We start from the raw sequence: 57392 nt of genomic DNA, 5'->3' as shown, positions 1-57392 counted from the left end.
AAGGTCAGCTGTATATCCGCCGTGCGCATGATGATGGTTTCGGTCCAGCCGCCAAAATAGCCAGACAGAAGGCCCAGAATGATTCCTAGAACCATGGCAAACAGAACGGCTGCCACGCCTACAAACAGCGAAATCCGCATCCCGTAGAGGATCGTGGAAAACACGTCTCGCCCCTGATCGTCAGTGCCCATCAGGAAGCTTTCTCCGGTAAAGGCATTGGGCTCCATCGGTGGGGTGAAGCCGTTCATCAGATCGAGGCTGGAGGGATCAAAAGGGTTCGTCGGCGCAATCAGCGGTGCCAGGATGGTGGCGAGAATCAAAACCAACGCTACCGTGGCCGAGACCATAGCCACTGGCGACCGGCGAAAGGCGTAGAACTGGTCGCTGTCCAGAATGCGTCTTACACGGTTCATGCGCTGACCCTCAGGCGCGGGTCGATAAAGGCATAGAGGATGTCGACCGCAAGGTTGATGGTGACGAAGATGACCGAAATCATCATCAGGTAAGCTGCCATAACAGGAATATCCACGAACTGGATTGCGTTGATGAACAGAAGGCCAAGGCCCGGCCACTGGAACACCGTCTCGGTGATGATGGCGAAGGCGATGATAGCCCCCAGTTGCAGACCGATAATGGTGATGACGGGGACCATGGTGTTTTTCAGCGCATGGCGGAAGTTGATGGTTCGGTCACTTAGACCGCGGGCGCGGGCAAAGCGGATATAGTCTTGCCGCAGTACCTCCAGCATCTCAGAACGCACCAGCCGCATGATCAGGGTCATTTGGTACAGCCCCAGCGTGATCGAGGGTAGGATCAAGGCTTTAAGCCCGCTGGCCGTCAGGAAACCGGTGTTCCACCAACCCAGATCCACGACCTCACCCCGCCCGAAACTGGGCAGCCATCCCAGTTCGACCGAGAAGATGTAGATCAACAGAATGCCGATCAGGAACGTCGGCAGGGACACCCCGATCAGCGAGGCCGACATGATGAAGTTCGCCGCGAACCCGCCCCTTCGGATGGCTGTGAAAACGCCCAGAGCGATGCCCAGCACAATGGCGAACACAGCCGACACCATCGCCAATTCCAGCGTGGCGGGGGCACGTTCGGCCAGAATCTCGGCCACCGGACGTCCCTGACGGAAGCTGACACCGAAATTGCCCTGCACTGCCTCTTGCAGGAATTTCACATATTGTACCGGGAACGGTTGATCGAGGCCCAGCTGGCCGCGCAGACGTTCCACGTCTTCCATGGTCCGTTCCTGCCCCAACATGTTGTCGATCGGGTCACCGACAAAGCGGAACATGGAAAAGGCGACAAGGCCAACGACGAACAGAACCAGCGCCGATTGGGCCACGCGCCTGATGATGTATGACAGCATTTAGTTGACCGACACCCAGCGCAGAAGGAAGAAATTGTCGGGCCGTTGTGTCAACTCGATATTGCTGCGTGCACCCCAGACCAGCGGCTGAACGTAAAGGGGCACATAAGCCACCTCGTCTTGCAGGATACCTGCGACCTCATCCAGCATCGCCTGACGTTTGGCCTCATCAATCTCGGACTGGATCATCGGCAACAATTCATCCACGCGCGCGTTGGAATATCCGCCGAAATTCCACGAGCCCAGCTTCTTTTCCTCATTGGGGGTCGAAGCGAGAAAGCGCACGGGATGTTCAGCGTCAAACGTTCCGGGCGACCAACCCAGCAGATACATATCGAAGTTATCGGCCCGCAGTTCCGGCCAGTAGTTCTGTACCGGCATTGCATCCAGTGTCACGTTCAATCCGGCCTGCGTCAGCATGGCGGTGATCGCCTGGCAGACGGCTTCGTCGTTCAGATAGCGATTGTTCGAACACTTGAAGCTGACCTCTGCCCCTTCCGCCCCGGCCTCGGCCAGCAGCGCCTTGGCCCCGTCGGGGTCGTAGGCGTAAGGGTCTGCACTGGCTGCCGAATAGCCGCGCATCGCTGGGCTGACCAACTGGCTGGCCACTTCGGCATTGCCGCGCATGATGGTTTGCAGGATGGCCGGAACGTTGACTGCCTTGGCCACCGCCTTGCGGGTTCGCGGATCACGGAACACGTCGGAACCACCCTGACCGGCCTCGCTTGCGCCTTCTTTCAGGTCAAAGCCCAGCATGATGACACGCGCTTCAATCCCCTGAATGACTTTTACATCTGAATTGCCTTGCAGCCGGGCCACGTCCTGGATGGGGACCGGGTTGATGAAATCCACATCACCGGACAACAACGCCGCCAGCGCGGTTGCCGGGTTTTGAATCGGAACCAGTTCGGCACGGGTCAGGTTGTGCTCTGCCTCATCCCACCAGTTGTCGAAAGGCTCTAACACTGTGCGCAAACCCGGCTCGCGCGCGGTGACGCGGAACGCTCCGGTACCATTTGCATTAAGGGTGGCGTAGTTTCCCGCCTCTTTGTCAGGAAGCGCGGCCTCATTTGCCTCGGCCCAGCCGCTGTCCATGATCATCCAGTTGGCAATGCTGTCCGGGAAGATCGGATTCGGCGCGGTGGTCATCACATCGACGGTATAGTCGTCAACCTTCACCACCTCGCTGACCGGAGCAAACCAGCTGCGCGTGTCAGAGCTTTCGTCCGAGGCCCGCTGATACGAAAAGATCACGTCATCAGCATTGAATTCGGCCCCGTCGTGAAACGTCACAGCTTCGCGCAGTTTGAATCGCCAGCCTGCACCGCCATCAATGGTCTCCCAACTGGTGGCCAGTGCCGGTTCGATGGTCATATCCTTGCCCCGACGGACAAGCCCTTCGTAGATGTTGTTCAGAAACCCCAGAACAGGGGCAGAATTGACCGCATGCGGGTCCATCGTTTGCGGGTCAGTTGTGACGGCAAATGTGAACTCTTCTGCTGCGACGGGTAGGGCAAGCGCGCTCAACAACGCGGCAGTGGTCAGACGTTTCATGATAGCTCCCACTTTTTGGTGCCAGGCCCCGCAGGCCAGGGCCTGGCGACTCGGGTTAGTTCAGACCGAAATGCTTGACCATTGGCTGATCCTCGGGATCAACATTGATGTCCAGATTTTCGGCCATGCCCCAGTTCAGCACCTGATGGTGGATCGGGATGTACAGCTGTTCGTCCTGTACCACACGCCAGATCTCGGCGATGGCTTGATCGCGGGCAATCAGGTCTGTGTTCGAGGCCAGCGATTTGATCTTGGCATCCAGGTCATCATTGTCGAAGCCGGTGCCGTTCCAAGTGCCGATATCGCTTTCGCGGCCATGAACCAGGAAGTTGAAGATGTATTCCGAATCATAGGTCGGAACACCCCAGCCCAGCATGTAGAAATCGGTCTTGCCATCTGTGATCAGCGGGAAATGCTGCGCCTTGGGCTTGGCATCCAGGTTCACCGTAATACCGATCTGACCCAGCATCCCGACCGCGGCCTGACAGATGCCTTCGTCGTTGATGTAGCGGTCATTGGGGCAATCCAGCCGGATCGAGAAACCGTCAGGATAGCCCGCCTCGGCCAACAAAGCTTTCGCGCCTTCAACATCCGTGCTGCTTTCACCGTCCATCTCGACCGTCCAGCCGTTGACGAAGGGTGGTGCGATCATCCCGGCAGGTTGCGACTGCCCGCGCATGACCACCTGTTTGATGGCATCCCGGTTGATCGCCTGCGACATCGCCTGACGCACGCGCACATCGGCAAGCGGGTTCTTGCCATCGACGTTATCGGCTTCGATATCGTCCCCACCCTGGTTCATGCCAAAAAAGATTACCCGGTTCTGCGGCGCTTGTTTGACGACCAGCCCATCCACGGCATTCACCCGGTCCAGATCCTGCACCGGCATATCCTGAAGGAAATTCACCTCACCCGACAGCATCGCAGCAACGCGGGTGGCATCGTTCTGGATCGGTGTATAGATGATTTCGCTGATCGCCATCGGGAACTGATCACGACCCCAATAATCCTCGTTCCGCTCCATCACAGTTTTCACGTCGGGCTCACGGCTAACCAGTTTGTAGGGGCCGGTGCCGTTCACATTAGTCGTCGCAAAGGTGATCTCGCCACCCTCAAAATCCTGAACGTCAACTGCGTTGTTCACCTCGGTCCAGACTTTGTCCATGATGAACAGATCCGTCAGGTTCGCCGGCAGGATCGGGTTCGGACCATCGGTTACGATCTCGACCGTATGGTCATCGACCGCGCGCACCTCGACGATCGAATTGATCAGCTCTTTCATGTCCGAGTTCGGCTGTTTAGCGCGATTGATGCTGAAAACCACGTCTTCCGCAGTGAAATCGGCGCCGTCATGGAACTTCACACCTTGACGCAGATTGAACACCCAGACATTCGGATCACTCTCGTTGGGAGCCCAATCCGTGGCCAGTGCGGGTTCGAAGGCGCCGGACGTATCGCGGATAATCAGAGGTTCATACATCTGGTGGCGCACGGTATGCGTTGGCCCTTCGTTTTGCGAATGCGGGTCAAGCGTCAAAGCATCCCCCGAGCGCGCCCAACGCAAGGTTTCTGCATTGGCCAACGACGTCGTAGTCATCAACAGCGCAAGCGCGAGCATTTGTTTTTTCATTATTTTCTCCCATATTGCAGTCGTTTAGCTGCATTGAGTTCACGATACTTTGCCGCAAAATTCTGTGAACGGTATGGTTGTTGATAGCATACCAACTGTGAATGCATGTCAATCATTCAACGGGTTGCCTAGTTGTCAAACGCAAGCGACCCGGGACTTTTAGAGAACAGCAACTCTCCCCAAAACAGCGCTTCAAGAACCTATTACTCTAGCGAACCCAAAACACACCACAAAAATCATGCTTCCCGTACCGATAAATAAATCTACGTAGCTTCGAGGAGAACCGCGATTCTCAGAATCTAGATAAGTGTCCGCACTATAAGCGATTCCCACACTGCCTTATACTCGCAGCGAGATTTTGCAATCCTCCCAAGGCGTTTTAGTCTTGCAAAGCTCACAAAGCGGTTGTTCGAGCAGAACACACCAACGGCAGATTGGTCCGCTCATCTGCCTTAGGTCGCTGGTACTACTAATGTCCGGTTTGCGCCGGGTTCACGACGTGCTCACGAGCGAAGCCTCAAAGTGCAATGAAGGTCTGGTAAGGGCTTTTACTTCCAGTGGAGGCAAGTCGCGGAGAACGGTGGTAGAGAGCCCAAACTGCACACAGTTTGCGGCGCAGCTGATGTCAGCTTAGCCGATTGCCTTGCAAAATCACCGCATCAGAATCGCGAAGACTTCTTGAGCCAGCGGTGTACCTATGAGCTCTTCTCGACCCATCGCTGATCCAACTTGGATACTGCTCGATATGGAACAAAGTGTACGAAGCACGTGCGTGGCATATCGTTACGTGCTCTGTGTGGCCACCTTGGCAATCTTTGGCGTTGCTCGTGAAGGCTTCGCGCAAGAGATGGCGACATCTGCCATAGTTATTGGCTATGACCTCATAGCGTATCAGTATTGGCTTTCGATCCCAATATGGCCGAAATTTATGGAAGCTCCGTCGAGCACAGCGTGGCGCGGTGTTGATGGGGAATTTGCTTTTGCCGCGTCACGCAACGCCGTAGTTTCCAAACCCGGATCCGCGCGTAAATTTTTTTGGATGGCCGGATTACGACATGTTGAGAGTATTGGACAGGGGATACGTGTTCTACAAAAAGAAATCTTGGAAACAAGAATAGAGCGGCAACAAGCGCTCGCAAATCACCACGAATTCCAAAAAACGAATCTAAGTCAAATAGATAAATGTGCACGACTATTGCAATAGGGAGGCAGCTACGGTGTCGACGGCGAAGAATCTCGGCTATACGATCCGCAAGGGAAAAGGTTTGTTACAGGCCGAACTGGCTGGCATATCCATGCCTACGATGAACTTTATCGAAAACGGTAAAACCAGTCCAAAACTGGAAACATTGGAAGCTATTGCAGAGGCTCATGGCACCAGCGTGCCACATCTGATGGTTTTCAGCTCGACACAACTGTTCCGCATAAGCAGGATTTAAAGGTTAGAGTAGCTCGAAATGTGCGGGACAGGCGCGAATACCTCGGTCTATCGCGGCGCGAGATAGACGAGCGGGCAGGTTTTGTACAGCAGTACATTACGAAGGTTGAAGGCGGAACTCGGCTGTTACTTTTGAAAAACCTCATCCGGATGTCATATGCACTCGAAACTCACCCGACCTGGCTTATCTCAGATGGGTTTGATGTTACTTTTTCGGTGCCAGATGAGATGAGATACCCGGAAACCACTGAAGTTATGAAGATATTCGAAGCACGAAGAGTACACAGAAAACTGTCTATATTTAAGATTGGAACTGCGACCGGCCATGGTCCTGCGATCTGGTATAATATGCTGCGATCCGGAAACATGACGATTGTGGTGTTTTTGAAGATATGCCGCGCGCTATCTTTAGATCCGGAAGATTTGATTGATGCTCGATCTTCAGAACAGGATGAAATCCTGGCTAAAAAGTTCTTCCCGAAAGCCACGCATTAAACATAGATTTTTCCTATCTAAAAATAGAAATCTAGTATTTTCCCTGCGCAGCACCCTGCCGCTAATCTCTTATTGTTGATAACTTTGAGGGACGCACCTTCAGGTTATCTAAAGAGCTTATCCTGGGAGTGTCAGTCGGTGAATGCGTGCTTGGTTTCTACTCTTTTATCTCCGGAACAAGAGCATGAGATAAGTACGGCTAAAACCCGATTTGCGCGGCGAAGTGATTTATTAAAATGGCTGATTTACGGAAAATGAGTCAATATTTAAGATATATTAGATTCTCGCGCTGATGTTTAAGCGACTCCGGTTCATTCCCCTAACTCTGCCCCTGGCGCTTGGTGCAAGTCAGGCTTTATCTGCCCCGCTGATTCAATGTCCGGACTGGCGGCAGTATGTCGTCGAGAAGCCGGGAGCGATGCTGCGGTCTTCTCCGCCAAAGCAATCGTTTGAGGTTGCTGTTGCCAACGGCAAAGCAGTCCAGGCGAAGGCAAAGCCCCTCAAGAGCCCCGCTCAAAACAAACGCACCGAGCCATTCCCTCTGCCGAAAGGCTTTTGGAGCAAGGTAAAACCAGACGCCAAACCTGCGACTGTCGGTAAGACCCCTCCGCCGGGCGCCCCGGACACCATCTCTTCGCAGTGTCGCTATGTTGTCGTGAAAGGCGACACACTTAGCAGGATTGCGGCCAAAAAACTCGGGACCGTAAGGCGCTGGAAAGAAATCGCGCAGGCAAACGGGCTGTCGGGCTCATCCCCTTTGCTCCCGGGACAAGTCCTCCAATTGCCATGTGCGACCGGTGGGAAGGGGCCAGTTCCGATTTCGCCCCTTCCCACTCCACTTCCCATATGGACGGCACGTCCCGGCGAATATGTAAGTGACGTGGTCGAACGCTGGGGCAAGACGGCCGGGTACAAGGTGACACAAGACGGGGTGGATGAGTGGCAGGTGATCGTTCCGATTGTCTTTCAGGGCAGTTTCAAGGATGCGCTGAAGGAACTCATCCGGGGCTTTGAAAGTAGCGGCCGTCCTTTGCCAATCAGCATTTACGCCAACAAGGTCGTCAGGATCGGGAGGCCCATTTGATGCGCACGTTTCCAACACTCATTGCGCTGTTCCTGGCCATCGGCCTTTCTACAGGCTGTGATGCCATCCGGGATGCGGATGGGCTGTCCAGTAGCACCATCAAGCGCACGGCAGATGAACGGGCGCGGCTGAGGGCCGCTCAGCGTGGTCAATTGCACGAAGTTAACCGGCCATTCTACGGAGAAGTGGTCCAGGTAGAACGCGGCTCGCAGAGTGGCAAGCCACTGCCAAAGAACCTGGAAGGCGCACGCAGCATCAAGATTACAACGGGCGGGTCCTCGGCGGACATTAAGACGCTGGCCAACCGGATTTCGCAGCAGGCGAATATGCCCGTGAACATCCGAACCGTTTACACCAGGCCGGATGGTGAGCCCATCAAGATCCCGATCGGCACGACCATGCGGGTGGATCATGAGGGGGCGCTGTCCAAGCTGCTCGACCAGATCGGTGCGCGGATGGATATTGCGTGGTCCTATGACGGCAAGGCCATCACCTTCGATCGGATGATCACAAAGCGCTACAAGCTGTCTCTGCCGACGGGAACGTCAGTCCTGACCAGCAATGTTGGCGGAGTGATAGGCAGTGGCGGAGCAGAGGGCAATCGCAGCGTCACCTTTAGTCGAGGCATTGAGGAACACGATGCCTGGGCGGACCTGAAAGAGCAGTTGACTGCCGTGACACCGCCACCGGCCCAGGTCACTTATGGGGAAACGATGGGTCGGGTATCAGTATTTGGACCACCTTCGGTGCAGGCGCGGGCGGCACAGGTGATCACGGATTTCCAGGAGGTGTATTCGACCCGGATCGGTATCGAGATTGCAGTGTATTTCATTGATACCAGCAAGAGCGATACATTCGCAGTTGGTCTTGAAGGCTCTGGCACGCACGGCGCAATTGCCGGGGCGATTGGTGCGATCACCGGCAATGGTATTGCCACGATCAAAAACGACTTTGGATCCATCAACTTCCAGTCGCTTGCAGAAAACAGTTCCGTAGTCGATTACCGCCTGGCTTCCACCATCGCCCAGTCCGGCACCATAGCACCGATCGCCCTGCCCAGGTCGCAAAACTATGTGAGCAAAACGACATCAACGCCCGATTCAAACGGGAATGTCTCTACCAGCGTTGAAACAGCGACGATCGATACAGGGATCTCGATCCATGCGTTGCCGAGGTTGGTTCAGAGCAACCGTATTCATCTGTCCCTGACGCTGATCCAGAACGACCTGACAGAGTTGGAGAGTTTTGAGTCCGGTGGCAGCACGGTGCAATTGCCGAAGGTGGATCAGCGGATGATCCTCAACGACAACGTACTGGCGCCAGGCGAGACATTGGTGTTTTCCGGCTACGAACAGGACAAGGCCACCCGCTCCAACACTGGTGTGGGCAGGGCGCGGTTCCTCGGGCTGGGCGGACGGACCAGGGGCGGGGTCGACAAGATCCGCATGGTTGTGTTGGTCCGCCCAGCGATTATTCCGGTGGCTGGCTGATGGTCCGGGTGGTGACATATCACGGTCAGGAGGCCATCGCCGGGCTGCGCTGGGAACGGAAGGGAAACCGCCCGTTATGGAAACCCGCTCCGATTGCCGCAACCTGGGCTGATCGGACGGCGCATCTGCCGGACGGAGAGGATCTGATCGGGACGGTCAGCCTGCTGTCCCTGCTGGCGGACAGTTTGCCGGACACCGCAGTGGACGACACAGTGTTGTTGATCTTCGCGGATGCTTCGCAGGATTTGCATTTCGCGGCCGTGATTGTCCGGGGCAAGCCCAAGCTGGCGGAAGAAATGCTGTTCGAGGACCGCGAAAGCTTTCTCGATTACGTGACCCGGGAATGTGACAGCGGTCGGATCAATCGGTTGGCCACAACTCAGGATCTCGTCGATGTGTTGGACACCGATCTCAAGGTTACTCTGTTCGAAGCCCCGACAAACTCCATGGACCCGGTTCGCATCGAAGGAAATCCACGAAAGGAACCGTCGCATCGTCTGTTAATCGCAGGCATTGCCGGTACTGGCGTCGCAGCTGCTGCGGTTTTTGGGAGTATGCTGTGGCTGAGTTCTTCGGAAGCAAATCAGGACGCGGTCCCGAAAGTTGCGGTCATTCTTGACCGAGCTGCCTTCGAACACGGCTGTCTCGAGGCGTTTGCCGAAGGCTGGCCGCGCGCGCCGGGCTGGGACATCGTGCGGGAAGGCTGTGCCACCCCTGAGATGAACGATCCGGCATTGTCCAGAAGTTCAACCGTGGGCGCTGTGGCCTATCGGGAATACAAGTTGCGGGACGGCTATAACGGCGAGATTGCCCGCCGCGCGGCCGAAGCGGTGCATGAGGGCACGGTCGTCGACTTGCATGTGGGGGACAATCGGCTCTTTGCAACCAAGGTAATCGAAGCCCCACTAATGGAAATGGAGTCGGGCGGTGAGGCGCTTTCGCCTGCGGAGCTGCGAGATGCGGCGGCCGAGGTGTTTTTGGGCAGCGCCCGTCTCAGGGTGACGCTGCCGGGTGGCGCAGAGACTCGCGTCCGTATCGAGATGCAGGGCAGTCTTGAAGACGCGCTGTCCACAGCCCACCGCCTGCCGATGACCGGGATCAACCGGCTTTCCCGCACGGGTGAAATCATCACCCTGGACCTGTCCCCTCTGACCCCGCGCTACATGCCGCGTTCATCCTTCGAGAAGGACCCGACCTGATGCGACACCTGTTTATTGCATCCGCACTATGCACGAGCCTGTGCCTCTGCCCGATGGCTGCAGCTGCGCAGAGCTGGGACCGTACACGGCTCAACGACGAGGTTCTGAACTCGGCGGCCAACTATACCAACGTGCTGCGTACATCCCATGCCGAGGTCCGCAGGTATATCAACTGGAGAGGCTGGCGACCCGGAATGAACGCCGAGCAGCAGGAAGCGCGCACCTCCGCGATCCTGACCTCTATCGATGCCAGCGAAACAATCAACGGAACACTTGTTCCAACGCTGACGCCAGCCACCCTCGAAAGCTACGGTGTGCGGTTCCGGTATTGTGATGGCAAACTGCTGAGCTATTTCGGAACGCCCGATTTCAAGCACAACCTGACAGGCGCGCAGATTGCAGAAGCGCCGGTGCTGCAGGCCGAACGGCGGGGCAAACGCTATGCCGGACGCCCTGTCGGCGTCGTGGAAGCGGGGTCGGATGGCATGGTCCTGGCCTTTTCGAACGGACGGCAGATGCGTATCCCCGACTGCCTGGTCAAAGGCGCTTATCCGACCAGCCTGGCCACTGGTACCGTGGCCTATCTCAGTTCGGCCCTGCAGAAGTACGGGGTGGCCCGGACAAGGCGCACACGGGAAAAGCAGAAGGTTGCCTGTCCGGTGGGAGAGGTTGGGCTTGGTCAGACCGAGCGCCGCTATCTGAGAACGGATTACAGTGCACAAGGGAACCAGATCGGCACTCCGTACTACGACGCGTCGGAAGGTGGTGATGGCAACTGGATGGTGACTGCGGACTTCTGCCGTGAACCGGGGACGGTTCGAAAGCGGGATGTACAACCCTGTGATGCGGTGATCAGGGGACCGAACCGGACCATGACGGTACCGGGCAAGGGCAGGGCGGTTTATGACTACTATATCACCGAAGCGCAGGATCCGACCGATTTCACGAAGGTCGTCTGGCTGCCCTCCGATGCGGAAGGAAACTACACCACAAACGTGACAGGCACGCTGTCGCAGCTGTCAAACTGCGACAACCTCGCGCCCACGGCCACGGTCACACCTGTGGTCAGCACAGCAATGGAAACTCAAACGCTCGGCTGTGCTGAACCCTGGACGCATGGTGACCGGGACTACCAGCGCAGTGTGATCAACACCACCTACACCTATTCGGGCATGAAGCCTGGCTGGGAAAATGGCCTGTCGGCCAGCAACGTGAACCTGGTGCGCCGGGGTGACTGGGCCCTGACGGACAACAGCTGCCGCAGATGGGTCTTTTCGTCCACAATGCAGCAAAAGAGCACGGATTGCAGTTGCCGCGGAAAGGTGACGCACCAGCGAGCAGTGACCACCAAGGGGTGGGACTGGCAGACCCGTGCCGACACGATCACCACCACCCATGGGGACTGGAACCGAGTGTCCGGCTCCTGCGAGCCGGCCTGGAAAGTCGAGCGTCAAGGCGGCAGCTGCAACAACAACTCACCCAACAGCGGCAATGATGGCGGACCCGAAGGCCGTGAAGACAATGATGGGGACGGCGTCAATGACGCGCAGGATGGGGATGATAACGATGCCAGCTGGTCGTGATGGCAGCATTGGTTACCATGTGAGTTTTTCCCTCGAACCCACTTGGCCCGAGCAATTTAACCACGGTCACTCACGTTATTTACGGAGGACAAAATGAAGATTTATAAACCCGCACTCACCGTGCTTCTGGCGTTGACACTCACAACTGGCGCGGCCATGGCGGAAAAGCGCAAGACTTACAAGCGCAACAAAATCTTTCAGAACGTGGCTGCAGAGCATGTACAGCCACTGCTCGCCGACACGGCCTGGGTGCTCCACTGGTGGAATGGAAAAAACAAGAAGGGCGGCGGTTATTTAAGCGTTGTCTGGTTCGCCACCAACGGGAACTTGCACGGTTGCATGGTCAGCCCCGGCAACGGCAATCCTTTTCCCATATGGTCCGCCAAATATACCGGTCGCACCATTGATCGCAGGGGCCGCAGCGTGCGCTACCCGCTTATGGAGCGGGTGAAAGAAGGCAAACGCGATTATAAGCTTCTGCGTTACAACGGCGCGACGGGCGATCTTAACAGCTTTTCCGAAAAGGATATCCGCTGGTTGGAATCTCACGGCGGCCACCTGCAGGCACGTATACCGGCGGTTACCTGGGAAATCTGCCCGGACTTTCCCACCGCCGAAGAACTCGGAGCCGAGGTCAATACTAAGCAAACATCGCGCTATTATAATGAGCTGCTGAAACAGGATTCCGGCGCACGAATCCTGCGACCCCAATTCGTCAATGAATGCGCACATCAGTGGTACGGCAAAAAGGCAGACAAAAACTGTCAAGTTGTGAGTCGAAACTGATGCGATCCACCCGTCTGCAATATTCCGTAGTAACCGCTGCACTGATCGGAGTTTGCCTAAGCCCGGGGCTGCGCGCCGAACAGGCAGGGCGGGGGGACGCCCTTTCCCGGCTAGTGGCACATTTCGGAAAGGTGGTGATTTTGCCGTCGACGCAGCGAGTGGTGTTTTATGTGCCTCAGAATGAGGTTTGGGGCCTGTCCAAAGACAACCGGATTGTCGAGCGTGGCGATGTCCACGCGCAGCCGGGCCCTGACTGGCGGCTGGAGCTGTTTTGGCGCAACGGTGTGCTGGATGTTCTCGACCCCTCAAACGCAAATGATCTTGAGTTCGTCGATGAGACCCCGCCAATCGTCCGGCAGCTGGAACAGATCGCCGGCAAGCGTCTCGCACGGGCCGTCGGGTCCCTGCAGGCAGGGACGCAATTGCTTGAAGGCGGAGTTGTTCTGAACGGTTCGGGCGAGGCGATCGGCGAATGGGAAGTCCGCACAACCGGTGTCGGGTTCTACCCGCCGGACGGGCTTCGCCGCGATCTTGATCCCGCCGAGATCATCGCGGCGCTATCCGACGCTCAGCCGGAGGTCAACTAATGCGAAATAGTCGTCTCAATGGCAGAATACCGGTTTTATCCCTTGTTATGAGCTTTCTGGCCGCCGGCGCCATGGCGCAGACACTTGGTGATCTGCCTGGAGCAAGAGCAGTACCATCCAATCCCGGTGAGGCAGGGTCGAACGGGCAGGGTCGGGATATCCTGAGCTGCCCGTTCGATGAACTACTGGCGGCGTATACATCATTCTACAGTGATGTTCAGCAGGTCACGGCCACGGCGCTCTACAATGAAGTGACGCGGATCTGCACCGAGCGGCAGGACCAGGTAAAGCGGATCCTGAGCAATGAGCGGGAACTGAGAACACTGCTGGAAGGTCTGATAGAACCGGTGGTCCGGGTCGGGTCGATCCAGGCCGCCGCGTGCCCGGAGCCTGAGCCCGTTTCGGAACCGGCACCTCCACCCGTTCCGGACCCGGTTGATCTGAAAGCGGCAAAGGCGGAGGAAATCGCCCGGGACGCGCTGTACTGTGCCGCCCCGTTCCAGGTGGCAGCCATTCTCGGTTCACCGTTCATGGGCCCAGGTCTGAATGCCGTCTTGCTGGACACGGCTTCGGGAAAAGAACTGACCGTGCGGGTGGGAGATGTATTGCCCGGCGGCGTGCGCATCGATGTCATCACCATGCAGGGTGTGACGGTTGAAGCAGGTGGTGAACGGGAGCAGCTGCCCAATCGCCCGTCCTCACCGGAGATATACGATGGCGGGGGTTTGATCGCAATCCCGGCAACGGTGCAGGAACTGTATGACCCGGAGATTTCCGCTACTCCGAACCCGTTGGAGGCAGGGTCAAACCAATGAATATTCTGAAGGATATTCTGGGCGCTCTCAAACCCTCCGCATTGGAATGGAAGGTATTGGCGAACGGCATTATCGACGTACCAGATGCCCGGTTCAAAGAAATTGCTGCCGTACATCAGGACGGGACTTGCTTTGTCGCGGAAGGGAGTTATGCGCACGATGACGTGTTTGTCGAAGGACTTCGGCGCTTGCATAAACAGGGGCATATCCCGCAAACGGGTGCCACTGAGCAGCGCAGTATGGCCGAGATTCGCGCGCTCTATCGTCCGGAGAGTGCCGCCAGGCGGGCCGCACAGTCGGAAATGTCCAAGGGGCGACAACGTTTGCGCGCCCTGATCGAGGCCGCGGCGGAAGCGCGGGCCTCGGATTTCGAGATCGTCGATCACGAGACGCATACCGATGCGCGGATCAAGATTGCAGGGCGTTGGTTCCAGCATGGCAAGCCGTGGACGTCGGAAGAGGGCCGGGGCGCTATCGCCTGCGCCTTTGATGCCCAGGATAAGGGGACGGGTGAATCCACCCTGACGGAGTACGGGTTCCAGGGGTTTTCGATCAACCCGAAGAATGACTTTCCGCTCCCGGCAGGCGTAGCGAAGTTGCGATGTTCGCGCGGGGCGCATGAAGGAGAAACGCGGCTTGCCTCTCACCTGGTGGGTCGGCTGTTTTACAATACAGGTGACGACACCAGCACGCTTAAGGATCTCGGCCTTGATTCAGAGGTGATGGGCAAGCTGGAAAAGGTGCGGACGGGTTTGCGGGGCGGGATCATCATTGGCGGTGAAACCGGTGACGGAAAAACAACCACCCTGATCAGGAACCTCGGGCAACTCTGTGACGAGCATGGCCACCTGAAAGTTGTGATGCTGGAAGACCCGGTTGAATACCGGCTCAAGCGTCCGAGCGTGGTCCAGATCCCACTGCAGTCTGCGGGCGACGAAGAAGAACGCACGCGCCAATACCGGGATGCGTTGCGTCATTTCGTGCGGAGTAACCCGGACGTGGGCGTGATTACGGAAATCCGGGATGGGGTTGGTGGCCGGGAAGCCTTGCAATTTATTCTGTCGGGGCACCAGCTTTATACAACACTGCACGTGGATTGCGCCCACCGGATTCTGTTCCGGTTGCCAACCATGGGTGTGCCGGCGGCAGAACTGGCTGAGCCCGGACTGATCCGGCTGCTGATCAAGCAGACATTGGTGCCGTTGCTCTGCGAGCACTGCAAGCGCCCGATGCGCGAGGTTTATCTGTCAGCGAAAGATCGGGCGATCGTTACCCCCCTGAAAGGTGACAAGGATGCGGTGTTCATGCGCAATCCGGCTGGCTGCGACGCCTGCCATCGGGATACGAGCGAGATCGGGCGTTTGGCCTGGTGGGGGTACCAGCGCGAGATCGCCGTTGGCGAAGTGATTGAACCGGATGTCGAGTATCTGCGATGCGTGCGGGTTCAGGATTCCATTGGAGCATTGAACCACTGGCTGAAGCCGCGCAGCGAAGGTGGCATGGGCGGCATCACGATTTCCCAGAAAATGACCGAGCTGGTTCTCGCAGGCCGTGTCGACCCGCGGGATGCGGTGCGCAAGCATGGCGACCTGTCAGAGCGTATGAGCGCGTTTCAGAAAGCGGAACTCAAATGGGGAGACGCCAAATGAGAGACAACCTGGTCCTGATCTGGCGGCGCGTGCATTTCCATGCACGGACCCGGGCGCGGACCTGGCGCCTGGTGGCGGACCTGGTGGAAGCGGGCCTGTTGCTGTCGGACGCACTGAACACGGCGGCGACCGTCGCACGTGAACAGGGCAGGGGGGTCGTGGGCGACATTCTTCTCGATATCCGGGAAGGGGTTCGCGATGACGAGTTTGAGGACCGGATCAGCCGCTATGCACCGAGCGACGAGCTCTTGCAGTTCCAGAATATGGCCCGTGCCAGTGCGGAGGCGGTGTTTCGGGCGGCTATGCGACAGGCGGAGCTACAGGACAAGGTGCATCGGGCCTTCCGCTCGGCGCTGGCGCAGCCGCTACTCGGATTTGTCCTGCTCGGGGCTGTGATCTACATGCTCGGCGGGTCGTTCTTTCCGACGATGGAGCAGATTTCACCGATGTCGAGCTGGCCGTTGGGGGGACAGCTGATCGCGCAGTTCAGCACCTGGTTCAGCGCCAATATCTGGATCGTGCTGATTGTCCTCGGGATGATGATCTTCGGGCTCCAGCTAACGATTGCCCGCTGGACAAGCGCTCCGCGGCAGCTCTTCGATCGGTTGCCGCCCTTCTCGTTCTACAAGATGCGAACGGGTGTGAGCTTCTTACTCACGATTACCGAACTCGGCCGCATGGGCGTAACGCTCAATTCTGCCCTGCTGGACCAGATGGCGGCCAACGCATCGCCCTATCTCAGATCCCGCATTACGGCAATCGCCCGGGAAGTCCAGGACTACGGCTGGGAAGAGGCTCTGCAGGCCACGGGCCATGATTTTCCCGGCCGGGATCTCAATGCGGTTCTGGGCGTGCTGACCCAGCAGGACAACTGGGTCGAAAAGTTCTCCGGCTTTCTCGATCGCTGGCTCGAAGATTTCGACACAACGATCAAGGAACGCACAGCCATTCTGAACGTGCTGCTGATGGCGGTAATCGCCGCAGCGGTTGGCGGCGGGGCGCTCAGTTTCATGTCCATCATGCAAACCCTTTCGGTTCATTAGCAGGAAGAAAACAGCCATGCTTACACGGACTTTTTTGCAACCAACTCACCCCGGGTTTCATTCCGGGACACGGGCAAGGGACACCACCCGTCCACAAGAGCGAGGCAACCGGCGCAGGATGCGCCATCCCCGCCGCAAGCGTCGGGGAAGCCTGATCGGGGGAATGCTCTACCTGCTAGTGATTACTGTCGTAATTATTGGTCTGTACGGACTGTACAACGGCATGATGAACATGCTCCGGTCCAACCAGCTGCAAAGCCAGTTGACGCGAGCGGTTGCCATTATCGAACGCTATCACAGCTATACCGGCATCTATGCGAATGAAAGCCTGCTTGGATTTCTCGATGGAGAGGGTTTTACCGACCAAGAATTTGCCGAGACAGCGGCGGGTGGTTTCAATTTCAGGTCGCCTTATGGCACCGACATCACCATCCAGGGCGACGAGCGGAATTTCATCGTAACGGTCAATGACCTGCCCGATTCAGCCTGCAAGAAAGCAGCGCTGGCGTTTCAAAGTTCGGGGTCCGGGCTGGACGGCCTCGTCATCGAGAACACACCCGTTGTGCTGCCAATGACGGAAATCGCGGTCAACGGGGCCTGCAACAACGGCACTAACGATGTGGCGCTGACCTTCTGAGACCCGGCCCATGTTTTTCGACCGCATATCGTCTTTCTGCTGCTTTCGGCTCACCGGCAGACCTGCGCCCCATCGAATGGCGCGAAAGACCCGTCGCGGGTCGCTGGTTGTGGGTGCGGCCCTGGGGTTGGTGATCGCAACACTTACGCTGGCGCTGTTTTGGCAGAGCGAAATGCGCAAAGCCCGTCACGACCGCAATCTGGCCCGGGCGCAGCAGGTCGCGGAGATCGCATCCTTCTTCGATCTCTACGTTCACAAACATGCCTGGTGGGGTGAGATTGACTTGGGGTATTCCCTACCCCCGAAACAACAAACGTCTTTTGAGGACTGGATGGACGGGGTTGTCTCACCGGACATCGCCGGGTTCGACATAACCTACATCATCCTGACTCTGAACGAACAATTCAGCTACTACCCGGATTTGTACGGGCTGCTTCTGCTCAGCGCAAACGAAGATCCGGCTTATGCGGATCTGGATGGGCTGCTCGATGCGCTGGAAGCCATCGGGCTGAACTCGGGAAAAAAAGAGGGCGATCTTCAGGATCGCCTGCTGTCGGCTGAGAATAGGGTCGAACAGATACTGGGGCGATCGCTGGGGACAGATGAGGCCGCCATTCTCACGGCGTCACTGTCCGGGGTGCCGGAAGATTATCTGCTCCGGGAAACCCGGGCCGGCCACGCGCTGCCGGAACTCGGCAACGAGAAGGGGGTGTTTGACCTGGCTGGCAACGCCATCATCGGGGTCAACCAGGTTAGCGCGGAGAACGCCACTGCGGGCAACGTGACCGGGATTGTCGAAGGCAACAATCACACCGGGTTGCTGACTGAAGTGACTGGTACACTGGACGTGGATGAGAGTGTGACGACCTTTTCTCTGCAGGTCACCAATGCTCTTGGCCTGGGCGGGATCAATGTAACGCAAGCCCAGGCCGGGCAGACCACAGTCTTACATAACGTGGCCGCCGGGACGATAGCAGCCATGGCGGGACCGCTTGAAGCGGCGGATATGTTTGGGGAGACGGTGACAACGAAAAGCGATGTCACCGGGATCGATGCCGTTCTGGCCAGCGATGTCCTGGCCAAGGGCGGGATTTCGACAGGCACAGCCGATCTCACGACCCTGACCGCTGTGCAGGCAAACGTACAAAAACTGACGGTGAGCGGATCATGCGACGGATGCTGAGTATCATCGAAAAACAGGGACTGCGCAGGCCGCGCCAGACTCGGCGGGGATTTAGTCTGATCGAGGCCATAATGGTTCTGCTCATTCTTATTCCTGTTCTGAACCTCGGAATAAGATTTGGGACGCAACATGTCCGTAACATCGCTGGTCTGAATGAGGCGCGGCTGTTGACGCAGGTGGTGGATGCCGGTGCAACACTGGCCCTGCGGGATCTCAACGGGACGATCAACTCCCAAATCGGTGTGGGCAATGCGCAGGTTCTGGACCTGGCGGACCTGGAAGCGACGGGCCTCTGGACTTCAGGCAGCAACCAGCTGACGGCTCTCGGGCGGGAGGTGTCGCTGATCCTGCACGCCCGTGGTTCGGAGGAACTGATCATACTGGCCCGGGCCTCAGCGCTGACGGGAGAAGAAAACCCGCGCTATGTCCCCCGGGGTGGGGAGGGCGTGGGCCTCGTCGGTTTTGTCCCTCCGGATGCGGATGATCGTCTGCGCGGGCCGGGACTAGATTACGATTTATCAGCGGTTCAGGCCCTGATGGGCGCACCGCAGAGCCGGGATGCGCTTGCCATCCGGGTGCTTCGGATGGATCGGGATGTTTTGCCCTTCCTGCATCGTACTGCACAGCCGGGCTTTCCCGAGCTGAACGAGATGCAAACGGATCTGCTCATGAACGGGTTTGATCTTGTCGGTGCGGGGGAACTGCAAGCGAATGAAGTCACGGTTGCGGGAACTCTTCAGGCGGACACGATTACCGGAACATTGATGGTGGACGGGGATGTTGAGGCGGCGGGAGATCTGACCGTGGGCGGGGAGGTGACCGCCAACGAAGCAACAATCAGCGGTGCGACCACCGCCAGCACGTTGACCGTAACGGACCAGGCCACGATCGGAACATTGAAGGTGGAGGCCCTGACTGCGAACGACTCGGTTTCCGTGGCACGGGACCTTGTGGCGGAGGGCACCGCAACCCTGGATGCGTTGGCGGTGACCGATCTGTCAGCGCAGGGGATTGAGGCAAAATCTCTGACGACCGGCACGCTTGCGGCAGACAACGTGTTTAGCTCCGCAGTCACGGCAAACACCGGTCAGATTCAAACTCTTAAAACAGGGACGTGCTCGGGATGCTGACAACCAGAACAGGACTGTATCGGCTGTCGACAGCGGCGTTGCTGATCGCAATCACCGGGGCCACCGTCGCATTGGCGCAAGATATCCAGCAGCCGGACCCGGACGACCCTGGCCTGCGGCCGATGATTGCCCTCCGGCAGGCGTTGCGAGCGGATGTGCAGGCACTGCAACGCATCGCGGAGTACCAGGAGGGTCTTCTGGATCTGGCAGAGAAAGATCCCGAGGACGCGCTTGATGCACGCCAGTCGTGGCAGGACTGCATGGAAGAGATCAACGCCGCCACTCTCTGCGCCGCTCTGACCAGCAGTTACAAGAGGGCGGAATAGTGATCCTGCATGTAACCCTTCTGAGCATTTTTCTTCTGCTGCTGATTGCAGAGGATATCCGGGCCTTTGAGATCAACTATGCAGCGTTGGCGGTGGTGGCACTGGCCGGGGTTTGCCTCAACCTCTACCTGGGGCTTCCGATCGAGGACATGCTGGCGGGCGGTCTTGTTTGGGGATTGGCGGGTCTTCTGACCCGTTGGATACTGGGTCGTCATGTACTGGGTCAGGGGGACCTGTGGCTGTTGCCCGTGATCGGCGCGCTGGCGGGGCTATGCGATAGTGTGACTGCCATCGTGGTGTTGGCCCTGCTCTGTGTCGTAACGATGCAGAGCTACCGGATGGCCCGTGCCCGCCCGAACGGCCGCCGCAGCTTCAGCCTGTTTCCTGCGGCGCTGCCTGGGGCGCTGACCATCTTCGGCGTTCTTGCAGCCCGCATTGCCAACATCGACATCAGTTTCAACACAACCGTGTTCCGGAACCCTGCCTGGTCGGAGATCAATACGTTTCTGCGAGCAGAGGCAATCCAATGGGGAGGGGTTGTCACTGCGCTGGCCGCGATGTTCGCCCTGATCTGGATGGTTTTTGATCGCCACTCACTGCACAGGGGGTGTTCGCGATGAAACTAGCAACACCCGCACCTGATACGGACGCCCTGGTCCAGATCATGATCGGATCCACGCGCGGATGTCCTACGGTAACCGGTCCGAATACCTACAGTCGCCGCTTTCGATATCGGCGTGGTAGATTCGAACACCTGACAGTTAGTCCTGAGCGCAAATCAGAAAACTATCGTGATCGGGACGTTCTCAAGTCTGCACATCAATGCCTTGAAGAATACCTCAACCAATACCCCGAGATCAGGTCTCTTTTCCGCGAGGTGCAAGATGACTGATCCGATGTCATCGAAACGTCTTTGGCAATCAGTTGTGATGATAGCCATTCGGGATCTCTGCAATGACCATCCCCGCAAGCACCGCCATCGCCAGGGTGCCGAAAACTGGGTCGGGACATACCCGACCGCCGATTTTCGTGAGGTCTGTCATCTCGCAGGGATAGAAGCATGCTGCTTGCATACTGCTCTGTTCCGTCTGTGCCAGCTTGCACCGGCACATCGCAGGGAAGTGCTCGATACTTCTACCCCATTACCCCGCACCAAGAGGGTGGCATGATGATGGCGTGTCAGTTTGATTTCTGCCGCCAGAAGGGCGGGTTGAACAGCACTTCGCGGAAGAGCAGCTTGCGCGGAATGCGCATCGGCCAGACCTGCCGCCACAGGATCCGGAAATACTGCGGATCATATGCCGCGTATTCGCGCAACTTGATCACGCCGGCCGCAAAGAAGACGGGGGGAACCACAAGTGCGGCGATGACCATGTCAAAGGAGAACAGGGTCACCGCGAGCATCGCCATTGAGACGATCAGGGCAATCATCGGCTCCCGTTCCACATCAAAAAGGGTCTTGTGTACTGGGCGGGATCTCATCTCGATCTTCGGTCTCACAGGGATGGCCTCAATGTGGTCTGTCTTGGCGCAGGTTACTGCGCAATCCGGACGGGAGGCAAGCTGATGCTGGACCTCGAGCGCCTTCTTGGGCCGATTTTTCCCCATGTGCATGATCCGGACGTGGTGGAGATTTCTCTCAACCCGGACAGGAAGATATTCGTGGAGCGCTTCGGAGCCCGGGCCAAAGGGGTCGGCATGATGGACCCGGATCTGGCTGAGCGGTTCATCCGCAGCTGTGCCACGGCAACGGAAATGCTGATTGATCCGAAAGAGCCAATCTTTTCGGGGCGCATTCCGGGCACCGCGCACCGGATCGAAGCGGTGCTGCCGCCGCTTGTGGACGGTCCGATGATCTCGATCCGCAGGCATCGGGACCAGGTTCTGCCCCTGTCGGAGTTTGCACCGGACGCGGAACTGCGCCAGGAGATAGAAGAGGCGATTGCGACACGGAAAAACATCCTGGTTGCAGGTGGAATCGGGTCGGGTAAAACCACGCTCACCAACTCCTTGCTGGCCACGCTTTGCGAACAGGCTCCGGACACCAGGATACTTGTGATTGAGGACACGCCGGAACTGAATGTCGGGTTGAGCAATCAGGCCCAGCTGCGCAGTTCGCATGACGTGAGCATGGACCGCTTGCTCGTATCCGTGCTGCGCCATGCCCCCAATCGTATCGTGGTGGGAGAAGTTCGCACCGGTATTGTTCTGATGACACTGCTGAAGGCCTGGAACACGGGCCATCCGGGTGGGATCACCACGATCCATGCCAACTCGGCTGAAGAAGTCCTGCCTCGGATGCAGGGTTTGGCGCTTGAAGTCAGCGTCACGGATCAGATCGCCCTTATCACCTCCTGCCTTGATCTGGTGCTGTTCGTCGAGCGCGGCACCGGACCCGCTCGCATCACGCAGATTGCCCGCCCTGTTCCCGGTCGGGATCTTTCCTCCCCATTTTCCCTGGAGACCAGACATGTTGAACGTAATTGACCGGACTATCCTTTTGGCGGTTTTGCTACTGCTCGTATTCATCTCTCAAGCCGACCCGGCCTTTGCCGAGGTCAATGACTCTATTTTTGAAGACGCGCAGCCGTTCCAAAAATTCATTGCCTGGGTCACAGGTGGGTTTGCCACCTTCCTGGCGATAATTCTGGTGCTTGTTGCCGGGTTCATGCTGGCGTCAGGCAGTGATTTCTCGGGGTTCGCGCGGCGCATACCAACAATGTTGCTTGGGCTCGGCTTCATCCTGCTCGCGACCAAATTCATCACGTTCCTGTTCGGCTCTTCCGGAGTCGTGCTGTTGCCGCATGAGATTGCCGCGATGCAAACACCGGCCGTTACGCGACCAGCCATCGAAGCGCGGGAAGAGATTGCCCCCGAACAAAGCCCAACACCCGAGGAAATCGCTCATGTCCGGTAGAGGTATACGCTCCAGGATTGGCAGTGCTGTTTTTGCCCCTCTGGCGAGCCTGCTGCTACTCGCTTTGGTAACCTATGTGTTTACCCTGTTTTCGTTTACGCTTCTTACCCTAGCGGGCTTTGAAATAGGTTCCCATTCAGGCTACGGCAAAGCCTTCCTTGGATATGCCGGGGCGTTTTGCGCGATCTTGCCAGTGATCGTTTCAGTGTCACTGCTCGTGCTGATCCCCGATCTCCCAAAACCTGAGCGGCGCATACTGGCGGCAATCGCTGGCATCGGCAGTATCCTGTTTGTGGTGCATGGCATCATTGCCATTTGGACGAAATCAGATATTGCCGCCCATGGTTTAGATATTGTTTTCCCCAGGTATGGGGAGACCATCCTTGTCTGATTCCCGCCTTCTCTTACTGTCTCTATCCGTTGTGTTCAGCCTTGTGCTGCCCGCTTTGGCTCAGGTTTCAGCCGATGAGGAAATCTTCGGCCCGGCCGTGCAAACAGAAACCGGGCCAGGGGAGCTGGATGCACTGACCCTGCCCGCTGACCCGGTGGAAGAGCCGGACACCCCTGCTTCAGATATCACGCCGCCGCCCATTGATACCGAGGTATTGCCCGCGGCAGAGGACACTGAAGAGATCAGCACTCTCGCACCAACACAACCGACCGCATCACCGGTGGTTCCGAACACATCTCAACCGGCACCAGAACCGGAGCCAGGGGCCGATGCCGCACTCAGACTCAGTCCCGACGAGCTGCGCGCCCTCGCGAAAGCGCTTGCGGAACACATAGAACCTCAGCCTGCGAAAACTGCGGCCCCAAGTCTGACTCAGACTGAGCTGACCCAGAGAGCAATAGAGTTCTGGGGAAACCGGACCGGGGCTGTAATCCCCGGTCCGGACGGACGGGTGGTGCATGTTTTTGGCGAGTCCATTCCAACGCTTGTGTGCAAGCCTGGCCAGGCCTGCCTGCTGGAACTGGAGCCGGGTGAGGTGGTTCAGGACAATGTCGTGCAGCCGGACCTGGTGGGCTGGTCTGTCGAGCTCCGTCATCGCGATATCGTCCCGCCACAGATATATTTTGCATTTAAACCGCTTCCGGAAGCCCCTCGGAAGACAAATTTTTTCATTCTCACGGACCAGCGGGTTTACACGATCAACCTGGTCAAGGACCTGCGCTACAACACGCCGATCCTGAGCTTCAGCTATCCGGATACGCAACGGCGCGAGATGGCCGAGAAGATCGAAGCACTTAAAGCCGCACAGAAACAGAAAGCCGACGCAGAGCGGGCAGAGCGTGCCGCCCGAACCACCCGCACCGGTGTGAGCACCACGCGGGGCACAGTGCCGGCCGATGAACTGGATTTCGACTACCGCATCATGGGGACTGCCCCGTTCAAACCGCTGCGTGTCTACAACGACGGCCGCCGGACCTATGTGGATTTGCCCACAAACTACCGGGGGGACTTTCCTTCGGTGATCGGGGGCAGGGCCGAAAGCAACCGTGCCCTGAACTTTCGGGCAACGAAAGGAGGACAGCAGATCGTGATCGACGGGGTGCTGGGCAGATTTGAACTGCAGGTTGGTCGCAAGGTCATCAAAATAAGGAGACGCTCGTGAAGGACCGGCTCCCCGGATTGCTTGCCACCGCCCTGTTTCTTGTAGGCTGTGCACCGCCGATCCCGTCCATGAACAGGAGTGATTACAATCTGACGCCGGTGCAGGCCTGCGCCATCGGATATGATATGGCACGGACCATCCATAAGACGATCTCGCTGCGCAAAACCGTGGTGATCGCGCCGGGGCGTTCCAATTCCTGCGAGACGCACACGCTGAACTATCTGCGGTTGGCCGGGTTTGCCGTGGATGAAAGCGGCCGGGGCGATGCACGCACCGCGCTCGATGTTGCCGTGACCCATGGCGAGAATGGAGAGATCACGGCTTTGGCGACGGTCGCCGGAGACCTGCGGATCGCACGGCGGTACCGGCTGGCCAATCAAGGGGTCTATGCGGCGTCCGCACCTTCGATCATCCACCTGCCCCCAGAATACCGCCGCAAGGGCGCCGGACTGCCCCGGATGCCGACTTTTCGCAGGAAAAGCACCTGATGAATTTCCCCGCCATACCCTCGCTTGTCCTGCCCCGTGCGCGGCAGTTCTCCGATGTTCTGAACTGGTCCGGACTGCTGGCCCCGGGTATTCTGGGCTGCAAAGACGGCTCTTTTGTCTGCGGCTGGGAAGTGACCGGGCTCGACACCGAAAGCCTGGAGCCGGAAGAGATGCAGGTCAGGCTGGCGCAGCTGGCGCACGGATTTTCGGGCTTCGGCGATAAAGATTGTTTTTGGATACAGCTGGATCGCAGGCCTTTTGTCGGCCTGCAACAGAATGCGGACCCTTCGCCTTATCCGGCGCTGAATATCCTGGAAGCGGAGGCCCGCACCTTGTTGTCTGCGGATGGCACGCTTTACGAGAATACGATCCATCTCCTGTATCAATGGCGGCCTGCCGATTCCGGAATGCCCCTCGAGCAGGGTCTTGAGGGATTTGCGCAAGCCAGCAGAACCGTGGAAATCCGGTTAGGGGGTATCTTTGGACTGCGGCGCCTGGGGCTGCAGACGGAAGAGGATCTCGATCGCAGGGTTGATCGCTTCGACGAATTGGCAGGCCTGCTGGCAAGCGCACTGACAGGGCCGGTGCAAAAATTCCGGATCCCCAGGGATCTGAAATACATGTTTCTTGACAAGTGGCTCGGGGTTGATTTCGAGCGCGACCCGGAAACTGGACTGCCCCGTATTGAAGGTTGCCCGGCGGTCATTCTGACGATCGAAGGGATTCCGAAAGAGGCTCCACGGGGCGTTCTGGCGGTGCTGGAAACCTATGCCCTCGAATATCGCTGGACCACGCGCCTGTCGAGCATGTCCTCTCGCACGGCCCGCAAGCAACTGCGGAAAGACGAAAAAGCCTGGACCCAGAATGCCACGGATCCCGTTGCGCAGATCGTCGATGGCGGCGGTGGCCGCCGCGACAGGTATGCAGAGGAAATGGCACTTGGCGCCGAAGAGATGGCCACGGATGTGAACCGGGGCGAGGCAGTCGGGATGTACCTGTCCACGCTGACATTGATCGGAGGGCGCTATACGACGCCGGAGGAAGTCCAGGCCGCGGCCGAGGAGATCGAGGCGGCACTCGTGAACGCTGGTTTCAAAGTGCGTTATGAGCGTGAGGCCGCGCTGGAGTTATACCTCGCAAGCCTGCCCGGCCATGCGCACAGGGTTCTGCGGGATGCCATGATGCCAGTGTCGGATTTCGTGGAACTGATCCCGCTGCGTACAAGCTGGAAGGGAGAGGTGCATAATCCGTCACCGCTTTTCCCGTCCAATTCACCCGCACTGACCTGGGCGCGCTCGATGACGGGTGAACTGTTTCATTTTAACCTGCACGTGGCTGATGTCGGCCACACATTCATGTTTGGCCCGACCGGTGGGGGCAAATCGGTCCTGCTCGGTTTGCTCTGCGCCCATTGGCTCAAATACCCGGATGCACGGGTTATCTTCTTCGACAAAGGGTATTCGTCCCGGCACCTGGTCAATGTGTTCGGAGGCAGTTTCACCGCCTTTGGCGGTGAAACCGGACGGGGCGTTGCGCCGGTGGCACATCTGCACGAACTGGGTCTCGAATGGGGTGTGGACTGGGTAAGCAAGATGGCGGAACTCGGCGGCGTGTCCCTGACACCCGCCCTCCGGGACGATATCCGGGCGGGTTTGTCCAACGCGCTGAGGACCGGTTTCCTGACACTTTCGGAATTGCAGACCTTCCTTCAAAATCCCGACCTCCAGTCTGCAATTCGCCGCTTCAGCAGGAACGGTGGTTCAGGATTACTGGATGATGATGACGTTTCTCTGGATTGGAAAAACCTGACGGTTTTCGAAGTGGATGAGCTGTTTCAGCAAAACGAGCACTTGGCGCTTCTGGCACTGGATTACATCTTTGCCCAGGTCGAAAGCCGATTTGATGGCAAGCCCACCTTGCTGGTACTCGACGAGGCTCATACGTTTTTGCGCCACCCGATCTTTGCCGGGCGCATCCGGCGTTGGCTAAAAGAGGCCCGTCGATCGAATGTGACGGTTTTGATGGCAACGCAGAGCCTGTCCGACCTCACGATGTCGGACCTGTCGGACGTGCTTCTGGAAAGCTGCCAGACACAGGTGTTTCTGCCCAATCCGGCAGCCCGAACGGAAAAAGTCCGCAAACAGTACTTCGCCCTTGGCATGACCAAAGCCCAGATCGATCTCATTGCATCGCTCACGGCCAAGCGGGACTACTACCTGGTTAAGCCGAACGGTCAGCGCGTGGTGGAATTCCTGCTGGGACCGTTGGCTCTCTCCCTGCTGGGCAAGACCAGCAAGGATGAGAGCACCCGTGCCGGACAGCTTCACATGGATAACCCCGATTATTGGAGGGAAGAGGTCCAGGACATTCTCGATCACCATTACCAGGGAGACCCATCCTCATGACATCTGTTTGGCTACGCATATTTGCAATTACCGCGGGCCTGGCGCTCTCGGCTCCTTCGACGTTGAACGCGCAGGGCGCCACCGAATTCACCCAGCTGCTCAACCATATTGAACTGGCGAGCATCGTCGGTCTTGAAGGTGAAACCCTTGCAACCAATGCGGAGTCTTTATCCAACCAGATCCAGCAACTGGCGACGCAGATCCAGACCTACGAGGCAATTCTGCAGAACCTCGAACAAATCCCCGATACATTGCTGGATGAGTCCATGGCGCCGGTGCAGGATCTGTATGCGCTGATGACTGAAGCCCGGGCCATCGCGGCCAGCGGGAAAGATCTCGACAAGTTTCTCCGTTCTGATCTCATCAAGGATCCGCTCTTCGAAGGAAAGTCCCTTTCCGACGCCCGGTTGGCCGAGCGATACGATAAATGGGTCGATACCTGGGATGGGGCACTGAAGACCGGGTTGGGCCAGGTTGGTTTGAGCCTTGAGGACATTGGAACCGAGGCCAAGCTTCTGGACCGGATCAATGGACAATTCCCGGGTGTACAAGGCCATCTGCAAGCCCTGCAGGTTTCCAACGAGCTGTCCTCGTCCGCGGCCCGTCAGATGGTCGACCTGCGCGCGCTCACCGCAACACAGGCACAGCAGAACGCGGTGGCCTGGGGCCGGGTTCTGGATGATCTGGACCGCAAGGAAAGCGCCCAGCGGGAGGGGGAAGTGATGATCCAGGAAAGCATCGAAGCTTATGAGGCCAACGACAATCATCGCACCATCAACGAAATTCTGGAACTCGGGAAATGAGCCGGACCCGTCAGCCCCTTCCGGACCGCCGCCTGGCGGAGACCCGGCGTGTTGAGACGCCGCAGGGGCATACGGCCTTTATCTCGGTGGGATATCAACCGAGTTCGCCGCTGAAGCCCCGCGAGGTGTTCTACTGCGAAGGTTTCAAATCCGGCAGCGACCTTGAATATCATATGCAGGACATGTGCGTGCTGATCTCGCTGCTCCTGCAGTTCGACATGACGCCTTCAGACATCGCGCGGTCCCTCTCCCGTCGGAAAACAGAGATGGGTGAAGTGGCTTATGCCAGCCTCGTGGGTTGGGTGCTCGAGGCCGTGTGCCAGCCGCCCCAATGGGCCGATCAGGTGACCCTTGCCGGTGATCCCCCGGAACAGGAGGGCCGTGCCAATGAAACCTGATAACTTTGGGGCTCCCCCCGGCAAACCAGTGTCGGACGAAGAGCGCTTTGCCGATCTCCTTGACCCGCTTTGGTCCTCGGCTGACGACTATTACCTGGTGACCGAACGGGGGCAGGGCAAGCGCTTCGCCTTTATCGCCGGAGAGCTTGGGCGCAACCGTGTTACCGCCGAAAGTCGCTGGCAGCGCTTGAAGGCGGTCGATGACATTGAGGAGCTGTTACTCCGTTACGGATTGTCGGACATGCGCTATTGCCGATCGCTGCCGGAGGACTACCGCCTCCCCTCTGAACCTCTCGATGCAAAGGGAAAGCGGGTTCCCCCAGTCAGGAGGCCAAGCCCTTGACCCTCCATCTTGGAAACATCGAGCTAAACGTTGAGAGCGCGGAAGGTCAAGACGCGCTGGCCCGCGCCCACCGGAAAGGGGATCGTGTCGACTGCCGCTGCCGGGTGCCATATCCGAAGATGTACGTAGCCGCAGTGAACGGCCGTTTCATCGTCAAGCGGATGCCAGAAACCGGGCACGAACATGCTCCGGCCTGCACATCTTATCTGCCCCCCGGCGAACTGTCTGGTCTGGCCCAGGTGCAGGGCTCTGCGATTACGGAATCGCCCGAGGATGGGACCACCACGATCCGGCTGGGTTTTCCCCTGAAAAAAATAGGCAAACCCCGGGCAATGCCGGAACTGACCGGCCAGCCAGCTACCGAGGTAAAGCAATCCCCGTACAAGCTGACCATCACCAGCTTGTTGCATTATCTCTGGCACGAAGCGGATCTGGGCAAGTGGTATCCGGCGATGAACGGGAAACGCTTCTGGGGCGTAGTCCACTCCGCATTGGAGCGGGCCGCAGCGGGGAAGGTCGTTAAGGGACAGGATCTTGCCCGCATTCTCTATGTGCCCGAGTATTTCCGGGTTGACCACAAGGACGAGATCGCCGCCCGGCGCAATGCTCTCTTTGCGCACCTTCGGCCCGGCAAAGGCGGTCCCGCACCGCTCGGTCTCCTGATCGCGGAATACAAGACGCATGAACCAACGTCCTTGGGGGCAAAGTTGGTCTTCAAGCACGCGCCGGGCTGCCCCTTCTTTGCCGATGAGGATATCGCCCGCCGGTTCAACACCGTGTTTGCCGAGCGACTTCATCTGTCGGAATTTGTCGAAGGCAGTCATCCGATCATGATTGCCAGTTTCAGCATATCCAAATCCCGGTATCCGGTCCTGCTGGAGATGGGAATGATGCTGGTGACATCCAACTGGATTCCGTTCGAACACACGCGGGACGTGGACCTGATCACCCGACTGACCGATCAGAAGCGGGCGTTTCAAAAATCGCTGCGGTTCAATCTAAAGTCCGATGCCCCGATTGCCTCGGCCGTTCTGCTCGACACGGTGGATCCGGTGGCTCTTTACGTGGCCGAGGATCCCGACTCAGCAGAGGCGGTTGCGGCTCTTGTCGGGACGGCAAGTGAGAGCCGCTATTCCAGCTGGCTATGGACAAGTCATGACCCAATGCCCGATTTGCCTCCGGATCGCTGGAATACCCCACCTGGTGACCCATCACGATTGCCGGGCGGGGCACCTGACCATCCCCAAACTGCCAATACCGCTGGCCAGAAATCCCCGCGTAATCCGTCCGAGACCTCGAAAGTTCACGAAGGAGGACCTTCCGATGCCATCTGAGAAGCTATCTTTTCCTGTCGTTGTCCTGCCGGCGCTGGCGGCCTGCCTTCTGGTCGCACCGGATTTGGTGCTGGCGCAACCGATGGGACCGATGGTGCCTCCGGAAGGGGGCTCGCTAACGCCTTCAGAACCCGGAGATACAACGGCTGCGGATACCGTGTTCGATGATCTGAAGCTGATCCTCACGCGATATGCTGAGGGCATTCAGAAAGCGGCAAGATACCTACTGTTTGCGCTACTGGGTGCGGACCTGGTGATCAACACCGGCAAGACAGTGATCTCAAACTCATCTCTGTCTGAACTGCTGGTTCGGTTCATCTACCGGCTTCTGTTCGTGGTTTTTGTGCTGTTTGTCATCAACAACATCGCAGACGCCGTCGAAATGGTGGCCTGGTTGGCAATCGAGCTGGCGCAAAGCGCCACGGAAACCGAGACACCCATTGATGATATCAGCGTCAGTTCAATCCTCTCAGATGGCGGCGTAATAGCATTGGAGATGGCGAAGACCCTGTCGGTGTACTGGCTGATCTATGCGATCTGCGCGGTTCTGTGGCTGGTGATGACAGGCATCCAGGTCGCGATGATCATATTGGTTTTTGCGGAACTCTATATCGGTGCGCTGGCTGGGTTAATTACGCTGGCCTTTGCCGGCCTCGACGTCGCAAAGGATGCGACCACTCGGTACATCACCACCGTTATCGGCAAGGGTCTCGCGATCCTGACCCTGTTGCTGGTGTTTTCCATGTTCGGATCTCTGGCACTCTCTGTGGCGGGTGGGGACACCCGGTCCTGGGGTCTTGGCAATCTGTTTACCGTGATGATGCTGCAGGTCATTTGCTTGTTGTTGATGTTGACCCTGCCTTCGCGCGTGGAAAGCCTGGCAGGAGGCGTTGGTTCCTCTGCTGCAGCCAGCATTGCCGGAGGTGCTATGGCGACAGCCGCGATGGTGCCCGTCGCGATGGCAACGGCCGGGGTGGGAGCAGCTGGCGGTGCCGCAGCTGCCAGTGGTCTGGCCAAGGGTGTGAGCAGCGCAGCCAGTGGTGCGGGAATGAGCTCTTCCCTGAAAGCCGCTGGAGCCGGGGCTGCGCGTACCGGCGGGCGATATCTTGGCTCTACTTTTTCGCGTGGCCGTTCGATCCGGGGTGAGATGGCCAATGATACGGTGAAACTAGCCAATCAGGTCAGGTCCATCCTGCAGGGATCATCCAATTCCTCGAAAGGCAACGAGTCATGACTTCGGAACAGGAGAAAGAAACTCGTGCCGCCCCCGATCCTGACGCGGGCTATCGCCGGGCGCGGCAGGACTGGGATGAACGCTTCGCCGGCCACGCGCAGGCTGCTCGCCAATGGCGGATGATGGCAGTGTTCAACGGCGTCCTGATGACGATCGGTGTGGGTTTCGGCGTCTGGGCTTCGGCGATGTCGAAACATGTGCCTTATATTGTCGCCTATGATGCGCTTGGCCGGGCCGTTGCGACAACGGAAGCCAAAACAGTTTCCGATTGGCCGGCGCCGGTGGTCAAACGGGAATTGGGGGATTTCGTGTCCCGGTGGCGCTCTGTCCCAGCCGATATAGCGGTTCTCAGAGCCGATCTTAACCGGATGTTCAGCTACACGGTCGCGGGCAGCGCTGCGTCCCAGCGGATTAAGTTGCAGGGACGCGCCAATTCGCCTTTCGAAACCATCAAGACGCGCACAAACGCGGTCGAGATCATCACTGTTCTCCATGAGCGGGGCAGTACGTGGCAAGTGGAATGGCGCGAGACCACACGCGCGCGCAGCACTGGCAAGACGCTCGGGATCGGACATTACAAGGGCTCGTTTGTGCTTGAACGCGCGGCCGAACTCTCGCCGGAACTCATCTCCGTCAACCCGCTCGGCATCATTGTTGATCATTTCGACATTCAGAAACTGGGCGGAAGCTGAGCATGGCACAATCCCCGAGCGTTCAGAATCTCGCACTCACAGTGTTAGTTACAACGGTCATAGCCGGTCTGGGTGTGGCCGGTCTATATTTCGGCGGCCGTTATGTGCTGGAGCAGGTCGGTGGAACCCCGAAGGAAGAGACTGCCGGTCCGGATCAGCGCACGAGCGCGCAGATCGAACGGGAAATAGCGGCACTGGAACGAGCGGCGGACGCATTCAACGAAAGCGCCGCTGAACCATCGACGCAAGACAACCTCCTGCCACAGGTACAAGAGAATGAAGTGCCACCCGAACCGCGGTCAGATCGGCTCCCCGCGGTGCTCACCGAACAGGCTGCGGAAACCCTGAAGTTGAGGGAAGAGCGGCGGCAGGCTGCGCTGACAGCCCCTCTCGGGAAAAGCCTGTTCACCATCGACGGCATTCGCAGTGCAAAGCGATCAGGACAAAGCGCGCTGGATGAATCATTGCCACCAGGGAGCGCACCCCCGGCAGTGCCTGCAAGCCCCGTCTCGCTCCCTTCATCGGTATCTGCGGACGTATCAGCGGATCCGGTGGCAACAGGACGGGCGCTCGCTGCCCCCACTTCGGGCATTGACAGCTATTCCGTGCAGCGGCCCGGGCAGGTGTTATTGGCGGCTGGATCGATCATCCCGGCGGTTCTGGTCGACGAGATCCGCTCGGACTTGCCAGGCCTGATCCGCGCCACGATCACCAATGATGTTTATGGCACACTTGAGCCCGGGCACGTGGTCATCCCGCGCGGATCCATGCTGGTTGGAACATATGCAAGCCAGACGCGTCCTGGTCAGAGACGCCTGTTCATCACCTGGACGCGAATTCTGTTTCCAAATGGTGTCGCGCTCGATCTCGAACAAGCCGGGGGCGTGGATGCAGACGGGGCCAGCGGGATCAAGGGCCGCCGTCGCACTGGGTTCTTCACCGCCATCCTGGGAACGGCCATGATCAGCACCGCGCAGAATGTCGGCCGCAAAGACACGACCAATTCGGATATAGCTGAGGCCGCCCGCATTGCCACGGGCACCGCCGTGGGCACTTTGTCGGAGCAATATTTCGGGGACACCCTGTCCCAGGGCCCGACATTCGCGGTCCGGGCCGGAACCATACTCAACGCCCAGACCGAACGGGATTTCTATCTCAAAGGGTACACCCAATGAGGCGGTTGCTCGGGCCCCTGTTGATCGTGGCGGGGATCGTGGGTTTCCTGCTGCTCGCAGGGCAGGGTATTGCCCCCGATCTCGTGAGGGGACTGTCGTTTCTGTTTGCAGAACAGGAAGAGGGCAAAACTATCCGGGGCAGCGCATGGGTGATCGATGGGGACACGCTTGTGGTCCGCGGTCAGCGTATCCGCGTTGCCGGGATCGATGCGCCGGAACTGGATCAGCCCTGCATAACGCCGAGTGGCATGGAATGGCGCTGTGGTGACGTTGCCCGCGCCGCGCTTGGCCGTCTGGTGGTGGGCAAGACCGTTGATTGCGAGGTGTCAGGGGACGATCAGTATGGGCGCTTTATAGCAACCTGCCGGGTGAACGGACGGGATGCGGGACGCTGGATGGTGAACCGGGGCTGGGCCATGGCCTACCGGCGGTATTCTTCAACCTATGTCGCAAGCGAGGCCCGGGCCCGGGAAAATCGGCGCGGTGTCTGGATCGGCACGATGCAACCTCCATGGGAGTGGAGGGCAGCGCAGAAATGAGCCAGAAAGCGTTTCTTCTCCCTCTGCTTCGGGTCGCACTGGCTCTTCCGTTATGGCTTTTTGCCGTCGGTGCCATGGCCTGTACCGAACGTACAATGCTGGAGCTGATCGGAACACTCGAAGCTCCAAAAGGGTATGACCAGGTCTATTCCAGGGTTTCGGTTCAGCCACCCAGGCCGATCACAACGATGACGGTCGGGGAAGTTCTCGATTGGCAGCGCCTGGCATCGAAGACATCTGTCTCCAGTGCCGCCGGGCGTTACCAGGTGATCCGGGGAACACTGAGCAACCTGGTCGACCAGGGGGTTGTGTCCGTCGACGACATATACAGCCCCCGCACGCAAGACCGGATTGGCCTGCACCTATTGCGGAGCACCGGATATCGCAATGGAACAACTTCGCCGGCGGTCGCCAACAGGGTGGCCGGAATCTGGGCCGCCCTACCGCAGATCGGGGGCCCGGAAGCGGGGTTGTCGGTTTATGAGGGGTATGCGGGCAACCACGCGCTCATCTCAGCACCCTCTTACCAGGGTGTTCTCGACTGCTCCCTCGATGTCGCAGATGTCGAGATGGAAGCGACGGTTATCCGCGCCGGCACCCGACTGGGCTTTGAATTCGACCACATCATCGAACGGATGCTGGAAGGCAGCGAAGCCATGGCGGAACCGTTACAGGAGGCCGCCCTGTGGCTGCTGTATGCCCTCGCCATCGCGGATATCGTGGTGACGTTTGGCCGTATTGCCATCACCGGGCGGTCGCTTGGCGTGGTGATGCAGGACCTGGTTTCCCGGATGCTGGTGATCGGCTTGTTGAGTTTCGTAATCCTCAATATCGCGGACATTGTGTTCATGGTGGCGAATGTGGCCGCGCTTCTCGCGGAAGACATCACCAACAGCAAGGGTATATCCCTCTCGGCCTACGCCAGAGCAAAGACGACGCTGGTGTTTTCCTTCAGTGAAGGCTTCGGAAACCTCCCGTCTCATAGTTCGCAGCTGGTCTTTTCCCTGTCGCTGATAATCGTCTTGCTGACAGGGGCCATCATGGCATTGGCATTGCTGGCCTATGCCCGGCTCTACATCGGGACGATCATTGGTGTGCTCGCGGCCGGTTTAGGCGGGTTCACCGCGACCCGCAATGCGCCCCGGGCGCTGATCTTCAGCACGTTGGGGAACGGGCTGCGCCTGCTGACGCTGATGATCATCATGCACCTGGGGCTGGAGATGGCACAGGCCCTGCGCGGGTCCAGCCCAGGTGAGACCGCGGCGTTGCTCACGCTGATGGTGGATATCATCATAGTGCTTCTGTGCTGGCAGCTGCCCACCACCATCACCAAACTGACCGGAGGGCCTGGTCTGTGAGCTTTGTCCGGAACCTTTTCCTCTGTGTCCTGCTTATCCTGCCTGCAAGTCCGGTGAGGGCGGAACACAACGATGCGACCCTTCTGACATTCCTCCGATGGTTTGAAGCGGAAGGCAGCTATGACCGCTATGAACACCGGATTCACATCCCACCTCCAAAACGGTTGACCGCAATGACCGTGGGCGAGGTGTTGGCCTGGCAGAGTGCCCTGAGAAAGGCCCGTGTCAAATCCACGGCCGCCGGTGGATACCAGATCATCTACAAGACACTGAACGATCTTGTCCGTCGACACCGGATCACGCGCGATACCCTGTTCAATGCAGCGCTGCAGGACCGGCTGGCACGACACCTGATCGATGATTGCGCCGCCGCCCGTGCGCACAGCAACACGGCCTTTGCCAATTGCCTCGCCGGAATCTGGGCTGCCCTGCCGCTGGTGTCCGGGCCAAAGAAAGGCCTGTCGGTCTATTACGGAATTGCGGACAACAAGGCCCGCACCACGCCTGCGAATGTACTGGCCATGCTGAGCGGCCAGCCCTTCAGTACCAAATCCACCCGAATCGCCCGGGAGACCGGCGGCGCAGGGGAAACCTCCACCCCCCGGGTCGCCACGCCGCGTTATGTGCGGATCCGCAACGCCATGCGCCAGACCGCGCAGGCAGCGGAGAACAGAACCGCCCCACAAACCTGGGTCATCGATCCTTACGCGATGGAGTAACCAATATGGACATCACAGCAAGCTCGCGGGATACAACTATGGGCATCGGACACATGGGCCGATCCCTCGTTCTGCCCGTATCTGCCATCCTGGTCTGCATCGGATATTTTGCTCCGGGCGTGAGCTTTGCTGTTGCGGTATTGCCCTTCGCCTTTGCCATCTGCACGAATGACAGGATCACCCGGTTCCTCTGGGTGGCGGGATATTTCGGCTGGGTTGCGGCGATCAGCTGTTGGGGTCTCTGGAACCTTGGCTATCCCGCAGCTGCCGTGATCCTTGCGGGGATACTGGGCACGTGTCTTGTAGCGCTCCTCTATGCAGGGATGGGGGTGGGCCTGGCGTCTTTCCTGTTGCTGCCGGTCCATTTCATCCCCGGTAATCCGCTGCTCGTGGCCGGTACGGTTTTGCCGGGCACAGGGCTTCAGGGGATAATTGCCCTGGTCCTCATTGTGATCCTGGTTGAGGGCACCTCGCGCGCCTGGCTCCGCGCAGTCATCCTTCTGCTGGTCCTCATACTTGGCAACACTTGGTACGATCTGACGGGGCTCTCACGACCGGAAATGACGGAGGGTCCACGCTATCAAACCCTCGACATTGCGGACCTCAATGCGGTCACGGAATATGGATACAACGATGCGCTTGAGCGCCGGATGAGGTCAGGCAGGTCCTATATCACGGGTGAGAACCTTATCCGGTCCGATGATGCGGGTACTGTTGCCCGATGGTGCCGACGCGTACGGACGCGCGATATCACTGTCTATCTTGGCGTTCAGGATGCAGAAACCGGGCAGGGTCAGGTCTGGGAATTCAGCGATAAGACCTGCCCGACCCCGGAGATCACATATGCCGCGCGCACAGGTATTCCCGGATTGACCGGAGGGGTTTGGCTGATGGATGGGTCGCAATCCAGTCTGGCTCCAGCGTTTATTGCCTGTTTCGAGGCCTTCAGTCTTTGGCGCTGGACGGAGGTTTTGCAGCTGCGCCCGCAGACGATTGTCACCATCGCCAATGATCACTGGACCGAGCCGCTGCCCGTTGGCCGCCTACGTCGCAAGATCGGGGCGCAGTTCGAACGGCTCATATCCGTCCCCGTGTTTCATGCAGAAGCCCGGAAAACAATGCTTGTGCTGATGCCTGCGGGGAGAGCAAAGCAATGAACAGGTCCCGGTCAAAAATCAGGACCAGATTGTCTTGCTTGTGCAGTGCGCTGTGTCATCGACTGGAAAAACTTCTGCCGCCTGAACGTCAGCTGAGCTACGACTGCGATGGCTGGAGTGGTTCGGTCTCAGCCCTTCAGGGCAACGCAGAAACGACCGAATTGAAGGATCTCCGGGTCCGTTTTGCCATCTCGCCGGAACGGATTGTCAGTGACACTCTCTATGCACCGGAAGCCAATGGGTGCTGGGTGGAATACCCGGTTCGACCGCTCCCGCAGGACCAGCCTGCACCCTCCGAAATCACCGATCCCGACACATCCGGAACGCGCCCCCTGGTCTTCGATCATTTTTTCTGTCCTGCAACGGTGTTGGATCCGTGCACGGCGATCGGGACTCGTGAGCTGAGCCAGCGTATTCGGCTGTTTGCGGAAGCGGGTCTGATGTTGCGCCACAAGCAGCCTTGTCACGGCAGTCAGGTCGTCGAGGCGTTCCTGGCGCGCTACCCTGATATCCCCCAGTCTGAGGCCTGGCTCCTGCAACCCACGTTTCTGGCGGTACATGCGCCATTCAAACACGGACCTTTCTGCATCTGGATCGATCAGGTCAGGGATGACGCTCTGCCGCGCCTGTTCAGCCAGGCCCTGACCCAAGAGGGATACCCGGTTGGCGCAGCACAGAGCCGACCGATCAATACATGGACCAACCGGGACGCCCGCCTTGATCTGTCGGCCTTCGGTGAAGCAGGTGATCCATGCTGAAACTCCTGGGAGCCTCTTTTGGTTTGCTCGGCGTGCTGTGGCTGACGGTCTTGGCCGGTCAGCTGACCGGTAACCTGTCTCCCTCGGCTCCAGTGGGTCTCTATCTTCGGGCTGAGCGTGAAAAGGCTGCCTATGTGACCTTTTGCCTGCGCGCGGATCATTCCAGCCTGCCGTTCTATCCCCGGCTTTGCTCCCCGGACAGTCCTGACGGGCAACGCATCATCAAGCAGATCACCAACCGGCATGAGGACGGCAGCCTGACGGTAACCGGGAAGGTACCGGGCTCGATCGATTCCAGCCTGCTCGGGCGCATCCACCCGGATCAGGTTCGCGGATATTGGAGGCATTGGCACCTGTGAGAAAACCAAGGCCATCCAGTCCCGCCGAATACAAGGCCGAGATTGCCCGCGTCCGTCAACGTGAGGAGAGGCGGCTTCTTCGGGAAGCCCAGCGGGCTGGGTACTTTGATTTGAAGATCACCACGCCCCAGTTGCGGAAAATGCTCGGGGCCCTGCTCAAAGACTCCATCCGAATCTCGCAACTCAGAGGATTGGAGGAAGCCATGAACGACATGAAATCAACCCTCAGCAAGCAACAGCGTAAAGATGACACACGGCGCAAGATTCTGCTCGGGTCGTTTCTGATCGCCCAGATGGAGCACAGACCGGAAGACTTTGGCTGGGTCAAACAGGAACTCGAAAAGTTTCTGGACACCCACACCAAGGCAAACATCGTCGCCCAAAACAAGGTTCTCCTGGCCGAGTTTCTGAGGTGACGCGGAATACAGGTTTGTTCCGACAAGGGAACGCACAGCCCCGGAGTCACTAATGCAACCTCTGAATTTCTACCCAAGCCCGGAGAACGACAAAGAAAGAGAGCAAATGAAACACACATCAAAAGACGGTCAATCGGGAACGGCGCGAAGGGCACGGCCCGTGGATGTTCATGTAGGTGAACGTCTGCACCAGAAACGGCAACAGGTTGGCATCAGCCAGGGTGCGCTTGGCCGAATGGTCGGGGTAAATTTCCAGCAGATCCAGAAATACGAGAACGGGCATAATCGTATATCCGCTTCCCGGCTATGGAGCATCACCAAGGCTCTGGATGTTCCTGTCAGCTACTTTTTCAAGGGATTGAACCCAGGCGATAAGCGGGTCAGCGATGACCTGTTCGCGCGGCACGAAACTTTTGCACTGCTAACTGCCTGGTACGGCATGCCCGAGAGCCAGCGCAAGTTGCTGCTCGAGCTCGTAAAGGACATGGCCCAAATGACTGATCTGGCAGGCGCAAACTGAACAAAAAAAGGTGATGCCATGATAACTCGAGAAACCCAGGAAAGAACCCATATTTTATCAATCTATGTTGCGGCCGTGGGGTGCGTGATCTTCATGTTCAGCCTGCCGATTTTGTTTATGGGGTACCAACCCTACAACACAAGATTCCTGCTGTGGTCATTTTTGGGACCTGTACTTCTGCTCGGCGGTATGGCTGCCCTGACCTATGACACTCTGAGTTGGCGGCAAGTCCGGTTCGGGGCCCTCAGCATCGGGGCAGGGTGGTTGTTGGGGGTCGCACCTCCATCCGACAACTCCCCTCAAGCCATCGGGCTGTTGTGGCAACCGCTCTGGAACTCGTCGCTGCGCCTCCTGACCAATTCCGGTGGACTCTACCCCGTTGAGCTTCTGCTGCTGGCCCTGACGATTATTGCATTCCTGGGGATGTGCTGGGGGGTCGGGGGAATGTTTCGGAAATTTACGACACGCAAGGATCCCTTTCTAACGCGGGGAACATCCAAGGGCGGCGCCAAAATCCAACGTGCCCGATGGGCCACTCCTAGGGAAGCGGCGCAGAGTCTCAACGCACCTGGTGGCATTGTTCTGGGAGAAATGACACCCGTGGAAATTGGCGGGTTCAACGCGTTCAAACCCGATGATCCATATACTTGGGGCAGGCAGGGCAAGGGGCCACTTCTTACGATGTTACCTACGGATGGTAATGGGCAAATCATTGTTTTCTCGGAACCCGGTGGCTACAAAACATCCGGCCTCGTGGTCCCTACTGCGCTCACGTACCAGGATGCCCTCTTTGCCAACGATCCTAAACTGACACTTTATGCCCAAACGGCCGATTCACGTCGCCAAATGGGGTTTAATCCAATGAAGATTTCCGCGACGGATGGGCTTGATCCGTTTCGGATGCTGTCACCTCTCCTCGATGGCCATCCCTCGGTATTCTATGCGTTGGCCAAGACCTTGATACCGCAGGGTCCTGGCGCGACAGAAAACTCGATCTACTGGCGGGAAAAATCCGTCAACCTGTTGACCGCCCTGATACATTACTTCCTGGAACATAATTCCCAGAACATCTCTCTCGAAATCGCGCGCTTCCTTTCACAACCAAAAAGAGAGGTTCTCAGGGGAGCAGACCAAATTGCTGCCAGCACCCATGAATCCTATGTGCAGATTCCAATGGATGCCCTGCACAGTGAGAGTGACGAGGGATATCCCGGACTGATTTCCGGAGTGCTCAACAAATTCTCTTTCAGCCAGTTTTCAGATGTGCGGGGATTTCTGTTGGAGCCGCCAGACAGCACCAAGCACCGTCTGGCGCTGGACCCCAAGACCGATATTTTTTTGAATATGCCCACGGCCACGATGAACAACTTCAGCCCAATGGTCAGGTTGCTCCTGGCATCGTTCCTGACGGCAGCACAATTGACTGAGCAACCGGAGCGACCGTGTGTTCGCCGATTGTTCATTCTCGATGAGGCCAAGGGGTTCGGCAACATGGATTTGCTGGAAACCGTGCGTGATGAGGGTCGCGCGATCGGCCTGCATCTCATGATGATTTATCAAACCTGGGGCCAAATGGAAAAAATTTGGGGCCGGGACTCCGCCAAAGCGTGGGAAGACACAGTGGATGCTCGCATTATGGGAGCGATCAGCGATCCGGACAGAGCCCGAAGTGTAGCGGCCATGCTCGGTAAGGACACAATTGCGATCAAAACCGAGACAAGTTCGACTTCATCGGCCAAGTATCAGATGTTCACCGGGACAGTTGGCGAAGGAGCCCACGAACAACTCAAGGAAATTCCCTTACTGTCGGAAAGCGAGCTCGCAAAAATTCCCCGACACGGGGCCCTGATCCTGACCCGCGACCTTCCTCCAATCCTGGCAAGCAAGGCGATTTACTTCACCCGGGCCGATATGAAAGACAAGGTGAAGTCATTCAGCGAAATTGCGGCGGAGCTGGAAGAAGACCGCCAAAAAGTCAAGGACGCAGCAAAAACATCCAAACCACACGAGAATGAAAGCACTCAAAACTTCGAAAGCAATGACAGCCGCGACGCCGGTAATGCGCCCGACAATAACAATCATCGCCACGAACAGCGGACCAGAAACCGCCAGGAAGAAATGCAGAGCAGCCCGCAATCAAAAAGTACTGAACGGGAAACCTTCGATCTATTCGATAAATCTGAATACGAAACCCGGGAGGGACCTGCACAAAAGGAACCGTCTCAGAAACCAAGGAAAATCTAGACCGCTTTGAATTGATAGTGGAGGTTTTCAGATGACGAAAAACAATATGGCAGAACTGACCATCCCGCAGGCCGCCTGGCTTCGGTTTGCCGAAAACAACCAGTCTCACCGCGCCTGGATGATGCTGGTGTCCGCGGTCAGCCACGGAGATACTGATCGAGCTGAGGTGCTCTTGAGCATTTTGTCTGCCTGGGGCAAGACCCGGAAAGACCCGGCCAGGTCCGTATCAGTAACAGGCATTGCCGAGGCGCTGCGCCGCATCAAAACCGGTGGCGGTGCAGCTTTGGCTCTTAATTGGCAGTTACAATTCGACCAAATAACCAAGCAGGCAACTCGGACAGGAGGTACCCGATAATCCCAAGATCGCGGGCGATCTTGGCTTTGGCGATACCTTCGCTCGCCAGCACCTGAAACCATCATCCCGGTGGATCACAGGCCGATGATGCACTAACAATCAACTCGGACCAGTCAGATGAGGCTGCTCAACGGCACTAGTAAATCGTTGGATTGCGACACGTCTAACTTGTTTGCTCTCGTCGTAACCGCTGATCCCCCAGGTACATACGCGCAGCTGTAGTCATACCCTATAGGCCTCGACTTTGGGCCATCAGGGCCTACACTAGTTGATGAAGTCAATGCACCCGCATAAGGTCAATTCTAACAACCCTAGAACGCACCTTTCACGCCACAAGTGCTCAAAAGCCCCAACCGACACCTATGTGAGTCAGTCATGAAACTATCCGTCCGTAGAGATGAGTTTTCACTTCAGTTGACACATCCAAATTCAAAGCTCTTCTTCGTGAGGGTGGTTAACCCCGATACTCTTTTTGGTTGCGTAGAAGTTTCTGATTTCAGAATTGCCGAGAATGATGAACGCTTGGGCTATGAAGCACTCGAGTACATTTGGGAGAACTTTCCTAATCTGTTCTCTTTAAACCAATGGAGATTCAAAAACATTTATCCACAGCTTCACGATGACACGGTTGGACTAAATAGAGACTGTGTCACGAAGCGGTTTGATGAGGTAACACGTCTTCTTAGAATGTTTTTTGAAGAAAGAGGTATCCTTATGACAAACTCATTTTTGGATCAATCTCACGGCAGATTTGATAGCTTCTACGAAATCAGAAAATTGGTCGCCACTCATCCAAAGTAAAAAATCCAGGCAGCGCGTCGCGTTCCTACTCCGCGTTGTCTTCCGTCAGTGCCTTCAGGAATTGCGGGGCTTTCGATTGCTGGACAAAGTGGATCTTGTCCCATGGGCCATCTCTTCCGTTGGCCTCGGTTTGAATTTTCCATTCGAGAATAGCAACGAACTCTCGGATCAGACGACGCAGTAGCCGCCTTCTGCCAGAAGGCACCTTGAATTTGAGCTCGTTGTCCTTGGCAATCTTTACGCGAGGAACGTTGGCAAGAGCGTATACGGTTCTCGGGATATCCACGACAATACTTGGAAACTCCTGAACTATTAGCGCCCCAAATCCAAGTTTCTGGGCCGCTGCCTCAGTATCAAGTTCCAAAATTGAAGCACTCATAAGGTTTAGCCCGACTTTTTCCAGCTCATCTTCCAAATCCATCCGAGCATTCTTGAAGTCCCTGTGCGCTATTATGTCAGGAACAATGACGACGTAAGCTTTTAGTCGAGTTTTGTTGATCTCTGTTTCGCCATCTGCCCGGTCGCGAGCAATCTTTACCCTTTTCGAGAGGAAGCCCGTCGAAGGGTCGGAAAAACGCGTGACGCAGTTCATAAAATAGCCAAGAGCTATGCTCGCGGGCCCGGAAATATTGACAATGGGCAACCCGGAAAAATATTGAGAGAAGCTGCTCTCACTAAACTCAATTCCATCTGGGCTATTGTAGTTTGCTAGCAGACGATTCCGAAGCTCAAGGTGCGCTGCGTCCTCTTTGTCAAAGTCATCTTTGAAGTTGAAGTTCAAAATTGCTCTTTGTTGAAGAAGGTAAAAGGGCAGTGTGTCTCCGCTAGTCACTAAGATGTATGGTATACCCAGTGCGTTAACCGCGCCGAGTTCATAGATAACGCTGGCACTCTCGTCACTGACATCCACTACCACCACGTCCGAACTCTCGATACCGTTTAGTACTGCCGCGACGATATCACCCCTAACAGCCTCGTCCGGGGTAACTGGGACGATGTCGTTAGCATTGTCAAGATGACCTAAGTCAACGAGATTCTTGCTTGCGCCTTCAACTATTCTTGCGATTTGGGTCGTATTGTTTCTGTGAACAAACTGCGTATTCTCGCTGTCATATATTCCACGCGGGTCCATTCGTCCCAATACAAATACTCGAAGCTCCTGACGCACAATTGTCTCCTACAAACTGACTATTTTTGTTGCTTTGGCGCGATACTCTTCCGCTGAAAACTACTTTTTCTATATATATGATACTAATCTAACGCACTTTTTCATATCAACACATGTTTTGAAGGGGACGATGGTGAGCAAGACAGAAGCGAGGTACAACACAGACATTGGTACCGAACCCGAAGTGGATCACCCATACTTTGAAAGTCAGTTCCCTCTGGTCAGCCAGTTCTTAATCTGGCCCGAACTGGTGTCAGCGTTCGACGAATCTGAAAACGCAGCAAAAAGACTGAAGTATCGAGTCCGAGTTTTCGGGATTATCGCTATTTTGCTTGCTTTGACAGGCCTGATACTCGCAACTGCCAATACAGTGTTCGATTTCTCGTCTCACAGGATAGTTGGACTAGAAACGGATGACATTTTCTCCTGGATAACGCTAGCGCTACTCTTTTTGGCGCTAGTGTTCGGAAAAGGTATCCTTTTTGGAAAAAACAGAGACGTTTGGCTTTCAAACAGGTTGCGAGCCGAGCGCCTTCGCCAATTTCATTTTCAGTTCATTATGCTCAACGCCCATGCAATTGCGACGGATTCATATTCTGTGCGCCAAGCTCTCCTGAGTGCTCGTAGCAAACAGCTTGAACGCACGATCAAACGCCTGAGAGAGAATGGTTACATGCAATCTGTTCTGGATGACGCGGAGCTGTCCGAATGCTTTCTCGCTGAAAGAGTGTTGGGGCTAGAAGAATCTCCTAACGACAATGCGCTTGAACAGCTTAGAGAGGCGTTATTAGAGTTAAGGTTTAAGCATCAACGCGGCTACGCGCTCCATCAGCTTAAAAAAAGTGGATCAGGATTGTCTCTGCGCGGTTCAATCGCAGACCGTGCGCGGGGTGTCAACAATCTCGAGTTTATGGCAACGCTGTTGTTGCTGGTGCTCCAGTTAATAGCTGTTCTGCTGACTATCATCATGGCTCAAGATACACCATTTTCTCAGACTTTCGCTTTCGCAGCTAGTGTTGCGGCATTGGTTGTTGTCGCCCTAAAATCGCTTGAGGAAGGTCTTCACTTACCGCAAGACCTAACAAGAAATCGAATTTATGCAGCAGGGTGTTCAAGACTAGAAAAAGAATTCCAAACACCATCCATGCCGAACGGAGACCAAGCCGCTGACGATATATTGCGCCGCATGGAGGAGCTGGCTTACTTTGAAACACGAGAGTTTGTCATCACTCACTCTGAGAGCAGATTTTCATTATAAGGACCAGCATTGACCCAACGCGCTGCACGCGAGCTGGAACGATTGATCGACAGCGAAGCCTAGTTTTTCTTCGGGGAGGTGCGACGCGCCAAACTCGTACCCCCTCGTTGAAATCGTGAACCCCAATTCAGAGCGCGCCGCTCTCATAAGTTATACGGCTCACAGGCTGAAATTGTGTCGGATTTGCTAGAAACATGCGTCGTCGCTAGTTGACGTTGCGGCAACTTTATCAAGTTGTTGTAACGATTGCCTAGGAAACGCGGGGCGACACGCCGCACTCACAACCCCCTCGAAAACCAGTTAAAAAACTGTACGTACTAAAATCAAGACGTGCCACCCACACGAAACGTATCGCATTGCGGCAAAATTGTGTCTATGATTCCTTGCGAAACTCACCGTTTCTTTTTCGGAAACCAATCGTTTCGCAGAAATTCGACACACTAAGGGGTTCCCCCAATTACGCGTATCACCACCGGGTGCTAGACGTCAGTTAACGGAACACAAACACCACTCTGTGTACCCCTTGTTGAGGGGCTGGCATTGACCCCCTCGTCCAGCCCCTCCAATGACTTAGCAAAAAGTTCCCCAAACGTTCCCCCTGTTTCGCTATGCTCGCTGAATGTGCGGACGACTCGGCAGACCCGATATGACATGGGCAGAGCTATTTGCTTTGCAGAACTGGATCGTGAACGGCGTTCCCATTCCAACTGAACGCGACCCAAACGCCCAAGACCTCTCAATGAGCTGGAACGTGAAACCCACCCAAATGGTGGACTTGGCGTTTATCCATAATGACCGCCTGATTAGTTCTACGGCCCGCTGGTGGCTTGTCCCGCACTGGTTCAAAGGTGATGTGAAGGAGTGGAAACCAACCACTTTCAATGCCAAGATTGAGACCGCGCACGAACTCGGATCGTTCCGTGTGGCGTGGAAGCATGGTCGGTGCATCATTCCAGCCAGTTTCTATTATGAATGGACCGGCCCAAAGGGTGCTAAGCAGCCGTGGATTATCAAAACGGACACGAATGATCCCTGCATGTACTTCGCAGGCCTCTACACACGCCTGTCATCTGGTTTGCATACCTGCACAATCCTGACCCGCGCTGCCCTGCCTCAAATCGAGCACATCCACTCCAGAACACCGGTCATACTATCAAATGACAACCTGATGCCGTGGATGGCAGGTGAAATCGACCATACTGAAGCGCAAGGCCTTGGAACTGAGTGGAACGACAGGATGCGCTATCACAAGGTTGCACCCATTGGTCGAGATGACGATGGACCAGAGCTGATTGAAGTCATCGAGGACTGATGGCCACACGCAGCAGATCCCCAAAGAAGGCATCAGATGAGAAGTTTTTCCCCATCAGAGTACGTGTACAGGTTCCCGAGGAAGGCTTTGGAGGAAGGGCTGAAGAAATCTCTGCCTGGCTGGACCAACAAGCAGGCAGAGGTTGTTGGGGCTGGAATGGAGATAACGTCCTATCCCGTGGCGTTCAGGACGCGATGTCTTTCTATCTTCTGGATGCTCACTTGATTGCTCCGCTCATTGAAACATTCGGCCTGGAACTAGCTCAAGGTGAGGTAGACCTATGTGGTAGAGGGTCTTTCAAGCTTTTGGCCAATATCAACTAGCACTAGAGGCACCTTGAAATTCACGATTTGGCCCGCAAAAGCCTGTTGTAGGAGTTAGGTCATTCGAAAGTTGTCAAAAGAACCACCAGCACTATCGCGATAACGATAACCGCTACCCAAGATGACTCGGATTTTTTGGGGTTATCTGGGTCTTGAGTGCCTTTAGGTCTATTCTCTTCGAAGTAGTGAACATCAGGATGTTCGCAATCGCATTGTCCATAGGGTACGGCGTCTCGATATACAGTGCCACAATAGTTGCACTTATGAGGCATCTCACTAACTCCTAGATCAATGTCAGCAGAGTAGCATAATTCACTCTTCCAAACAAAAAGGCCCGACAACTAGAACCGCAAGTCACCTTTCATGATATCCCGCGCCGGTACCGGTGTTCAGCTTGTTGCAGACCAGTGGGTATCAGGCGGTATTGTCGGAGGGTGTGCCTTAGGAGCCTTGACTCCTATTTGGTGGCATTCAAATGTCCGCTAAGAGCCGAGGCTGTGTGGAAACCCGTGTGGTATATCGGGCTCGGAATGCTGCTGCGCTGATCGCTTGGATTTCGCGGTTTCTGAGCCATTGTGGCGCCCGTTGCGCCGGAGAGTGGCTGAATTTAACGTCTCTCGGCGTTTCCTGCGGTGCAATTTGAGCCGGACGCCCCAGTTTAGGTCGGAATGGCGGTTAGAAGCCCACGTACCCCGATCAGGGAGATCATCCGTTTGATGTTATAGGCGAGGACATGGAAGGCCATCTCGGTGCGGACGTTCTTTAGCCGCCGCATCCGGAAGTGCGTCGCTCCCATCCAGGCTTTGATTGTGCCGAACGGGTGCTCGACGGTCGAGCGGCGGAGGCCCATCAAAGCCGGATCGCGGCTCAAGCGGCTACGCATCTCGTCGACCAGATGCTCGTGTTTCCATCGGGTGATCCGGCGCTCCCTGCCGGTCGTGCAGCGCGCCTTGGCAGGGCAGGCCTGACAGGCGTTGGTCCAGTATCGCCGCACCACCAGGCCGCCTTCTTCAGTCGTGTAGCGGTATGTCAGCGTCTCACCTGCCGGGCATCGGTAAACATCCGCATCCGCATCATAGGCAAAGTCGGCCTTCACATACCTGCCCTTCTTGCGATTGCCGGATGTCTCGGGTCGGGGGAGGGTTGTGGTGATGCCATCCTCGTGACAGGCCAGAATCTCCCGACCGCTGAAATAACCCTTGTCCGCCACCGCGCTCATTTCGTCGCGTCCGAGAGCGGTCTTCGCCGCCTTGGCCATCGGCGATAGTTGATCACGGTCGTGCCCGGCATTGATCACGCCATGGGTGACAATCAGATGGGTTTCGGTATCCACCGCGGACTGGGCGTTGTAGCCCACAAACCCGCTGCCTTTGGCGCTGGTGGCCATTGAACGGCAATCCGGATCAGTCAGTGAGATCTGGCTGTCCGGGCTCTCTCTGAGCGCCTCGCTCATGTCTACCAAGCGCGCGATCTCCCGTCGGATGCGCTCGCAGCGTTGCGCCAGGTTGGCGATCTTCTCGGCCCGGGCTTCACCCTTTTCCTGACGCTCAATCCGGACCATTTCATCCAGGTAGCGCTGGATGCTCGCGACCAGATGGGTGGTGCGGCTGGCGATCTTACCTTTGGTGAAGTTCTTGTCGCGGTTGTTGTCCGCCTTGAACTTGGAGCCGTCGATGGCGACACAATCCCCCCTCAGCACCCCGATCCGACGACAGAGTTCGACGAACTGCGCACAGGTTCGCCGAATGGCGGGGCCGTTATCGCGGCGAAAATCGGCGATCGTCTTGTGATCGGGCGTGAGCCGTCCGATCAGCCACATCACCTCAACATTGCGACCGGCCTCCCGCTCAAGCGCGCGGCTGGACGGAACGCGGTTCAGATAGCCGTAGATGAAGAGCTTCAGCAGGACAGATGGGTGATAGCCAGGTCGCCCTGTGCCCGCCGGCGCCGTCCGCAGGAAACCGATCTCCTCAAGATTGATCTCCTCCACAAAGAGGTCAATCAGGCGGACCGGATTGTCCTCGTTGATCCAGTCTTCAAGCCGGTCCGGAAAAAGCGTCACCTGACCTGGCTCCGCACCCTCGATATATCCCGACATGCCTGACTCCAGCCTTTACTGAAAAGCATACAGCATCCCGAGTTTTCACACAGCCTCAGCCCAAAGCTGCCTTCGCGCAAGCTTCGGCCCTTTGCGTGTGCGGCAAGTCGCGAACCGCACATTCCAGACATTCAAAATCAGGTAGCAAATGGCAGGCGAGTGGACAAAACGGTCTTTCATCCAGAACAATTCAAGGTCTGCTCTCCGTAACATTCATTAGCCAGTCAATGCTCCTCATGCAGTCATCCAAGGTGAGGGTAACTTCTCTTGGAGCTGCATCCGCTGCGAAGACAAAGCCGTGAATATAGTCGATCAACAAGTTCAGCATAACGTCGCCAGTATCACCATCATTCATAGCCTGAGTTCTTTGGCGGACTTGCGATGTGAATTCGCTCAGTACCTTTGGCATACAATCAGGTTTGCTCAGCAGAAATCGAACAAGGTCGGCATTTTTCAGAACAAGTTCACAATAGCGAACCAACAACCGCCGGAGCTCTGCGCTTAGTGTTTCGCCCGAAACGTCGGCATCAATACCCTCAAATATCTGAGCAGCCAGATCACTCAGCATTTGGTCCCGGCTACCAACGTGATATTTGGCAGCCATTGCTGTTACACCCAGCTCCGCAGCAAGGGCACGAAAGGTTAATTTATCCAACGCTTGCGTCTCCAAAATCGAATGAGCGCATCGCAAGACAGCCGCCTTATCGACACTGACCGCTTGCTTCTTCGGTCTTCCTCTGCGTTTCACCTCTTGCATGGGTCAGACCACTTTATACCTCAGTTCCACTAACCCTGACGGGAAGGCTTTTGTGTGCGTAAGTTCGAGATCAACATCTGATGTTAGATCTCCGAACAATCGGATGCCGTCTCCAAGCAAAATGGGGACGATTGCCAGTTTGAAATCGTTAATCAGACCCAGTTTGAGAAAGGACTGCACAATGGCGCCTCCGTCGACATAAATACGGTGCCAACCGCGGCGTCCCATCTCGGCTATCAGTTCGTGTGGCGACAGCTCGACGACCTCTACATGTTCAGTCAATTCGGACGGTATGGCTTCGCTCGTGAGTGAATGGCTTAAAACGACAACGGGTTTTTCATATGGCCAGACATCAAACCCAAGTACTGTGCGGAATGATCCTCTACCCATGACAATGACATCAATGTTGTCGAGGAATTCGGCAAACCCATGATCTTCATCAGCTGTATCCTGTTTCATCAACCAATCCAGCGAGTGGTTTTTTCGCGCGACGTACCCATCTAATGTGATGGCCATCATGACGTGTCCAGTAGGCATTGTAGTCTCCAAAGATTGTATTTATACACTGTATAATTATTGGATCAAGAAACTACAATGGATGAGCGGGCCAAGTAGGATGCAGACGTTGGTGCAGTGCGCGGCATCACGTAATTTGGGCTCGGAGTAGCCATTCTCTGCAGTGGGTTCAGACAGATGGTTTGAACCCTTACCGGACCACCGCCAGCACGACTGATTGTGCTAGCGCAGCACATCGTGAACTGCAGAATCCGGACGTTGGATTTCCTTTGCACTGCAATTGAAACAGAAGATAGCGTAAGTCGCGGTAAGCTATTATTTACTTAGCAACTTTCTAAATCCGTATCCAAAGAGGCAAAATTGACTGAAGCGCCCCAAGAATCAAAAAACCCATGGGACAATCCACCTGACCTTCTTGGTTTTGAAGCCATCGGGAATTCATTCACAAACCTGATCCAGTCGTTGGATACTGCGAAAGTTATTTCGATAGAAGCGGGCTTTGGCCGTGGAAAGACATTCTTTCGATCCGCTTGGGCGCAACAGCTCCGCAACAACGGGGAGGTAGTCGTAGAAATCGACGTTCAAAAATCTGATCACTCTGGAGACCCCGTGATTACTTTCCTGGGCGCGTTGGTAGAAGCCTTACCGCGCAAGGAAAAAGGCGCCGGAGAGAAGGCAATCGAATCGGCTAAAAAGCTCGGAGCTGCAGGAGCCAGAGCAGTAGCACAAATTGCATTGCGGTCCGGCGCTGATGAATTGATCAACTTGGTAGCAGACTCCGCTATCGATAAACTTGATGATCTCGACGCTCTCGATGGAATTATCTCAGATTTGGGAGATGGCATGTCAAAGGCTGCAGGCCAAATGATTGCTTCTCAAATGGCCGCAGAAAGAGTTCGACAAAAGGAGATGCCAGAGCAGCTCGAAGCTCTGCGAATTGCGCTGACCGAGGGATGCAATCATGACCGCGTCATCATCATCATCGACGAATTAGATCGCTGTCACCCCGACTACGCCCTGTCTGTCTTAGAGGCCATGAAGCTAGTCTTTTCGCAATCTGGCTATGTTTTCTGCCTCATGATCAATGCAGATTATCTGGAGCGTCTTGCGCAACACCGCTTTGGTTTTGCCAGTGCCGATGAGAAATACCTCGACAAGTTTGTTGATATCCGGCTTCGATTGGAACCAGCGAAAAAAAACCGTAAGGGGGCCATAACTCATCTCGCTTCGAAGCTTCCGCTCCACACACCTTTTGGAGTAGGAGAAGAATTTAGTGTGCAAAATGCGGCAGAGTTGGCTGGTACTATAGCAGTAGAATACGACATTTCGATGCGAAAGACCGAGAGCAGACTTTACAAAGTTGAATTGGCAATGCGTTGCTATTCAGATCAGCCACTCGACCCTTCTTTGCTAGTATTTCTCGCATTTGAAGAAGCGGTGGAAGGTACAATCAGAAGCGATCTCTTGCCACGATCAAGGGTTACTCCATTGGAAGGCCAAAAGATAATGGAAAGGAGGGCAGAGCAGCTTAGCCGTTCGCATAGAGATCGAGAGCGTGATTTCAATATTAGATTGAACGATCAAGTTAATTCTCAGGTGCCAGAGCTGACTACGTTGCCGCTAGAAAGATACAATCTACCCGATGACAGAAAAATGCATCCATGGGCGCTTGTCTATAGTTGCCTCGCACCGAGATACATACCGATGCATCAAGAGATACTTGACGCGGTTGCGTTGCTATCTGTGCCCGAAAGCAATGAGTAAACTCCGTCAATTGACATGGCTAAATGGGTTTCGGCAACTGCGCGAGTGCCGTCATCCTGAGTGTTCAGTGCTGCATGCGCGGCGAAGGTCTGCTTGGCGGCCCCATCCGTCACACGTCACGGAGAGCCCGAAGCTGCCCTTGATCCCACTTCCGCCTGTCGCTCATGCAGCGGGCCGCAAACTGCGCAGAGCCGCCCTTGATGCGGTTCGAACCGACACTATGACTGCCTACAACTGCTGATGACCGCTCTGAGCCCATTTGGGGATAGCCATGGTTGGAATTGCCGCAACTGTGGCGCTGCTGTGGGTTTTGGCGCTCTTATAGGTCACGCCCGATTTACGAAAGCTTGATAACTTGGTCGTTGATGTGCATTTGTGGTAACATCACGTAATGAAAGGGTACCAGCGCAATGCCTAAGAAGAGCAGTGCAACAGTGAGCCGAAATACCAGCTCCGGCAAATTCACAGTTCGCAAGAACGGTGGAACTGCGGCTGTTTACACATCTTCCAAATCAGCGCCTTCCACCGTGAAGAAATCGATCACCACAAACAGGGACGCTCTTAAGCGACTGGCTAATCGATAAACGGCACTACCAGGTGAAGCTCGGCGACGTTCTGGAAGCCCATGAACAGTCGCTAGAGGCATTCGGTGGGCTTCCCGGAATCAGTAATCTAGACAGCATCCTGGGGGCTATTGGCAGGCCGTATCACGGTTATCACCGCATGATGCACGCCAAGGCGGCTGCTTTGCTGCATGGATTGGCAACATCGCACGGCTTTAACGACGCGAACAAGCGCACAGCCTGGCTTTCGATGGAAGTTCTGTGTGCCAACAGCGGCTACGAACTAACCGTCCGAGATGATGACAGAATCGATGATCTGGTGGTTGATGTGGTTACCGGCGATGTCAGCCAAGATGAACTGGAACAGTGGATAAGAGAGCGACTGACCAAGCAGTTCTGAGGGGTTAGCGCAGGCTCTCACAGTAGGCGGTAAGTTGTAAGGGAGGCTCAGACATTTGCAACGCCAAGTGTCCGTTTCTGAGCCCCGAGCCGACATTGCCGCTCAGCTTAAGCGCTGCGGATGCATTCGGCGGCTTTCGGCCGGTTGCAGACCATGTTCCTCAGGGTGATGACAACGAACACTGCCGGACAAAGCGGGCTTTTCCCGGTAGGCTTTCTAAACGGAACGAAGTAAAATCGCCTGATGACGACGGATCTACAACACCTACTGTCAGCACAGGAAAATCAAACCATGAATGAACCGCACGGTAACGCGATGCGAAAGCACGAGCTGCCGTCGATCGCTGAGCTTCGAGACAGATACGAATACGAGCCTGAAACTGGTGACATTAAGGGGACTTACGGAAAGGCCCTACGAGCTGAACTGCGTGGGTGTTTGTGTGTAGATTTCCAAGGCGTAAAAATCTACCAGCATCGCTTGGCGTTCGCATTGATGATGGGCAGATGGTCTCACCTGATTGACCACAGGAATGGGAACAAACTCGATAATCGATGGAGTAACCTAAGAGAGACAACTCATTCAAAAAACATTACTGGTATACACCGTCGGCCAAGAACAAAGTTCCCATATATTTCGAAAACTGAATACGCTTACCGTTTCCGCTGCTGTGGTTTTAACGCGAAAACGACACTATTTTGTAACGCCGTCAAGATCCGAAACGAATACGACCAATATGGACCAAAGGCTGCTAGAAACCTCGCGAACTTCCGCAACTGGGAACGTGTTACCCTGAATGACACAAACCTGCGCCTGGCCGGGGTTTCCAGACTGGATATAGATCAGTTGTCCATTAACGCCGGGTCCGCATTCCGCGCCTCTGGCGGGGGAGGGGGGATCACCATCGCAGGGCATGTGACCAACAATGCTGGCGACGTGTTCTTAAGCGTGCAGAACGGCGAGATGGGGGATGAGATCAGGATTGAGGGCGATTACACCGCATCGGACACGGGATTGGATATTTTTGCCCTGGATATGGGCATGGATGCAGATGGTTTGCGCACCGATACGATTGTCATCACAGGCGACACGTCAGGTGAGATGACACTGTTGATTGACGGCTTGGACAGCGCCGATCTTGAGGGCGCTCCGCTCGTGATGAATGTGGTCACTGTTGGCGGAGAGGCCAACGGGACGTTCACCCTTGTGGGGGGCAACTATGTCACGACGGACGGGGAGTATGCGGTTGTCTCGGGCGCCTACCTCTATAGGCTGGCTGAGGTTGAAGATGGCCGCGGCTGGGCCTTAAGCGCACGCTCAGAGGCAGGGGGGCCGGTCTGGCAACCCTCCGCGCCGATCTACGACAGCTATGGCCAGTCGCTGCTGGCCCTGAATGGTGCCTCTTCGCTGCGCAGCCGGGGCAGCTCGGAAGACTTCCGGAGCCTGGCCTGGGACGGGGGACCAGCCACGCAAAGCGCAGGCTCCCCGCTGTGGTTCCGGATGGGGACGGAACAGGTCACGCTGTCTGAAGAGCACAGCACAACAGGGGCCGCGCTCGACAGCAGTGTCTGGGAGTTGGAGATCGGCGGGGATGTTGTCCTGAGCGAGAGCGGGGCGGGGCTGCTTGTGGGCGGGCTGATGTTCTCCTACGCCACGGGCAGTACTTCGGTCACCTCTGCCTTTGGGGATGGTTCGATTGACACCACGGGCCTGGGTCTGGGTCTGGCTGCTACGTGGTATGACAATCGCCGGTTTTATGTCGACGGGCAGATAACATTGGCGTCCTACTCCAGCGACCTTGAGGCCGACAGGATTGGAAGCCTGGCGGACGGCAACGGCGGCACAGGCCTTGCGCTGTCGATCGAGGCTGGACAGCAGCTCGACCTGGGCGCCCGGCTGACGGTGATCCCGCAGGCGCAGCTGAGCCTCTCCTCTGTTGCGTTTGATGACTTTGAGGGTGAGCGCTACGGGGAGCAGGTGACGCTTGAGGATGCGTCCAGCCAGCAGCTGCGGCTTGGGCTTGAGTTTGGTGCGCAGGAGGCACAGGAGACGCGTCGCCTTTATGGCATCGTGAACCTGTTCCATGAGTTTGGCGCGGGCAGTGAGGTGAATGTTGCGGGGGCGACCCTGACGACCGAGAGTGAGCCCTGGGCAGTTGGGGTCGGCATTGGCGGCAACTATGCCCTGACGGACCGCGTGGATCTCTTTGGCGAAGCCTCTTATGCCACCGGGCTCAGCAACGCAGGTGATACCACCGCCCTGAGTGCAAATGCAGGCCTCAAAATGGTGTTCTGAGGGGGTTGGGTCTGGTCGTTGTGAGGACCGGAGTTTCAGCAAGCCGGCAATTCAGGTGCAGCGCAACGACCATCCGCCAATTCTTCGCGACAAGCCTGAGTCGGCAGAATGAGCCCAAAGCTGCCCTTGATCCCATTTCCGCCTTTCGCACATGCAGCGGACCGCAAACGGCACATTCCGGACATTCACAGCCCGGCGTCGGATGGCTGATAAGCGGGCTCGACGCAGTCGTTCGCTGCGCAGTGCATCAGTGATCGCTATGCGGACTTTGCTGCCGTTCATTAAAGCCAACTCAATGTCCGCTTTATTCAGATCAGATGTCGATTTCTAAACTCACTTTGGTGCGGTCCATTGTAACAAAGGTTTTGAACTTCTTGATCGTCTCATTTGAAAAGAAAAGGCGTTGCGTCAGCGCCTCGTATTCAGACATGTCTTGCACGAGAATGATCAACATAAAATCGGCTTCACCAGTGACATAATAGCATTGCTGGATTTCGGGAGCGTCGATGAAGCTTTGCTTGACCACATCGATTGCCCCTCCCGTCTCAACGTTCAATTCGACTTGGACGACAATGGTTAAGGCCGGTCCGAAACTTGCGGGGTTTACGGTGGCCGTTTGGGCGGCGATGACACCCGACGCCTCGAGCCGCTTGATCCGGCGTTGCACAGATGGCGCTGACAGATTGACCCGCTCCCCGATCACCCGTTGTGGCACGGTGTTGTCCTTTTGTAGAATGCGGAGGATCTCCAAATCGAACGGGTCAAGAGGTTCTGAGCTTTTCACTTACAATGCCAACCTGTCTTGTAATAATATTGCATATTTCCCCGAAAATCAGAGCACATAATCACCCATTAGTGAACTAAACTTTCATCAACCAATAGAAAGAGATCCAATGTTCACACCATTCAAAACCGCTATCCTCAGTCATCACGCAAGCACGCCATTATTCGCTGGCCCCGTGACACAAACCCTAAACCGCGCAGATTTCGATAACGCGGAAAAGGAGATTTCGAACTGGGACGGTTATGTCGAGACGCCTTTGATTGATCTTCCTGGGCTAGCAGGAAGGCTAGACATCGGTGATCTTCGCTACAAACACGAAGGTCCAAGGTTCGGACTTGGCAGCTTCAAGGCTCTCGGTGGGGCTTACGCGGTTTTGCGAACGGTTCAGCGTGAGCTGTCCAAATCCATTGGCAAGCTGGCGGATCCGGCCGATATACGCCGCGGTCTTTATGCTCAGCAGACGAAGGCCATAACCGTGATTTCCGCCACGGATGGTAACCATGGCCGCTCAGTTGCTTGGGGTGCCGCGCAATTTCACACAAACTGTCGGATCTACATTCATGCGGAAGTCAGTGAGCACCGCGCCGATGTCATGCGAAATCTAGGTGCCGAAGTGGTCCGAGTTGATGGCGATTATGACGCGACGGTTGCCCAAACTCGTGCCGATGCGGAAAAGCAAGGATGGTTGATTGTCTCGGACACGTCTTGGCCCGGCTACACGCAGGCCCCGTTGGATGTCATGTCAGGTTATGGGGTTATGGCGCGCGAGCTTGTACAAAGTTTCACCACACCTCCTACCCACGTTTTTCTGCAGGGCGGCGTTGGTGGACTGGCCGCCGCCATCACTGCTGTTTTCCATCAAGAATGGTGCCTCAATGCGCCCCGTGTTGTGATCGTCGAGCCCGAACTCGCACCCTGTTTGTTCGCAAGCGCTAGGGCGAATGAAGCGACAAGCGTGGAGATTTCGAAGGAAACCATCATGGCGGGCTTGTCGTGTGGTGAACCATCAGAATTGGCTTGGTCAGTCCTCGCGGATGCCGCCAGAGACTTTGTCACAATCCCCGAAAATATTGTCGGCCCGATGGTTCGGATATTGGCGAATGGTGCTTGTGGTGACGCTCTTCTTGACGCAGGTGAAAGCGGTGTCGCCGGGCTTTGTGCTGTTGTTGCAGCCGCCAAGCAACCTGCTCTAAAGCGGAACCTGAGGCTGGACACCAATTCACGTGTCCTCGTGATTGGGTCCGAAGGAATAACTGATCCGAATGTCTATGCCCAAATCATAGCCGGAGAAATTTGACGCCACTGAAACAGAAATTCATCACCTCCGCGACATCGGCAGGCCTGGATCGTACTCTTGAGCATTCTTTCCGAATGCCGACCTTCGTGCAAAATGCAGCATCGGGCAAAGTGGGCTCATCGCGCGCATTCTTGGCATCCTTAACGAATGGCGGGTTTTGGGGTCCAGAATGTCCGGTCCTGTGATGTGACCCGGCAGCTATGCAGGACGTTGCTGCCGTTAGCT

58 protein-coding genes and 1 pseudogene (1 of these 59 running past the window's edge) are annotated in these 57392 nt (G+C 56.5%); 49 read left to right on the top strand and 10 right to left on the bottom strand.

Annotated features, from left to right (window positions below; translation table 11 throughout):
* The 4 genes in view from ACR0BU_RS18090 to ACR0BU_RS18075 are tightly spaced (at most 55 nt apart) and all read right to left on the bottom strand, a layout consistent with a single transcriptional unit that may run on beyond the window.
* Nucleotides 1–413, bottom strand: partial view of an ABC transporter permease gene (locus ACR0BU_RS18090; protein ID WP_299082893.1) — the 5' portion only. 502 nt of this gene lie to the left of the window's left edge; the window shows 413 of its 915 coding nt (coding positions 1–413); the start codon lies at nt 411–413; its stop codon lies off the left edge, out of view.
* The gene (locus ACR0BU_RS18085) at nt 410–1378 is read right to left on the bottom strand and encodes an ABC transporter permease (RefSeq protein WP_299082895.1); all 969 of its coding nucleotides are present in this window, start codon (nt 1376–1378) and stop codon (nt 410–412) included. The genes ACR0BU_RS18090 and ACR0BU_RS18085 overlap by 4 nt, the downstream gene beginning before the upstream one ends.
* A complete protein-coding gene (locus ACR0BU_RS18080; protein WP_480738349.1) occupies nt 1379–2932 on the bottom strand; it encodes an ABC transporter substrate-binding protein in 1554 nt (517 codons plus the stop codon).
* Nucleotides 2933–2987: 55 nt separating this feature from the next.
* Nucleotides 2988–4562: an ABC transporter substrate-binding protein gene (locus ACR0BU_RS18075; protein WP_299082899.1), complete on the bottom strand. Its 1575-nt coding sequence runs from the start codon at nt 4560–4562 to the stop codon at nt 2988–2990.
* A gap of 772 nt (nt 4563–5334) precedes the next feature.
* On the opposite strand from ACR0BU_RS18075, the gene ACR0BU_RS18070 reads away from it, so the two are divergent.
* From ACR0BU_RS18070 to ACR0BU_RS17990, 17 genes are all read left to right on the top strand, one after another.
* Complete coding sequence (locus tag ACR0BU_RS18070) at nt 5335–5766, top strand: hypothetical protein (protein ID WP_480738350.1); 432 nt, start codon at nt 5335–5337, stop codon at nt 5764–5766.
* A gap of 13 nt (nt 5767–5779) precedes the next feature.
* Nucleotides 5780–6001 (top strand): helix-turn-helix domain-containing protein, encoded by a 222-nt coding sequence (locus ACR0BU_RS18065; RefSeq protein WP_299082901.1) that lies wholly within the window; start codon nt 5780–5782, stop codon nt 5999–6001.
* 20 nt (nt 6002–6021) lie between these two features.
* A complete protein-coding gene (locus ACR0BU_RS18060; RefSeq protein ID WP_480738351.1) occupies nt 6022–6495 on the top strand; it encodes a helix-turn-helix domain-containing protein in 474 nt (157 codons plus the stop codon).
* 292 nt (nt 6496–6787) lie between these two features.
* Nucleotides 6788–7579: a TcpQ domain-containing protein gene (locus ACR0BU_RS18055; protein WP_480738352.1), complete on the top strand. Its 792-nt coding sequence runs from the start codon at nt 6788–6790 to the stop codon at nt 7577–7579.
* Nucleotides 7579–9069 carry a secretion protein gene (locus ACR0BU_RS18050; protein WP_298937234.1) on the top strand — a complete coding sequence of 497 codons (1491 nt, stop codon included), beginning with the start codon at nt 7579–7581 and terminating at the stop codon, nt 9067–9069. The genes ACR0BU_RS18055 and ACR0BU_RS18050 overlap by 1 nt, the downstream gene beginning before the upstream one ends.
* A complete protein-coding gene (locus ACR0BU_RS18045; protein ID WP_480738353.1) occupies nt 9069–10268 on the top strand; it encodes a hypothetical protein in 1200 nt (399 codons plus the stop codon). The genes ACR0BU_RS18050 and ACR0BU_RS18045 overlap by 1 nt, the downstream gene beginning before the upstream one ends.
* The gene (locus tag ACR0BU_RS18040; RefSeq protein WP_480738354.1) at nt 10268–11851 is read left to right on the top strand and encodes a hypothetical protein; all 1584 of its coding nucleotides are present in this window, start codon (nt 10268–10270) and stop codon (nt 11849–11851) included. Before ACR0BU_RS18045 ends, ACR0BU_RS18040 begins: the two co-directional genes overlap by 1 nt.
* 93 nt (nt 11852–11944) lie before the next feature.
* A complete protein-coding gene (locus tag ACR0BU_RS18035) occupies nt 11945–12637 on the top strand; it encodes a hypothetical protein (RefSeq protein ID WP_480738355.1) in 693 nt (230 codons plus the stop codon).
* On the top strand, nt 12637–13224 hold the full coding sequence (locus ACR0BU_RS18030; RefSeq protein WP_480738356.1) for a hypothetical protein: 588 nt from the start codon (nt 12637–12639) through the stop codon (nt 13222–13224). The genes ACR0BU_RS18035 and ACR0BU_RS18030 overlap by 1 nt, the downstream gene beginning before the upstream one ends.
* The gene (locus tag ACR0BU_RS18025) at nt 13224–14039 is read left to right on the top strand and encodes a hypothetical protein (RefSeq protein WP_480738357.1); all 816 of its coding nucleotides are present in this window, start codon (nt 13224–13226) and stop codon (nt 14037–14039) included. Before ACR0BU_RS18030 ends, ACR0BU_RS18025 begins: the two co-directional genes overlap by 1 nt.
* Complete coding sequence (locus ACR0BU_RS18020; protein WP_480738358.1) at nt 14036–15688, top strand: ATPase, T2SS/T4P/T4SS family; 1653 nt, start codon at nt 14036–14038, stop codon at nt 15686–15688. Before ACR0BU_RS18025 ends, ACR0BU_RS18020 begins: the two co-directional genes overlap by 4 nt.
* The gene (locus ACR0BU_RS18015) at nt 15685–16731 is read left to right on the top strand and encodes a type II secretion system F family protein (RefSeq protein ID WP_480738359.1); all 1047 of its coding nucleotides are present in this window, start codon (nt 15685–15687) and stop codon (nt 16729–16731) included. Before ACR0BU_RS18020 ends, ACR0BU_RS18015 begins: the two co-directional genes overlap by 4 nt.
* A 16-nt stretch (nt 16732–16747) precedes the next feature.
* Entirely contained in the window at nt 16748–17368 is a 621-nt protein-coding gene (locus ACR0BU_RS18010) for a hypothetical protein (protein ID WP_480738360.1), read from the top strand.
* Between the two features lie 76 nt (nt 17369–17444).
* On the top strand, nt 17445–18551 hold the full coding sequence (locus tag ACR0BU_RS18005) for a hypothetical protein (RefSeq protein ID WP_480738361.1): 1107 nt from the start codon (nt 17445–17447) through the stop codon (nt 18549–18551).
* A gap of 71 nt (nt 18552–18622) precedes the next feature.
* Complete coding sequence (locus ACR0BU_RS18000) at nt 18623–19681, top strand: bactofilin family protein (RefSeq protein ID WP_480755751.1); 1059 nt, start codon at nt 18623–18625, stop codon at nt 19679–19681.
* On the top strand, nt 19675–20007 hold the full coding sequence (locus ACR0BU_RS17995; RefSeq protein ID WP_480738363.1) for a hypothetical protein: 333 nt from the start codon (nt 19675–19677) through the stop codon (nt 20005–20007). Before ACR0BU_RS18000 ends, ACR0BU_RS17995 begins: the two co-directional genes overlap by 7 nt.
* Nucleotides 20007–20627 carry a prepilin peptidase gene (locus tag ACR0BU_RS17990; RefSeq protein WP_480738365.1) on the top strand — a complete coding sequence of 207 codons (621 nt, stop codon included), beginning with the start codon at nt 20007–20009 and terminating at the stop codon, nt 20625–20627. Before ACR0BU_RS17995 ends, ACR0BU_RS17990 begins: the two co-directional genes overlap by 1 nt.
* 559 nt (nt 20628–21186) lie before the next feature.
* On the opposite strand, the gene ACR0BU_RS17985 is transcribed toward ACR0BU_RS17990, so the two are convergent.
* On the bottom strand, nt 21187–21438 hold the full coding sequence (locus ACR0BU_RS17985) for a hypothetical protein (protein ID WP_480738366.1): 252 nt from the start codon (nt 21436–21438) through the stop codon (nt 21187–21189).
* Nucleotides 21439–21573: 135 nt separating this feature from the next.
* On the opposite strand from ACR0BU_RS17985, the gene ACR0BU_RS17980 reads away from it, so the two are divergent.
* The 24 genes from ACR0BU_RS17980 to ACR0BU_RS17865 all read left to right on the top strand — a co-directional run bounded on the left by ACR0BU_RS17980 (nt 21574) and on the right by ACR0BU_RS17865 (nt 42635).
* A complete protein-coding gene (locus ACR0BU_RS17980; protein ID WP_480738368.1) occupies nt 21574–22494 on the top strand; it encodes an ATPase, T2SS/T4P/T4SS family in 921 nt (306 codons plus the stop codon).
* Nucleotides 22478–22924, top strand: coding sequence for a TrbC/VirB2 family type IV secretion system protein (locus tag ACR0BU_RS17975; RefSeq protein WP_298937218.1), 447 nt, complete (start codon nt 22478–22480; stop codon nt 22922–22924). The genes ACR0BU_RS17980 and ACR0BU_RS17975 overlap by 17 nt, the downstream gene beginning before the upstream one ends.
* Nucleotides 22914–23315: a hypothetical protein gene (locus ACR0BU_RS17970; protein ID WP_299082925.1), complete on the top strand. Its 402-nt coding sequence runs from the start codon at nt 22914–22916 to the stop codon at nt 23313–23315. Before ACR0BU_RS17975 ends, ACR0BU_RS17970 begins: the two co-directional genes overlap by 11 nt.
* Nucleotides 23308–24537, top strand: coding sequence for a TrbG/VirB9 family P-type conjugative transfer protein (locus ACR0BU_RS17965; protein ID WP_299082926.1), 1230 nt, complete (start codon nt 23308–23310; stop codon nt 24535–24537). Before ACR0BU_RS17970 ends, ACR0BU_RS17965 begins: the two co-directional genes overlap by 8 nt.
* Nucleotides 24534–25025 (top strand): hypothetical protein, encoded by a 492-nt coding sequence (locus ACR0BU_RS17960; protein WP_480738370.1) that lies wholly within the window; start codon nt 24534–24536, stop codon nt 25023–25025. Before ACR0BU_RS17965 ends, ACR0BU_RS17960 begins: the two co-directional genes overlap by 4 nt.
* Nucleotides 25025–27430, top strand: a complete 2406-nt coding sequence (locus ACR0BU_RS17955) for a hypothetical protein (RefSeq protein WP_480738372.1) — start codon at nt 25025–25027, stop codon at nt 27428–27430. Before ACR0BU_RS17960 ends, ACR0BU_RS17955 begins: the two co-directional genes overlap by 1 nt.
* Entirely contained in the window at nt 27427–28233 is an 807-nt protein-coding gene (locus tag ACR0BU_RS17950) for a hypothetical protein (RefSeq protein WP_480738374.1), read from the top strand. Before ACR0BU_RS17955 ends, ACR0BU_RS17950 begins: the two co-directional genes overlap by 4 nt.
* Nucleotides 28230–28631, top strand: a complete 402-nt coding sequence (locus ACR0BU_RS17945) for a TSCPD domain-containing protein (protein WP_299082933.1) — start codon at nt 28230–28232, stop codon at nt 28629–28631. Before ACR0BU_RS17950 ends, ACR0BU_RS17945 begins: the two co-directional genes overlap by 4 nt.
* Complete coding sequence (locus ACR0BU_RS17940; protein ID WP_299082935.1) at nt 28621–28974, top strand: hypothetical protein; 354 nt, start codon at nt 28621–28623, stop codon at nt 28972–28974. The genes ACR0BU_RS17945 and ACR0BU_RS17940 overlap by 11 nt, the downstream gene beginning before the upstream one ends.
* On the top strand, nt 28971–30308 hold the full coding sequence (locus ACR0BU_RS17935; RefSeq protein ID WP_299082936.1) for a DUF1173 family protein: 1338 nt from the start codon (nt 28971–28973) through the stop codon (nt 30306–30308). The genes ACR0BU_RS17940 and ACR0BU_RS17935 overlap by 4 nt, the downstream gene beginning before the upstream one ends.
* Nucleotides 30298–31542, top strand: coding sequence for a type IV secretion system protein (locus tag ACR0BU_RS17930; RefSeq protein WP_480738376.1), 1245 nt, complete (start codon nt 30298–30300; stop codon nt 31540–31542). Before ACR0BU_RS17935 ends, ACR0BU_RS17930 begins: the two co-directional genes overlap by 11 nt.
* A complete protein-coding gene (locus tag ACR0BU_RS17925; protein ID WP_298937206.1) occupies nt 31539–32234 on the top strand; it encodes a VirB8/TrbF family protein in 696 nt (231 codons plus the stop codon). Before ACR0BU_RS17930 ends, ACR0BU_RS17925 begins: the two co-directional genes overlap by 4 nt.
* A gap of 2 nt (nt 32235–32236) precedes the next feature.
* Nucleotides 32237–33409, top strand: coding sequence for a TrbI/VirB10 family protein (locus ACR0BU_RS17920; RefSeq protein WP_299082938.1), 1173 nt, complete (start codon nt 32237–32239; stop codon nt 33407–33409).
* On the top strand, nt 33406–33948 hold the full coding sequence (locus ACR0BU_RS17915; protein ID WP_299082939.1) for a thermonuclease family protein: 543 nt from the start codon (nt 33406–33408) through the stop codon (nt 33946–33948). Before ACR0BU_RS17920 ends, ACR0BU_RS17915 begins: the two co-directional genes overlap by 4 nt.
* On the top strand, nt 33945–35306 hold the full coding sequence (locus ACR0BU_RS17910; protein WP_480738378.1) for a hypothetical protein: 1362 nt from the start codon (nt 33945–33947) through the stop codon (nt 35304–35306). Before ACR0BU_RS17915 ends, ACR0BU_RS17910 begins: the two co-directional genes overlap by 4 nt.
* A complete protein-coding gene (locus tag ACR0BU_RS17905; protein ID WP_480738380.1) occupies nt 35303–36025 on the top strand; it encodes a hypothetical protein in 723 nt (240 codons plus the stop codon). Before ACR0BU_RS17910 ends, ACR0BU_RS17905 begins: the two co-directional genes overlap by 4 nt.
* Nucleotides 36026–36030: 5 nt before the next feature.
* Nucleotides 36031–37182: a carbon-nitrogen hydrolase family protein gene (locus ACR0BU_RS17900; protein ID WP_480738382.1), complete on the top strand. Its 1152-nt coding sequence runs from the start codon at nt 36031–36033 to the stop codon at nt 37180–37182.
* Complete coding sequence (locus ACR0BU_RS17895; protein WP_480738384.1) at nt 37179–37940, top strand: hypothetical protein; 762 nt, start codon at nt 37179–37181, stop codon at nt 37938–37940. Before ACR0BU_RS17900 ends, ACR0BU_RS17895 begins: the two co-directional genes overlap by 4 nt.
* A complete protein-coding gene (locus tag ACR0BU_RS17890; protein WP_298937199.1) occupies nt 37934–38299 on the top strand; it encodes a hypothetical protein in 366 nt (121 codons plus the stop codon). The genes ACR0BU_RS17895 and ACR0BU_RS17890 overlap by 7 nt, the downstream gene beginning before the upstream one ends.
* Nucleotides 38278–38715 carry a hypothetical protein gene (locus ACR0BU_RS17885; RefSeq protein WP_480738386.1) on the top strand — a complete coding sequence of 146 codons (438 nt, stop codon included), beginning with the start codon at nt 38278–38280 and terminating at the stop codon, nt 38713–38715. Before ACR0BU_RS17890 ends, ACR0BU_RS17885 begins: the two co-directional genes overlap by 22 nt.
* 106 nt (nt 38716–38821) lie before the next feature.
* Nucleotides 38822–39235, top strand: a complete 414-nt coding sequence (locus tag ACR0BU_RS17880) for a helix-turn-helix domain-containing protein (RefSeq protein ID WP_298937197.1) — start codon at nt 38822–38824, stop codon at nt 39233–39235.
* Between the two features lie 18 nt (nt 39236–39253).
* On the top strand, nt 39254–41479 hold the full coding sequence (locus ACR0BU_RS17875) for a type IV secretory system conjugative DNA transfer family protein (RefSeq protein ID WP_480738387.1): 2226 nt from the start codon (nt 39254–39256) through the stop codon (nt 41477–41479).
* Nucleotides 41480–41510: 31 nt separating this feature from the next.
* Nucleotides 41511–41834 carry a hypothetical protein gene (locus ACR0BU_RS17870; RefSeq protein WP_480738389.1) on the top strand — a complete coding sequence of 108 codons (324 nt, stop codon included), beginning with the start codon at nt 41511–41513 and terminating at the stop codon, nt 41832–41834.
* Nucleotides 41835–42209: 375 nt separating this feature from the next.
* A complete protein-coding gene (locus tag ACR0BU_RS17865; protein ID WP_299082948.1) occupies nt 42210–42635 on the top strand; it encodes a hypothetical protein in 426 nt (141 codons plus the stop codon).
* Between the two features lie 25 nt (nt 42636–42660).
* On the opposite strand, the gene ACR0BU_RS17860 is transcribed toward ACR0BU_RS17865, so the two are convergent.
* Complete coding sequence (locus tag ACR0BU_RS17860) at nt 42661–43803, bottom strand: STING domain-containing protein (RefSeq protein ID WP_299082949.1); 1143 nt, start codon at nt 43801–43803, stop codon at nt 42661–42663.
* A gap of 133 nt (nt 43804–43936) precedes the next feature.
* Here ACR0BU_RS17860 and ACR0BU_RS17855 point away from each other — a divergent pair, with 133 nt between their 5' ends.
* From ACR0BU_RS17855 to ACR0BU_RS17845, 3 genes are all read left to right on the top strand, one after another.
* On the top strand, nt 43937–45061 hold the full coding sequence (locus tag ACR0BU_RS17855; RefSeq protein ID WP_480738391.1) for a hypothetical protein: 1125 nt from the start codon (nt 43937–43939) through the stop codon (nt 45059–45061).
* A gap of 619 nt (nt 45062–45680) precedes the next feature.
* Entirely contained in the window at nt 45681–46373 is a 693-nt protein-coding gene (locus ACR0BU_RS17850; protein ID WP_299082951.1) for an SOS response-associated peptidase, read from the top strand.
* Nucleotides 46373–46696, top strand: a complete 324-nt coding sequence (locus ACR0BU_RS17845; protein ID WP_299082953.1) for a hypothetical protein — start codon at nt 46373–46375, stop codon at nt 46694–46696. Before ACR0BU_RS17850 ends, ACR0BU_RS17845 begins: the two co-directional genes overlap by 1 nt.
* Nucleotides 46697–47354: 658 nt before the next feature.
* On the opposite strand, the gene ACR0BU_RS17840 is transcribed toward ACR0BU_RS17845, so the two are convergent.
* From ACR0BU_RS17840 to ACR0BU_RS17830, 3 genes are all read right to left on the bottom strand, one after another.
* Nucleotides 47355–48794 carry an IS1182 family transposase gene (locus ACR0BU_RS17840; RefSeq protein WP_480738393.1) on the bottom strand — a complete coding sequence of 480 codons (1440 nt, stop codon included), beginning with the start codon at nt 48792–48794 and terminating at the stop codon, nt 47355–47357.
* Between the two features lie 190 nt (nt 48795–48984).
* Complete coding sequence (locus ACR0BU_RS17835; RefSeq protein WP_299085633.1) at nt 48985–49551, bottom strand: TetR/AcrR family transcriptional regulator; 567 nt, start codon at nt 49549–49551, stop codon at nt 48985–48987.
* A 3-nt stretch (nt 49552–49554) separates the two neighbouring features.
* Nucleotides 49555–50088, bottom strand: a complete 534-nt coding sequence (locus ACR0BU_RS17830) for a dihydrofolate reductase family protein (RefSeq protein ID WP_480738395.1) — start codon at nt 50086–50088, stop codon at nt 49555–49557.
* Nucleotides 50089–50427: 339 nt separating this feature from the next.
* On the opposite strand from ACR0BU_RS17830, the gene ACR0BU_RS17825 reads away from it, so the two are divergent.
* The 4 genes and pseudogenes from ACR0BU_RS17825 (at nt 50428) to ACR0BU_RS17810 (ending at nt 55086) form a co-directional block, all read left to right on the top strand.
* On the top strand, nt 50428–51831 hold the full coding sequence (locus ACR0BU_RS17825; RefSeq protein ID WP_480738396.1) for a KAP family P-loop NTPase fold protein: 1404 nt from the start codon (nt 50428–50430) through the stop codon (nt 51829–51831).
* A 597-nt stretch (nt 51832–52428) separates the two neighbouring features.
* Nucleotides 52429–52794, top strand: coding sequence for a type II toxin-antitoxin system death-on-curing family toxin (locus ACR0BU_RS17820; protein WP_298937190.1), 366 nt, complete (start codon nt 52429–52431; stop codon nt 52792–52794).
* A gap of 243 nt (nt 52795–53037) precedes the next feature.
* Nucleotides 53038–53370 (top strand): annotated as a pseudogene (locus ACR0BU_RS17815) (HNH endonuclease signature motif containing protein); the annotation flags it as partial.
* Nucleotides 53371–53637: 267 nt separating this feature from the next.
* A complete protein-coding gene (locus ACR0BU_RS17810; protein ID WP_480738402.1) occupies nt 53638–55086 on the top strand; it encodes an autotransporter family protein in 1449 nt (482 codons plus the stop codon).
* 313 nt (nt 55087–55399) lie between these two features.
* Here ACR0BU_RS17810 and ACR0BU_RS17805 read toward each other — a convergent pair whose 3' ends face one another.
* Entirely contained in the window at nt 55400–55870 is a 471-nt protein-coding gene (locus ACR0BU_RS17805) for an Lrp/AsnC family transcriptional regulator (RefSeq protein ID WP_480738398.1), read from the bottom strand.
* Nucleotides 55871–55979: 109 nt separating this feature from the next.
* On the opposite strand from ACR0BU_RS17805, the gene ACR0BU_RS17800 reads away from it, so the two are divergent.
* Nucleotides 55980–57167, top strand: a complete 1188-nt coding sequence (locus ACR0BU_RS17800) for a diaminopropionate ammonia-lyase (RefSeq protein ID WP_480738399.1) — start codon at nt 55980–55982, stop codon at nt 57165–57167.
* Nucleotides 57168–57392 lie beyond the last annotated feature (225 nt).

The sequence above is a fragment of the Ruegeria sp. CK2 genome, from assembly GCF_056536585.1.
The sequence above is the reverse complement of the archived record's forward strand: the minus strand, read 5'-3'. Positions and strand labels throughout refer to the sequence as shown.

Coding starts and splice junctions, on each gene's coding strand:
- ACR0BU_RS18035 (WP_480738355.1), top strand. CDS start 11,945: ATGAAGATTTATAAACCCGCACTCACCGTGCTTCTGGCGTTGACACTC.
- ACR0BU_RS18015 (WP_480738359.1), top strand. CDS start 15,685: ATGAGAGACAACCTGGTCCTGATCTGGCGGCGCGTGCATTTCCATGCA.
- ACR0BU_RS17940 (WP_299082935.1), top strand. CDS start 28,621: ATGAAACCTGATAACTTTGGGGCTCCCCCCGGCAAACCAGTGTCGGAC.
- ACR0BU_RS17865 (WP_299082948.1), top strand. CDS start 42,210: ATGAAACTATCCGTCCGTAGAGATGAGTTTTCACTTCAGTTGACACAT.
- ACR0BU_RS18080 (WP_480738349.1), bottom strand. CDS start 2,932: ATGAAACGTCTGACCACTGCCGCGTTGTTGAGCGCGCTTGCCCTACCC.
- ACR0BU_RS17835 (WP_299085633.1), bottom strand. CDS start 49,551: ATGCAAGAGGTGAAACGCAGAGGAAGACCGAAGAAGCAAGCGGTCAGT.
- ACR0BU_RS17910 (WP_480738378.1), top strand. CDS start 33,945: ATGAGCCAGAAAGCGTTTCTTCTCCCTCTGCTTCGGGTCGCACTGGCT.
- ACR0BU_RS18055 (WP_480738352.1), top strand. CDS start 6,788: ATGTTTAAGCGACTCCGGTTCATTCCCCTAACTCTGCCCCTGGCGCTT.
- ACR0BU_RS17955 (WP_480738372.1), top strand. CDS start 25,025: ATGAATTTCCCCGCCATACCCTCGCTTGTCCTGCCCCGTGCGCGGCAG.
- ACR0BU_RS17890 (WP_298937199.1), top strand. CDS start 37,934: ATGCTGAAACTCCTGGGAGCCTCTTTTGGTTTGCTCGGCGTGCTGTGG.
- ACR0BU_RS17870 (WP_480738389.1), top strand. CDS start 41,511: ATGACGAAAAACAATATGGCAGAACTGACCATCCCGCAGGCCGCCTGG.
- ACR0BU_RS17975 (WP_298937218.1), top strand. CDS start 22,478: ATGTTGAACGTAATTGACCGGACTATCCTTTTGGCGGTTTTGCTACTG.
- ACR0BU_RS18000 (WP_480755751.1), top strand. CDS start 18,623: ATGGTTCTGCTCATTCTTATTCCTGTTCTGAACCTCGGAATAAGATTT.
- ACR0BU_RS18030 (WP_480738356.1), top strand. CDS start 12,637: ATGCGATCCACCCGTCTGCAATATTCCGTAGTAACCGCTGCACTGATC.
- ACR0BU_RS18085 (WP_299082895.1), bottom strand. CDS start 1,378: ATGCTGTCATACATCATCAGGCGCGTGGCCCAATCGGCGCTGGTTCTG.
- ACR0BU_RS18010 (WP_480738360.1), top strand. CDS start 16,748: ATGCTTACACGGACTTTTTTGCAACCAACTCACCCCGGGTTTCATTCC.
- ACR0BU_RS17985 (WP_480738366.1), bottom strand. CDS start 21,438: ATGATTGCCCTGATCGTCTCAATGGCGATGCTCGCGGTGACCCTGTTC.
- ACR0BU_RS18005 (WP_480738361.1), top strand. CDS start 17,445: ATGGCGCGAAAGACCCGTCGCGGGTCGCTGGTTGTGGGTGCGGCCCTG.
- ACR0BU_RS18020 (WP_480738358.1), top strand. CDS start 14,036: ATGAATATTCTGAAGGATATTCTGGGCGCTCTCAAACCCTCCGCATTG.
- ACR0BU_RS17840 (WP_480738393.1), bottom strand. CDS start 48,794: ATGTCGGGATATATCGAGGGTGCGGAGCCAGGTCAGGTGACGCTTTTT.
- ACR0BU_RS17925 (WP_298937206.1), top strand. CDS start 31,539: ATGACTTCGGAACAGGAGAAAGAAACTCGTGCCGCCCCCGATCCTGAC.
- ACR0BU_RS17895 (WP_480738384.1), top strand. CDS start 37,179: ATGAACAGGTCCCGGTCAAAAATCAGGACCAGATTGTCTTGCTTGTGC.
- ACR0BU_RS17880 (WP_298937197.1), top strand. CDS start 38,822: ATGAAACACACATCAAAAGACGGTCAATCGGGAACGGCGCGAAGGGCA.
- ACR0BU_RS17830 (WP_480738395.1), bottom strand. CDS start 50,088: ATGCCTACTGGACACGTCATGATGGCCATCACATTAGATGGGTACGTC.
- ACR0BU_RS17850 (WP_299082951.1), top strand. CDS start 45,681: ATGTGCGGACGACTCGGCAGACCCGATATGACATGGGCAGAGCTATTT.
- ACR0BU_RS18025 (WP_480738357.1), top strand. CDS start 13,224: ATGCGAAATAGTCGTCTCAATGGCAGAATACCGGTTTTATCCCTTGTT.
- ACR0BU_RS17950 (WP_480738374.1), top strand. CDS start 27,427: ATGACATCTGTTTGGCTACGCATATTTGCAATTACCGCGGGCCTGGCG.
- ACR0BU_RS17930 (WP_480738376.1), top strand. CDS start 30,298: ATGCCATCTGAGAAGCTATCTTTTCCTGTCGTTGTCCTGCCGGCGCTG.
- ACR0BU_RS18045 (WP_480738353.1), top strand. CDS start 9,069: ATGGTCCGGGTGGTGACATATCACGGTCAGGAGGCCATCGCCGGGCTG.
- ACR0BU_RS17875 (WP_480738387.1), top strand. CDS start 39,254: ATGATAACTCGAGAAACCCAGGAAAGAACCCATATTTTATCAATCTAT.
- ACR0BU_RS18040 (WP_480738354.1), top strand. CDS start 10,268: ATGCGACACCTGTTTATTGCATCCGCACTATGCACGAGCCTGTGCCTC.
- ACR0BU_RS17980 (WP_480738368.1), top strand. CDS start 21,574: ATGCTGGACCTCGAGCGCCTTCTTGGGCCGATTTTTCCCCATGTGCAT.
- ACR0BU_RS17900 (WP_480738382.1), top strand. CDS start 36,031: ATGGACATCACAGCAAGCTCGCGGGATACAACTATGGGCATCGGACAC.
- ACR0BU_RS17915 (WP_299082939.1), top strand. CDS start 33,406: ATGAGGCGGTTGCTCGGGCCCCTGTTGATCGTGGCGGGGATCGTGGGT.
- ACR0BU_RS18050 (WP_298937234.1), top strand. CDS start 7,579: ATGCGCACGTTTCCAACACTCATTGCGCTGTTCCTGGCCATCGGCCTT.
- ACR0BU_RS17845 (WP_299082953.1), top strand. CDS start 46,373: ATGGCCACACGCAGCAGATCCCCAAAGAAGGCATCAGATGAGAAGTTT.
- ACR0BU_RS18075 (WP_299082899.1), bottom strand. CDS start 4,562: ATGAAAAAACAAATGCTCGCGCTTGCGCTGTTGATGACTACGACGTCG.
- ACR0BU_RS17920 (WP_299082938.1), top strand. CDS start 32,237: ATGGCACAATCCCCGAGCGTTCAGAATCTCGCACTCACAGTGTTAGTT.
- ACR0BU_RS17800 (WP_480738399.1), top strand. CDS start 55,980: ATGTTCACACCATTCAAAACCGCTATCCTCAGTCATCACGCAAGCACG.
- ACR0BU_RS17945 (WP_299082933.1), top strand. CDS start 28,230: ATGAGCCGGACCCGTCAGCCCCTTCCGGACCGCCGCCTGGCGGAGACC.
- ACR0BU_RS17995 (WP_480738363.1), top strand. CDS start 19,675: ATGCTGACAACCAGAACAGGACTGTATCGGCTGTCGACAGCGGCGTTG.
- ACR0BU_RS17970 (WP_299082925.1), top strand. CDS start 22,914: ATGTCCGGTAGAGGTATACGCTCCAGGATTGGCAGTGCTGTTTTTGCC.